Origin of the sequence: Klebsiella sp. CN_Kp104, from assembly GCF_040064515.1 — a bacterium.
Classification (GTDB): domain Bacteria; phylum Pseudomonadota; class Gammaproteobacteria; order Enterobacterales; family Enterobacteriaceae; genus Klebsiella; species Klebsiella aerogenes.
The window spans coordinates 1-56,831 of sequence record NZ_JBEAII010000040.1 but is presented as its reverse complement, the minus strand read 5'-3'; the positions used below and the strand labels follow the sequence as shown (position 1 = coordinate 56,831).

57 protein-coding genes and 1 tRNA gene (1 of these 58 running past the window's edge) are annotated in these 56,831 nt (G+C 54.1%); 16 read left to right on the top strand and 42 right to left on the bottom strand.

The features are described from left to right. Together cstA and ABLU80_RS21010 are read left to right on the top strand one after the other, a co-directional pair. A protein-coding gene (gene cstA, locus ABLU80_RS21015) for a pyruvate/proton symporter CstA (protein WP_015367765.1) crosses the window boundary here: on the top strand, nt 1–1,330 show its 3' portion. The gene continues 776 nt to the left of window position 1, outside the view; the window shows 1,330 of its 2,106 coding nt (coding positions 777–2,106); the start codon falls outside the window, past its left edge; the stop codon is at nt 1,328–1,330. Nucleotides 1,331–1,409: 79 nt separating this feature from the next. After that, nucleotides 1,410–1,607 carry a YbdD/YjiX family protein gene (locus ABLU80_RS21010; RefSeq protein ID WP_002893903.1) on the top strand — a complete coding sequence of 66 codons (198 nt, stop codon included), beginning with the start codon at nt 1,410–1,412 and terminating at the stop codon, nt 1,605–1,607. Here ABLU80_RS21010 and ABLU80_RS21005 read toward each other — a convergent pair. The 3 genes from ABLU80_RS21005 to ABLU80_RS20995 form a co-directional block, all read right to left on the bottom strand. Continuing rightward, entirely contained in the window at nt 1,604–2,008 is a 405-nt protein-coding gene (locus ABLU80_RS21005) for a helix-turn-helix domain-containing protein (RefSeq protein WP_015704715.1), read from the bottom strand. The two genes, ABLU80_RS21010 and ABLU80_RS21005, sit on opposite strands and share 4 nt — an antisense overlap. Further along, nucleotides 1,983–2,285 carry a type II toxin-antitoxin system RelE/ParE family toxin gene (locus ABLU80_RS21000; RefSeq protein WP_102001746.1) on the bottom strand — a complete coding sequence of 101 codons (303 nt, stop codon included), beginning with the start codon at nt 2,283–2,285 and terminating at the stop codon, nt 1,983–1,985. Before ABLU80_RS21000 ends, ABLU80_RS21005 begins: the two co-directional genes overlap by 26 nt. Nucleotides 2,286–2,467: 182 nt before the next feature. Continuing rightward, nucleotides 2,468–3,211, bottom strand: coding sequence for a 3-oxoacyl-ACP reductase family protein (locus ABLU80_RS20995; RefSeq protein WP_015367762.1), 744 nt, complete (start codon nt 3,209–3,211; stop codon nt 2,468–2,470). A 306-nt stretch (nt 3,212–3,517) separates the two neighbouring features. On the opposite strand from ABLU80_RS20995, the gene ABLU80_RS20990 reads away from it, so the two are divergent. From ABLU80_RS20990 to ABLU80_RS20980, 3 genes are read left to right on the top strand one after another with little or no spacing between them, the layout of a single operon-like run. Next, nucleotides 3,518–5,020, top strand: a complete 1,503-nt coding sequence (locus tag ABLU80_RS20990; protein ID WP_348850437.1) for a sugar ABC transporter ATP-binding protein — start codon at nt 3,518–3,520, stop codon at nt 5,018–5,020. Next, nucleotides 5,017–6,015: an ABC transporter permease gene (locus ABLU80_RS20985; RefSeq protein ID WP_015367760.1), complete on the top strand. Its 999-nt coding sequence runs from the start codon at nt 5,017–5,019 to the stop codon at nt 6,013–6,015. The genes ABLU80_RS20990 and ABLU80_RS20985 overlap by 4 nt, the downstream gene beginning before the upstream one ends. Before the next feature lie 20 nt (nt 6,016–6,035). Next, nucleotides 6,036–7,100, top strand: a complete 1,065-nt coding sequence (locus ABLU80_RS20980; protein ID WP_015704718.1) for a sugar ABC transporter substrate-binding protein — start codon at nt 6,036–6,038, stop codon at nt 7,098–7,100. A gap of 8 nt (nt 7,101–7,108) precedes the next feature. On the opposite strand, the gene mtnK is transcribed toward ABLU80_RS20980, so the two are convergent. Then, nucleotides 7,109–8,308, bottom strand: coding sequence for an S-methyl-5-thioribose kinase (gene mtnK / locus ABLU80_RS20975; RefSeq protein ID WP_063446979.1), 1,200 nt, complete (start codon nt 8,306–8,308; stop codon nt 7,109–7,111). A 104-nt stretch (nt 8,309–8,412) separates the two neighbouring features. On the opposite strand from mtnK, the gene mtnA reads away from it, so the two are divergent. Continuing rightward, nucleotides 8,413–9,438, top strand: coding sequence for an S-methyl-5-thioribose-1-phosphate isomerase (gene mtnA, locus ABLU80_RS20970; RefSeq protein WP_032712847.1), 1,026 nt, complete (start codon nt 8,413–8,415; stop codon nt 9,436–9,438). Nucleotides 9,439–9,463: 25 nt separating this feature from the next. After that, entirely contained in the window at nt 9,464–10,069 is a 606-nt protein-coding gene (locus ABLU80_RS20965; RefSeq protein ID WP_015704721.1) for a methylthioribulose 1-phosphate dehydratase, read from the top strand. Nucleotides 10,070–10,072: 3 nt separating this feature from the next. On the opposite strand, the gene ABLU80_RS20960 is transcribed toward ABLU80_RS20965, so the two are convergent. Together ABLU80_RS20960 and mtnC are read right to left on the bottom strand one after the other, a co-directional pair. Next, nucleotides 10,073–10,615 carry an acireductone dioxygenase gene (locus ABLU80_RS20960; protein ID WP_047080578.1) on the bottom strand — a complete coding sequence of 181 codons (543 nt, stop codon included), beginning with the start codon at nt 10,613–10,615 and terminating at the stop codon, nt 10,073–10,075. Further along, nucleotides 10,612–11,301, bottom strand: a complete 690-nt coding sequence (gene mtnC, locus ABLU80_RS20955; protein ID WP_015704722.1) for an acireductone synthase — start codon at nt 11,299–11,301, stop codon at nt 10,612–10,614. The genes ABLU80_RS20960 and mtnC overlap by 4 nt, the downstream gene beginning before the upstream one ends. A 184-nt stretch (nt 11,302–11,485) precedes the next feature. On the opposite strand from mtnC, the gene ABLU80_RS20950 reads away from it, so the two are divergent. Then, the gene (locus ABLU80_RS20950; protein WP_164518318.1) at nt 11,486–12,631 is read left to right on the top strand and encodes a pyridoxal phosphate-dependent aminotransferase; all 1,146 of its coding nucleotides are present in this window, start codon (nt 11,486–11,488) and stop codon (nt 12,629–12,631) included. Here the strand turns inward: ABLU80_RS20950 and ABLU80_RS20945 are convergent, their stop codons facing one another. From ABLU80_RS20945 to dsbG, 4 genes are all read right to left on the bottom strand, one after another. Beyond that, nucleotides 12,632–13,258, bottom strand: a complete 627-nt coding sequence (locus ABLU80_RS20945; RefSeq protein WP_047080580.1) for a ParB/RepB/Spo0J family partition protein — start codon at nt 13,256–13,258, stop codon at nt 12,632–12,634. Next, nucleotides 13,243–14,466 (bottom strand): DUF3440 domain-containing protein, encoded by a 1,224-nt coding sequence (locus ABLU80_RS20940; RefSeq protein WP_047080581.1) that lies wholly within the window; start codon nt 14,464–14,466, stop codon nt 13,243–13,245. Before ABLU80_RS20940 ends, ABLU80_RS20945 begins: the two co-directional genes overlap by 16 nt. 150 nt (nt 14,467–14,616) lie before the next feature. Beyond that, the gene (locus ABLU80_RS20935; RefSeq protein WP_320944403.1) at nt 14,617–15,519 is read right to left on the bottom strand and encodes a LysR family transcriptional regulator; all 903 of its coding nucleotides are present in this window, start codon (nt 15,517–15,519) and stop codon (nt 14,617–14,619) included. Nucleotides 15,520–15,712: 193 nt separating this feature from the next. Then, entirely contained in the window at nt 15,713–16,465 is a 753-nt protein-coding gene (gene dsbG / locus ABLU80_RS20930) for a thiol:disulfide interchange protein DsbG (RefSeq protein ID WP_348850436.1), read from the bottom strand. A 400-nt stretch (nt 16,466–16,865) separates the two neighbouring features. Between dsbG and ahpC the strand changes: the two genes are divergently transcribed. Both ahpC and ahpF read left to right on the top strand, forming a co-directional pair. Further along, the gene (ahpC, locus tag ABLU80_RS20925) at nt 16,866–17,429 is read left to right on the top strand and encodes an alkyl hydroperoxide reductase subunit C (protein WP_004859485.1); all 564 of its coding nucleotides are present in this window, start codon (nt 16,866–16,868) and stop codon (nt 17,427–17,429) included. A gap of 128 nt (nt 17,430–17,557) precedes the next feature. Beyond that, on the top strand, nt 17,558–19,123 hold the full coding sequence (gene ahpF, locus ABLU80_RS20920) for an alkyl hydroperoxide reductase subunit F (RefSeq protein WP_063446981.1): 1,566 nt from the start codon (nt 17,558–17,560) through the stop codon (nt 19,121–19,123). 80 nt (nt 19,124–19,203) lie between these two features. Here the strand turns inward: ahpF and uspG are convergent, their stop codons facing one another. The 4 genes from uspG to dcuC form a co-directional block, all read right to left on the bottom strand. After that, complete coding sequence (gene uspG, locus ABLU80_RS20915; protein WP_015367746.1) at nt 19,204–19,632, bottom strand: universal stress protein UspG; 429 nt, start codon at nt 19,630–19,632, stop codon at nt 19,204–19,206. A gap of 189 nt (nt 19,633–19,821) precedes the next feature. Further along, complete coding sequence (gene rnk, locus ABLU80_RS20910) at nt 19,822–20,232, bottom strand: nucleoside diphosphate kinase regulator (protein WP_015367745.1); 411 nt, start codon at nt 20,230–20,232, stop codon at nt 19,822–19,824. Between the two features lie 172 nt (nt 20,233–20,404). Then, nucleotides 20,405–21,202 (bottom strand): ribonuclease I, encoded by a 798-nt coding sequence (rna, locus tag ABLU80_RS20905; RefSeq protein ID WP_015367744.1) that lies wholly within the window; start codon nt 21,200–21,202, stop codon nt 20,405–20,407. A 93-nt stretch (nt 21,203–21,295) separates the two neighbouring features. Continuing rightward, entirely contained in the window at nt 21,296–22,669 is a 1,374-nt protein-coding gene (dcuC, locus tag ABLU80_RS20900; RefSeq protein ID WP_015704728.1) for an anaerobic C4-dicarboxylate transporter DcuC, read from the bottom strand. A gap of 291 nt (nt 22,670–22,960) precedes the next feature. Here dcuC and pagP point away from each other — a divergent pair, with 291 nt between their 5' ends. Continuing rightward, nucleotides 22,961–23,536, top strand: coding sequence for a lipid IV(A) palmitoyltransferase PagP (pagP, locus tag ABLU80_RS20895; RefSeq protein ID WP_162184122.1), 576 nt, complete (start codon nt 22,961–22,963; stop codon nt 23,534–23,536). Between the two features lie 193 nt (nt 23,537–23,729). Then, nucleotides 23,730–23,939, top strand: a complete 210-nt coding sequence (gene cspE / locus ABLU80_RS20890; protein WP_012542460.1) for a transcription antiterminator/RNA stability regulator CspE — start codon at nt 23,730–23,732, stop codon at nt 23,937–23,939. Nucleotides 23,940–23,996: 57 nt separating this feature from the next. Here cspE and crcB read toward each other — a convergent pair whose 3' ends face one another. Next, nucleotides 23,997–24,380, bottom strand: a complete 384-nt coding sequence (gene crcB, locus ABLU80_RS20885; RefSeq protein WP_015704730.1) for a fluoride efflux transporter CrcB — start codon at nt 24,378–24,380, stop codon at nt 23,997–23,999. Nucleotides 24,381–24,468: 88 nt separating this feature from the next. Here crcB and ABLU80_RS20880 point away from each other — a divergent pair, with 88 nt between their 5' ends. Both ABLU80_RS20880 and tatE read left to right on the top strand, forming a co-directional pair. Then, nucleotides 24,469–25,257, top strand: a complete 789-nt coding sequence (locus tag ABLU80_RS20880) for a deaminated glutathione amidase (RefSeq protein ID WP_015704731.1) — start codon at nt 24,469–24,471, stop codon at nt 25,255–25,257. A gap of 138 nt (nt 25,258–25,395) precedes the next feature. After that, on the top strand, nt 25,396–25,602 hold the full coding sequence (gene tatE, locus ABLU80_RS20875; RefSeq protein WP_004859519.1) for a twin-arginine translocase subunit TatE: 207 nt from the start codon (nt 25,396–25,398) through the stop codon (nt 25,600–25,602). A gap of 204 nt (nt 25,603–25,806) precedes the next feature. Here the strand turns inward: tatE and lipA are convergent, their stop codons facing one another. From lipA to leuS, 15 genes are all read right to left on the bottom strand, one after another. Continuing rightward, a complete protein-coding gene (lipA, locus tag ABLU80_RS20870; protein ID WP_015367739.1) occupies nt 25,807–26,772 on the bottom strand; it encodes a lipoyl synthase in 966 nt (321 codons plus the stop codon). Nucleotides 26,773–26,953: 181 nt separating this feature from the next. Then, nucleotides 26,954–27,904, bottom strand: a complete 951-nt coding sequence (locus ABLU80_RS20865) for a YbeF family transcriptional regulator (RefSeq protein ID WP_032707610.1) — start codon at nt 27,902–27,904, stop codon at nt 26,954–26,956. A gap of 128 nt (nt 27,905–28,032) precedes the next feature. Then, the gene (gene lipB / locus ABLU80_RS20860; RefSeq protein ID WP_015367737.1) at nt 28,033–28,674 is read right to left on the bottom strand and encodes a lipoyl(octanoyl) transferase LipB; all 642 of its coding nucleotides are present in this window, start codon (nt 28,672–28,674) and stop codon (nt 28,033–28,035) included. Between the two features lie 99 nt (nt 28,675–28,773). Next, a complete protein-coding gene (ybeD, locus tag ABLU80_RS20855; RefSeq protein WP_015367736.1) occupies nt 28,774–29,037 on the bottom strand; it encodes a DUF493 family protein YbeD in 264 nt (87 codons plus the stop codon). A gap of 113 nt (nt 29,038–29,150) precedes the next feature. Then, on the bottom strand, nt 29,151–30,350 hold the full coding sequence (dacA, locus tag ABLU80_RS20850; protein ID WP_015367735.1) for a D-alanyl-D-alanine carboxypeptidase DacA: 1,200 nt from the start codon (nt 30,348–30,350) through the stop codon (nt 29,151–29,153). A gap of 142 nt (nt 30,351–30,492) precedes the next feature. Beyond that, a complete protein-coding gene (rlpA, locus tag ABLU80_RS20845; protein WP_063446004.1) occupies nt 30,493–31,629 on the bottom strand; it encodes an endolytic peptidoglycan transglycosylase RlpA in 1,137 nt (378 codons plus the stop codon). Nucleotides 31,630–31,639: 10 nt separating this feature from the next. Then, nucleotides 31,640–32,752: a peptidoglycan glycosyltransferase MrdB gene (gene mrdB / locus ABLU80_RS20840; protein ID WP_008805635.1), complete on the bottom strand. Its 1,113-nt coding sequence runs from the start codon at nt 32,750–32,752 to the stop codon at nt 31,640–31,642. After that, nucleotides 32,752–34,653, bottom strand: coding sequence for a peptidoglycan DD-transpeptidase MrdA (gene mrdA, locus ABLU80_RS20835; protein ID WP_015367733.1), 1,902 nt, complete (start codon nt 34,651–34,653; stop codon nt 32,752–32,754). The genes mrdB and mrdA overlap by 1 nt, the downstream gene beginning before the upstream one ends. 27 nt (nt 34,654–34,680) lie before the next feature. After that, nucleotides 34,681–35,148 (bottom strand): 23S rRNA (pseudouridine(1915)-N(3))-methyltransferase RlmH, encoded by a 468-nt coding sequence (rlmH, locus tag ABLU80_RS20830; RefSeq protein ID WP_015367732.1) that lies wholly within the window; start codon nt 35,146–35,148, stop codon nt 34,681–34,683. Between the two features lie 3 nt (nt 35,149–35,151). Next, on the bottom strand, nt 35,152–35,469 hold the full coding sequence (gene rsfS, locus ABLU80_RS20825; protein ID WP_002894623.1) for a ribosome silencing factor: 318 nt from the start codon (nt 35,467–35,469) through the stop codon (nt 35,152–35,154). A gap of 243 nt (nt 35,470–35,712) precedes the next feature. Then, nucleotides 35,713–36,321: an adenosylcobalamin/alpha-ribazole phosphatase gene (locus tag ABLU80_RS20820; protein WP_348850434.1), complete on the bottom strand. Its 609-nt coding sequence runs from the start codon at nt 36,319–36,321 to the stop codon at nt 35,713–35,715. Nucleotides 36,322–36,372: 51 nt separating this feature from the next. Further along, complete coding sequence (nadD, locus tag ABLU80_RS20815) at nt 36,373–37,023, bottom strand: nicotinate-nucleotide adenylyltransferase (protein ID WP_032707612.1); 651 nt, start codon at nt 37,021–37,023, stop codon at nt 36,373–36,375. Further along, nucleotides 37,016–38,047 (bottom strand): DNA polymerase III subunit delta, encoded by a 1,032-nt coding sequence (gene holA / locus ABLU80_RS20810; RefSeq protein ID WP_015704737.1) that lies wholly within the window; start codon nt 38,045–38,047, stop codon nt 37,016–37,018. The genes nadD and holA overlap by 8 nt, the downstream gene beginning before the upstream one ends. Further along, complete coding sequence (gene lptE, locus ABLU80_RS20805) at nt 38,047–38,637, bottom strand: LPS assembly lipoprotein LptE (protein WP_015704738.1); 591 nt, start codon at nt 38,635–38,637, stop codon at nt 38,047–38,049. Before lptE ends, holA begins: the two co-directional genes overlap by 1 nt. Before the next feature lie 14 nt (nt 38,638–38,651). After that, nucleotides 38,652–41,234 (bottom strand): leucine--tRNA ligase, encoded by a 2,583-nt coding sequence (gene leuS / locus ABLU80_RS20800; protein ID WP_015704739.1) that lies wholly within the window; start codon nt 41,232–41,234, stop codon nt 38,652–38,654. Between the two features lie 226 nt (nt 41,235–41,460). Between leuS and ABLU80_RS20795 the strand changes: the two genes are divergently transcribed. Next, on the top strand, nt 41,461–41,943 hold the full coding sequence (locus ABLU80_RS20795) for a zinc ribbon-containing protein (RefSeq protein WP_015704740.1): 483 nt from the start codon (nt 41,461–41,463) through the stop codon (nt 41,941–41,943). Between the two features lie 45 nt (nt 41,944–41,988). Here ABLU80_RS20795 and ABLU80_RS20790 read toward each other — a convergent pair whose 3' ends face one another. The 11 genes from ABLU80_RS20790 to miaB form a co-directional block, all read right to left on the bottom strand. Further along, the gene (locus tag ABLU80_RS20790) at nt 41,989–43,782 is read right to left on the bottom strand and encodes a filamentous hemagglutinin N-terminal domain-containing protein (RefSeq protein ID WP_063446770.1); all 1,794 of its coding nucleotides are present in this window, start codon (nt 43,780–43,782) and stop codon (nt 41,989–41,991) included. A gap of 39 nt (nt 43,783–43,821) precedes the next feature. After that, nucleotides 43,822–45,495 carry a ShlB/FhaC/HecB family hemolysin secretion/activation protein gene (locus tag ABLU80_RS20785; RefSeq protein ID WP_348850432.1) on the bottom strand — a complete coding sequence of 558 codons (1,674 nt, stop codon included), beginning with the start codon at nt 45,493–45,495 and terminating at the stop codon, nt 43,822–43,824. Nucleotides 45,496–45,858: 363 nt separating this feature from the next. Further along, nucleotides 45,859–46,584 (bottom strand): amino acid ABC transporter ATP-binding protein, encoded by a 726-nt coding sequence (locus ABLU80_RS20780; protein ID WP_015367722.1) that lies wholly within the window; start codon nt 46,582–46,584, stop codon nt 45,859–45,861. Then, nucleotides 46,584–47,258, bottom strand: coding sequence for a glutamate/aspartate ABC transporter permease GltK (gene gltK, locus ABLU80_RS20775; RefSeq protein ID WP_015367721.1), 675 nt, complete (start codon nt 47,256–47,258; stop codon nt 46,584–46,586). The genes ABLU80_RS20780 and gltK overlap by 1 nt, the downstream gene beginning before the upstream one ends. After that, nucleotides 47,258–47,998, bottom strand: coding sequence for an amino acid ABC transporter permease (locus ABLU80_RS20770; protein ID WP_015367720.1), 741 nt, complete (start codon nt 47,996–47,998; stop codon nt 47,258–47,260). The genes gltK and ABLU80_RS20770 overlap by 1 nt, the downstream gene beginning before the upstream one ends. A gap of 163 nt (nt 47,999–48,161) precedes the next feature. After that, nucleotides 48,162–49,073, bottom strand: coding sequence for an amino acid ABC transporter substrate-binding protein (locus ABLU80_RS20765; protein ID WP_015367719.1), 912 nt, complete (start codon nt 49,071–49,073; stop codon nt 48,162–48,164). Between the two features lie 428 nt (nt 49,074–49,501). After that, entirely contained in the window at nt 49,502–51,040 is a 1,539-nt protein-coding gene (gene lnt / locus ABLU80_RS20760) for an apolipoprotein N-acyltransferase (protein ID WP_047080586.1), read from the bottom strand. A gap of 22 nt (nt 51,041–51,062) precedes the next feature. After that, entirely contained in the window at nt 51,063–51,941 is an 879-nt protein-coding gene (gene corC / locus ABLU80_RS20755) for a CNNM family magnesium/cobalt transport protein CorC (RefSeq protein WP_015704743.1), read from the bottom strand. Between the two features lie 158 nt (nt 51,942–52,099). Further along, entirely contained in the window at nt 52,100–52,573 is a 474-nt protein-coding gene (gene ybeY / locus ABLU80_RS20750; RefSeq protein ID WP_042893289.1) for an rRNA maturation RNase YbeY, read from the bottom strand. Then, nucleotides 52,570–53,616 carry a PhoH family protein gene (locus ABLU80_RS20745; RefSeq protein WP_015367714.1) on the bottom strand — a complete coding sequence of 349 codons (1,047 nt, stop codon included), beginning with the start codon at nt 53,614–53,616 and terminating at the stop codon, nt 52,570–52,572. Before ABLU80_RS20745 ends, ybeY begins: the two co-directional genes overlap by 4 nt. A 156-nt stretch (nt 53,617–53,772) precedes the next feature. Further along, nucleotides 53,773–55,197 carry a tRNA (N6-isopentenyl adenosine(37)-C2)-methylthiotransferase MiaB gene (miaB, locus tag ABLU80_RS20740; RefSeq protein ID WP_015367713.1) on the bottom strand — a complete coding sequence of 475 codons (1,425 nt, stop codon included), beginning with the start codon at nt 55,195–55,197 and terminating at the stop codon, nt 53,773–53,775. 170 nt (nt 55,198–55,367) lie between these two features. On the opposite strand from miaB, the gene ubiF reads away from it, so the two are divergent. Next, the gene (ubiF, locus tag ABLU80_RS20735) at nt 55,368–56,543 is read left to right on the top strand and encodes a 3-demethoxyubiquinol 3-hydroxylase (RefSeq protein WP_348850431.1); all 1,176 of its coding nucleotides are present in this window, start codon (nt 55,368–55,370) and stop codon (nt 56,541–56,543) included. 114 nt (nt 56,544–56,657) lie between these two features. Here the strand turns inward: ubiF and ABLU80_RS20730 are convergent. Continuing rightward, nucleotides 56,658–56,732: transfer RNA gene (locus ABLU80_RS20730), tRNA-Gln, on the bottom strand. Nucleotides 56,733–56,831: the final 99 nt, after the last annotated feature.

The following is a 56,831-nucleotide window of genomic DNA, read 5'->3' as shown; positions in this document are numbered from 1 at the left end:
TCTGGTGGGTTACGGCTTTGTGGCTGCGGTACTGCCGGTCTGGCTGCTGCTGGCGCCGCGCGACTATCTCTCCACGTTCCTGAAAATCGGCACCATCGTTGGGCTGGCGATTGGCATCCTGATTATGCGCCCGACGCTGACCATGCCGGCGCTGACGAAGTTCGTTGACGGCACCGGCCCGGTATGGACCGGCAACCTGTTCCCCTTCCTGTTTATCACCATCGCCTGCGGCGCGGTTTCCGGCTTCCATGCGCTGATCTCCTCCGGCACCACGCCGAAAATGTTGGCCAACGAAGGGCAAGCCTGCTTTATCGGTTACGGCGGCATGTTGATGGAATCCTTCGTCGCCATTATGGCGCTGGTGGCGGCCTGTATTATCGATCCGGGCGTCTACTTCGCGATGAACAGCCCGATGGCGGTGCTGGCGCCGGCAGGAACCACCGATGTCGTGGCCTCGGCGGCGCAGGTGGTGAGCGGCTGGGGCTTTAGCATAACCCCGGATACGCTGCGCCAGATTGCCAGCGAGGTCGGCGAACAGTCGATTATTTCACGCGCCGGCGGCGCGCCGACGCTGGCGGTGGGGATGGCTTACATTCTGCACGGCTCGCTGGGCGGGCTGATGGATGTCTCTTTCTGGTACCACTTCGCCATTCTGTTTGAGGCGCTGTTTATCCTGACGGCGGTTGATGCCGGCACCCGCGCGGCGCGATTCATGCTGCAGGATCTGCTGGGCGTGGTGAGTCCGGGGTTAAAAAAAACCAGCTCGCTGCCGGCTAACCTGCTGGCGACCGCGCTGTGCGTCCTGGCGTGGGGCTACTTCCTGCATCAGGGGGTGGTCGATCCGCTGGGCGGTATAAATACCCTGTGGCCGCTGTTCGGTATTGCCAACCAGATGCTGGCAGGGATGGCGCTGATGCTGTGCGCGGTGGTACTGTTCAAGATGAAACGCCAGCGCTATGCATGGGTGGCGCTGCTGCCGACAAGCTGGCTGCTGATTTGTACGTTGACCGCCGGCTGGCAGAAGTCGTTTAGCCCGGATACCAAAGTCGGTTTCCTGGCCATCGCCAATAAATTCCAGGCGATGATCGACAGCGGCGCCATTCCGCCGCAGTATACGGAATCGCAGTTGGCGCAACTGGTGTTTAATAACCGTCTTGATGCCGGGCTGACTATCTTCTTTATGATTGTGGTGGTGGTTCTGGCGCTGTTCTCGATTAAAACCGCGCTGGCGGCGCTGAAAGAGGATAAACCGACGGCGAAAGAGACGCCGTATGAAGCGATGCCCGCGGATGCGCAGGGCTTAACGGCGCAGGCAAAACGCGCGCATTAACCTGTTTGGCCTACCTTTCTTCTCCTCCCTCTCCCTGTGGGAGAGGGCTGGGGTGAGGGAAATAAGCGAGAAACTCATTATGTTCGACACCCTTTCAAAAGCAGGAAAATATTTAGGCCAGGCGGCGAAGATGATGATCGGCGTGCCGGATTACGATAACTACGTCGAGCATATGCGAATAACCCACCCGGATCAGACGCCGATGACCTATGAAGAGTTCTTTCGCGAACGCCAGGACGCGCGCTATGGCGGTAAGGGCGGGGCGAAGTGCTGCTAGCCTTCTTTCGGTAAGTAGAGGCTGATTTGCTCCTGGGTACAGCCGTAAATCGCCGCCAGTTTTTCGCGGGTCCGCTTCTGCGGACGGGAGTCCAGCGCTTCCAGTTGTGACACCGCGGACTGGCTGATGCCGAGTTTAGCCGCGACCTCCCGCTGTGAGAGTCCGCGCAGGATACGCCACGCGGCCTGCAGGCTGACGTTTTCTTTATGCATCACGTCGCAGACATCCCCTGGCAGCATTACGTTATCATAGATATCTGATTCATAAGAAATATCTTCCCAATTGTTTTCATCCTCGTCGTCGTACTCCAGCAGAGCCAGGCGCATACGAAAGTAATCGCTGTAAGGAATGACGACATACTGGTCTTTTCCTTCTTCATCCTTGATGTACTGAATAGTCATATTCGGTATGTTCCTCATGAATGTAGGTGGTGGTGGTTCGGCGTTTAACCGCCACTACGTAGCAGGTATCGTCCGGCGGATCCCCAAAGGTGTAGATGACTCTGTAATCACCTAATCGCAGCCTGTAGTGGTTTTCGGGAAAGGACAATTTTTTGATATCCGAGATAGGTGAAGCTTTATCATTCATCTTCTCCAGCCTGGATTTAATGCGGTTCTTATACCGATTATCGATTTTAGAAAATTGCTTATTTGCCGTTTTTGACCAGACAATCTTCATCCGTACCTCCACTGTACGCCCACACAAAAGATAAGGAAATAATAAGACTATTAGATAATTCCGAATTTCTTATGGAGTACAGTAGAGCGGAGAAAAAACGCAGGTAAGAGGCAAAGCGTAACCCGTCGAGGCGGCGCGGGAAGGCCTCTGCCGGGCGACAGAGGCTTGCAGAAAATATGCGATCAGGCGTTCAGGCCGCCATCCACGTCGAGCCCCGTACCGGAGATCTGCCCGGCGGCCGGGCTGGCCAGGAAGGTGACCGCCGCGGCGATGTCTTGCGGCTGGCCGTAGTGACCGACCGCAATCATCTGGCGCTGGGCTTCCGCCTGTTCCCCATCCTCCGGGTTCATATCGCTGTTGGTCGGCCCTGGATGGACAAGGTTAACGGTGATCCCGCGAGGGCCTAAATCACGCGCCAGGCCACGGGTCAGGGAGTTGAGGGCGGACTTGGTCATGGCGTAAACCGCGATGCCCGGCATGGCTACGCGGTTGGCCAGACAGCTGCCGATGTTGATGATCCGTCCGCCATCGGACATATGCACCAGCGCTTCCTGGATAGCGATGACCACCCCACGAATATTGACGTTGATAAGGTCGTCAATATCCGCCAGCGTCATGGATTCCAGTGGACCGCCGCGGGCGATGCCAGCGTTGTTGACCAGAATGTCCAGCCCGCCGAGGGCCCGGGCAGCATGGGTGACGGCATCCTGAATGGCCTGCGCGCTGGCGCTGTCGGCCTGCACCGCTTCGCTGTACCGACCCAGCGCCTTAATTTCATCAGCGACTGCCTGGGCTTTATCGGCCGATTTTTCATACGTAATAACCACATCGGCGCCGGCGCGCGCCAGCGACAGCGCAATAGCGCGACCCAACCCACGGCTGGCGCCGGTAACCAGCGCCTTCTTACCTGTTAAATCGATCTGCATGATGACCTCGTTACGAGAGTGGTGAGAATCATCATTAGGTATAGATGGTCTGGGTGATTAACGGCTGACGTATTCCACCTTCTCAAACGTCGCGCGCAAAGCGTCAGGGGTTAACGTCGCCGGCAGGCTAAAGCGCTGCCAGGGCGGGAAGCGGTCCTTATGAGTGTTGGGCTAACCTGATGTTATGTCTGGACATCCAGATGGCTAATATTATTTGGTTTTATCTTATGCTTTTTACGCAGTTGTCAGGCATCGGCGGCTGTGAAAAATTCGTTAAATCAGAATATTAATTGCCTGGGGAGGGTGATGAGCGTGAATCGCCTTGAGATGCATAACATTAGCCTGGCCTTTTCCGGCTTTCAGGCGCTGAGCAAGGTGAATTTTACCCTTAAGGGCGGAACGGTGCATGCGTTGACCGGCGCCAACGGCGCAGGCAAATCGACGCTGATGGCGGTGTTATGCGGGACGCATGCCGATTACGAAGGTGAAGTCGCGATCAATAACCAGCCGGTTAGCATTCGTTCGCCGCGCGATGCAAAGCAACTGGGGATCCATCTGGTACAGCAGGAGGTGGATGTTGCGCTGGTTCCGGGGCTGAGCATTGCGGAAAACATCATGCTGGACAGGCTGGCTGAACCGGGTGCGGTTTTTCGCTGGTCGCGGGTGCGTCAGCAGGCGCGCGAAGCGCTGGCGCAGCTTGATATTGCTCTGGACGTTCGACGTTCAATCGATAGCTGTACCCTTGCCGAAAAGCAGCAAATTCTGCTGGCTCGCGCACTGTCGCACCACTGCCGTTTTTTGATTCTTGATGAACCCACCGCGCCGTTGGATCAGCACGAAAGCGAACGCTTATTTGCGGTGGTTCGTCGTCTGCAGCAGCAGGGGATCGGCGTGGTCTTTATTTCGCATCGTATTCATGAACTGAAAGCGATTTGCGACACCCTGACGGTGCTGCGCGATGGCCGTTTAATCGAAAGCGGGCCGATGGCCGAGCTCAGCGGTGAGCAGATCGTCGAAAAAATGCTCGGTCACGAGCTGAGCGATATTTTCCCGCCTGCGCGTCCGCCGCATGGCGAAGAGGTGCTGTTGCAGGTTGACGGTTTGCATGACGAGGCGCTGTTGCAGGATATCTCGCTACGCCTGCATAAGGGGGAAATTCTCGGCATCGCCGGCTTGGCGGGCGCGGGGAAAACTGAACTCTGCAAAGCCTTATTCGGCGCCAGCAAAAGCCGACTGCGCTACGGCGAACTTAACGGCCAGCCGTGGCGGCCGCGCGATCCGGCCGATTCCGTCCTCCAGGGGCTGGCGCTGGTGCCGGAAGAGCGGCGCAAAGAGGGGATATTCATTGATGAGGCGATCGCCATGAATCTGGCGGTCAGCGCCGATAACAGCTTTTCGCGCTGGAGCCTGTTCGGCCATCGGCAGGCGTGGCGGTGGGCGCAGGAGGTTATTGCCCGTATCGGCGTGCGCGCCACCGGGCCGGGGCAGACGCTACGTCGGCTTTCCGGCGGTAATCAGCAAAAAGTGGCCATCGGCAAATGGCTGCGCGGCAGCGCAAACGTGCTGATTTTCGACGAGCCGACGAAAGGGGTGGACGTGAAAGCGAAAACCGATCTGTTTCAGTTGATTGATGGCCTGGCGCGGGAGGGCCGGGGCGTGATTTACGCCTCCGGCGAATTTTCCGAGCTGGTGGGCCTGTGCGATCGCATCTGCGTGTTGTGGGATGGGCGCATTGTGGCGGAAATTCCCGGCGCCGAGGCGGGGGAAGAGACGATTCTTTATTACTCCACCGGAGGAGCGGCAGCGTGAGTAAGGCCCTGGCAGTCAACGCGACGGTATCGGGCCGTCAGCGGTTTTTCGATTTTCTCTATAAATGGGGCATGTTGCTGACCGTGGTGCTGCTGGTTGGCGTCTTTGGTTTAGCCTCAGATAACTTTCTTGATCCCTTTAACATCATCAACATTCTGCGCTCCATCGCTATCGTGACGGTGATTGCCATTGGGGTGTCGATTTCGCTCACTATTGGCGGTTTCGATCTGTCGGTGGGGTCGACGGCGTCGCTGGCGAATGCGTTAGTGATTTCGTTGTTTGTCTGGCACGGCCTGAACACCACTGAAGCCATTCTGATTACCCTCGCGCTCTGTACGCTAGTGGGGTTATTCAACGCGTTTCTGATCGTGGTGCTACGCATTCCTGACATGCTCGCCACGCTTGCCAGCCTGTTTGTGATTCAGGGGGTGGCGATGACCTACAGCTACGGCGGCTCGATCACCGAAAATATGGTGTTGCCGAGCGGCGATATGGCTGAAGGCACGATTCCGGCGGCGTTTGGCGCGCTGGGGCAGGTACCGACCATCGTCATTATCATGCTGGTGGTAACGCTGATCGCACAGCTGGCGCTGTCGTTCACCACCCACGGGCGGCGGATGTACGCCATCGGCGGTAATCCGGAGGCGGCGAGGCTCTCCGGCCTGCGGATCACGCGCTATAAAGTAGCGGCCTACGTGATTGCCTCGCTGCTGGCCGGGCTGGGCGGCATTCTGCTGGCATCAAGGATTGGTTCTTCCCAGGTGAACGCCGGGGGCGGTTACCTGATGGATGCGGTCGCGGCGGCGTGGATCGGCTTTTCGCTGGCGGGCTCCGGCAAGCCGAATGCGCTGGGGACGCTGGTGGGAGCGGTTATCCTTGGCGTGCTTTCCAATGGCCTGGTGATGCTGTCGGTGCCCTATTACGCGATGGACATTATTAAAGGGCTGGTGCTGGCTGGCGCGCTGGCACTGACCTATTTTCAGCGCCGGACCTAACACTTTACAGGGTAAACAAAATGAAAAAGATAGCACTTTCTCTTATGGCGCTGGGCCTGCTGCAGTCGATGGCAGCACTGGCGCAGACCCCGACGCCGGTTCCGGCGGCGATTGCTGAGCATAACGGCCCGATCCGCATCGCGGTGATTCGCAATCTCGGTTCTGACGATAACACTACCCAGTTTGTCGCCGGGGCGATTCAGGAAGGTAAAAAGCTCGGTTTTAAAGTCAGCGCCTTCCTGAGCAACGGTGATGACGCCAAATTCCAGGACTTCGTCAATCAGGCCATTAGCCAAAAATATGACGGTATTATTCTTTCCCAGGGGCGCGATCCCTACTCGACCGCGCTGGTGAAAAAAGCGGTCGATGCCGGGATCAAAGTGGCGGTGTTCGATACCGCGGTGCAGGGATCCGTCCCCGGCGTGACGGTTAGCCAGCAGGATGACGCCTCGTTGACCGAGCTCTCTTTTGGCCAACTGGTAAAAGACTTCAACGGCAAGGCCAACATTATCAAGCTATGGGTGGCAGGCTTCCCGCCAATGGAGCGCCGCCAGGCAGCCTACCAGACGCTGCTTAAACAAAATCCGGGGATTAAAGAGCTGGAGTCTATCGGCGCCGTATCATCCGACGTGCAGGGCGACACGGCCAACAAAGTTGGCGCGATTCTGGCTAAGTATCCTAAAGGTAAAATTGACGCCATCTGGGGGACATGGGATGCCTTTAGCCAGGGAGCCTATAAGGCGCTGAAAGAAAATGGGCGCAGCGAAATCAAACTCTACAGCATCGATATTTCCAATCAGGATTTACAGCTGATGCGGGAGGCCGATAGTCCGTGGAAGGTTAGCGTGGCGGTCGACCCGAAACTCATTGGTGCCACCAACGTACGCTTGATTGCCAATAAGATTGCCGGGGAAAGCACCCCGGCTACCTACGATTTCAAAGCGGCGGCCATTCCGCAGGCGCTGCTGGCGGCACAGCCGGGGGCGGTCAACGTGGCGTCGCTGGGGAAAATCATCCCAGGCTGGGGGCAGACCGAAGATTTTATTGCCCCGTGGTTTGCCACGCTGGAAGCCCAACATAAATAATCACGCGGTTAGCTGTACTGACGTACGCGGGCGATAAGTTCGTCCACGCTATCGATACGCTCGGCGATGACGATCAGCGCTTTGCCGAGCGTAATTGCATGGCGCAGGCATTCGTGGCGCATGGCCGTGTCCGGAATCGAATCGATATCGGCGACGTGTGAAAGCCCGACGCTGCGGCGTATCAGTTCAGTTCCGCAGAATCCAATGGCATCGCACCATACTTTTTTGAGGAATACTGAGGCGTAACCGGGGCAGGCCAGCGCCGCATCGCGTGTTTTCTCCGTTGCTAACGCCTGGAAACGCTCGCTGAAAGTGTGCCACAAGGTCTGTATATCGTTGAGCCGCTGTTCGCGCGCGGCGGCGGCATCGCGAATGCCGAGATGGCCAGGTAGACCGCAATAGTTAAGCAACAAATTGCCAATGGCGGTGCCGACGTCAAAACCGATAGGGCCGAAATAGCCAAATTCGGCATCGATGGCTTTAAGGCTATTTTCAGCGACGAAGATGGAGCCGCTATGAATATCGCCGTGCAGCAGGGCTTCGGCCTGTGAGAAAAAGCGGTGCTTCAGCGCCGCGACCGCCAGTTTAAGCTGAGCGTCCTCACGCAGGGCGGCAACCTCTTCTTCCAGCTCCGCCGGGTAGTTATTGCGCTCGTGGATCTGATACGGATCGTTAAAAAACAGATCCTCGGTGATCTCGCACATTTCCGGATTGATAAATTGCGCCACCTGCGCTTTTTTCTCATGCGGATGGAGATAGAAATCGCTGGTGTGGAACAGCGTCTGCGCCAGATATTCGCCCAACTGGCCTGCCGCCTGCGGATAGTAGACGTTGCCGATAAGCTCGCCGCGCCAGATACGGTGATCGGAAAGGTCCTCCATTACCATCACTGCCAGAGCGGGATCGAAATGAAGAATGTGTACCGTATGCTGCGGGCTGTGCTGATAGTGGGCGACCAGGGTCTGTGCTTCGAGGCGCGCGCGGTCGAGGGTCAGCGGCCAGGATTCGCCGACGCAGCGCACGTAGGGCAGCGCCTGCTTAACAATAATCCGGCTCACGCCCTGAGCATCGAAAATTTTGAACACCAGATTGAGATTGCCGTCGCCTACCTCCTGCGCCGACACCAGCTCTGACGGATCGTCGAGCCCGCCAAATTGTTGTGCGTAAGCCACCGCATCGCTGGCCGTGAAGGTATGGTATTGCGACATTGCCTCGATCCTCATAAGTGCTGAATTAAGCCGTTCAGACGTCTATACATCTGGATTTCATCCTGACACAATGTGATACAACAACGCAACAGGGATTTAACGATATGCAGACACTACAGACCACCAGCCTGCGGGTAAGCGAAAATCAGCTTTTTATTCTCGATCAACAGGCATTGCCGCAGGAAAAACGCTGGCTGGCGGCGGATAACGTTGCGCTGCTGGTGGACCATATTCATGCCCTGCGGGTGCGCGGCGCGCCGTTGATTGGTCTCTCCGCCAGCTTGTTGCTGGCGCTGTTGGCGCAGCGCGGCTTATCCCGCGACGAGCTTGCTCAGGCGCTGGAAACCCTGCGCGCGGCGCGGCCGACGGCGGTCAATTTAATGAATAATCTCGATCGTATGAAGCAGGCGCTGGCGCAGGAAGACTATCCGCAGGCGCTGGAGAGCGAAGCGCTGCGCCTGATTGCGGAAGATAAACAGCTGTGCGCCAGCATTGCCGAAGCTGGCAATGCGCTGGTAACGCCGGGTAGCCGTTTGTTGACCCACTGTAATACCGGTGGCCTGGCGACGGCGGGGGTTGGCACCGCGCTGGGGGTTATCGCTTTGGCCCATGAACAGGGCAAGGTGGCTAACGTCTGGGTCGATGAGACACGGCCGCTGCTGCAGGGCGGGCGCCTGACCGCCTGGGAATTGGGGGAGCTGGGCGTGCCGTATCAGCTTATTACCGACTCAATGGCCGCCAGCCTGATGGCGCAGGGGCAGGTTGATGCGGTATGGGTCGGCGCGGATCGTATCGCCGCCAACGGCGACGTGGCGAATAAAATTGGGACCTATTCGCTGGCGGTGCTGGCTCACTATCATCGTATTCCTTTCTACGTGGCGGCGCCGCAAACCACTCTCGATCGCTACTGCCCGAACGGCGCGGCGATCCCGATTGAACAGCGTGCGGCGCAAGAGGTGACCGGCGTAAAAGGCAGCTTTGGTGCCGTGCAGTGGGCGCCAGAAAACGCGCCGGTTTATAACCCGGCCTTTGACGTGACGCCAGCCGCGTTAATCAGCGGTTGGGTGCTGGATAGCGGCGTGGTCACGCCACAGCAGGTGGCGGACGGTATTTTTGCGCCGCTGGCGTAACGGTTAACAGTGATAAGGAACGATTATGTGGCAAGAGCGACTCGCACAACTGGTGACCACCTGTCACTGGATTGGCGCAAAAGGGTGGGCGCCGGCAACCGGCGGCAATATGTCAGTACGCGAGGATGCGCGCTGGTGTTGGTTGAGCGAATCGGGGCGCGATAAGGGCAGCCTGACCAGCGACGATTTTTTACAGGTAGACATCGCCAGCAATCGCGCGCCGTCGGGCCGGAAACCGTCGGCGGAGACCGGCTTGCATACGCTGGTTTATCGTCTGTTTCCTGAAGCGAACGTCGTGCTGCACGTGCATACCGTGCACGCTACGGTGCTCTCACGTCTTGAAACCAGCGATACCCTGCAGCTGCAGGGCTATGAAATGCAAAAAACGCTGAGCGGGCAACATAGCCATCTCGATAGCGTACCGGTGGCGATTTTCGATAACGATCAGGATATCGAGGCGCTGGCGGAGCGGGTTGAAGCGTATGCCCGTAGCCATCCTTTGCGTTATGGATTTTTGATCCGCGGCCACGGTTTAACCTGTTGGGGCAGGGATGTTAGCGAGGCGCGGCGTCAGCTGGAAGGGCTCGAATTTCTCTTCGAATGCGAGCTGCTGCGCCGCCGCTATGCATAAAGGTTAGGGTAAGCGCGGATAGGCATCGGCGATAGCATCGCCGGTGAACTGCGCTATCCAGCCTTCCGGATTGTCAAAAATACGAATGGCGGTGAAATTCGGCTCCGAACCCATATCGAACCAGTGCGGCGTATGCGCCGGGACGGAGATCAGATCGTTCTTTTCGCACAGCACCTGAAAGACTTCATCGCCGATATGCAGGCAAAACAGCCCGGCGCCTTCGACAAAGAAGCGCACTTCATCTTCGCCATGGGTATGCTCATTGAGGAATTTAGCCCGCAGCGCCTCTTTCTGCGGATTATCCGACCGTAGGCTAATGACATCCCAGCTCTGGTAGCCCTTTTCAGCCACCAGTTTATCAATCGCGTGCTGATAGGCCGCAATAACGGTTTCAGCGGTTGGCGCCGGGCCCAGGTAGCGGTCGGCCTGCCAGCGCTCGAAACGCACCCCTTTTGCGCGCAATTGCTGCTGGATCTCATCGGCGTTGCTGCTGTGCCAGCGTGGATGGCTGGCGTCGTTAACGGAAAAAATAGTTAATTCGCTCATGCGGGAAGTTGCTCCGGGTCGATGTCGTCAAAACGCTGAACCTGTGGATGATGGCTGGCCGGGTCGCGATCGCCGCGTACCAGCTGCAGGGTGCGTAAACCTGCCGCTTCGGCGGCGTCCAGTTCCTGATGGATATCAGAGAGGAACAGAATGCTCGCCGGGCTATGCCCCAGTTGTTCGGCGATAGTGCGATAGGATTGAACTTCGCGTTTGGCGCCGACCAGGGTATCGAAATAGCCGCTGAAGAGATGAGTAATATCACCTTCGTCGCTGTAGCCAAATAACAATTTCTGCGCGGCGACCGAGCCTGAGGAATATACATATAAATCAATGCCCATCGCCTTCCACTTCTCCAGCGCCGGGAGTACATCGGGATAAAGATGGCCGGTAAAGTCGCCGTTCAGATAGCCCTCGCGCCAGATAATGCCCTGCAGCGCTTTCAGCGCCGTGGATTTACGATCTTCGTCCATGAAGCGGAATAGCGTCTCGATAAGCGCTGCGGTACTGGCTTCGGGAGCGGCGATTTCTGTACGCAGATTGTCGAGAATGGTACTGACCGGCTCGACATACTGCTGCGCGCTGACAAAAGCGGCCAGCCGCTCGCGGGCGTAGGGGAATAAGACGTTATGGACGAAGCGAATGTCGCTGGTGGTGCCTTCAATATCGGTCACGATAGCGCGGATCATGGTATCTCCAGAGTGGATAGTGCGCCGTGCTGCCGGTGGCGTCGGTTTGCCGCCTGCCTGCGGCAAGCGAAATAACTTTAGCATTTAGACGTCTAAGCGTCTTGATTGCCAAATATTAACATCGTGTTATAGTGGCTTCAACAACAGCATTACAATCGGAACAAAGAGAATGAGCAATAAGCCACTGATTCCTGAGAGTAAACTCCCTGCATTAGGCACCACCATTTTTACCCAGATGAGCGCGCTGGCGCAGCAGCATCAGGCCATCAATCTATCACAAGGTTTCCCGGATTTTGACGGCCCGCGTTACCTACAGGAACGGTTGGCCTGGCACGTCGCCCAGGGGGCTAACCAGTACGCTCCGATGACCGGCGTACCGGCGCTGCGCGAAGCCATTGCCGATAAAACCGCTGAGCTGTATGGCTATCGCCCGGATGCGAATAGCGATGTCACCGTCACCGCGGGGGCGACCGAAGCGCTGTATGCGGCGATCACCGCGCTGGTCAGAGCCGGCGATGAGGTGATCTGCTTTGACCCGAGCTATGACAGCTACGCGCCGGCGGTAGAACTTTCCGGCGGGGTGCTGAAACGTATTGCTCTGCAGCCGCCGCATTTCCGCGTTGACTGGCAGCAGTTTGCCGCCACGTTAAGCGATCGCACCCGTTTGGTCATTCTTAATACGCCGCATAATCCATCAGCCACGGTCTGGCAGCGGGAAGATTTTGCCGCGCTGTGGCAGGCGATCGCTGAACGGGAAATCTACGTTATCAGCGACGAAGTGTATGAACATATCTGTTTTGCAGAGCAGGGCCATACCAGCGTGCTGGCCCATCCGCAGCTGCGTGAGCGGGCGGTAGCGGTCTCTTCTTTCGGTAAAACCTTTCACATGACCGGCTGGAAAGTGGGTTATTGCGTGGCGCCTGCCGCCATCAGCGCCGAGCTGCGTAAGGTGCACCAGTATTTGACGTTTGCCGTCAATACGCCCGCTCAATTGGCGCTGGCGGATATGCTGCGCGCGCAGCCGGAGCACTACCGCGAGCTGCCTGCGTTTTATCGGCAGCGTCGGGATCTGTTTATCGATGCGCTGCGTGATAGCCGGCTGGAGATTTTGCCTTGTGAAGGGACCTACTTCTTGCTGGCCGACTATAGCGCGATCTCTGACCTTGATGACGTCAGCTTCTGTCGTTGGCTGACCACTGAAGTCGGCGTGGCGGCGATCCCGCTGTCGGTATTCTGTGCCGACCCGTTCCCGCATAAGCTGATTCGCCTGTGCTTCGCCAAGCAGCCGGAGACCCTGCAGGCGGCAGCAGAGCGGCTGCGTCGGCTGTAGCTATTTCACCGTCCAGGCCTGGGAAAATTGACGGTCGCCGAACATCTCGGCCAGGCCGTTAATTTGCTTAAGGCGCAGCACTTCATCGGCATCCATCCCCAGCTCTTTGCTGATTTTGCTATTGCTCCAGCCGAGATTGGCCAGCTCGCGGACAATTTCCGACATCGCGTGGATCTGATGGCGCCCGCGTGCCCGGTTGTGGCGGATAGTCGCGGCCATCAGGGCATCGCGCGGGGGGCTGTTCGCCGACAGACAGGTTACCGGCAAATATCCCTTGAGCTGTTTTTTCAGCGACAGCTTGCTGCCCGCCAGTTCGTGGCGGTGAAAACCGTCAACGATGGTATAGCGTTTTGACTGTTGATTCTGCACCACGATCGGTTGCGTGAAACCATTGGCCTCCAGCGAAGTTAATAACAGCCGCTTTTCCGGCGGCGCAAGGTTATTAGGGTTGTAATCGTTGGGAACCACGTCTTCCTCTTTAACCCATAGCACGCAGTCAACCGGCTGGTTGTGAAAGGGGCTATGGCGGTGCAGAACCTGGCGAAAGTGATTCAGCGCGTCGATTTTTTCCTCTTCCGGCAGCGCTGCCAGATACTCTTCTATTTGGGTAATTAGTCGTTGTTGCATAGCAGTCCCCATTGTTGGCGTTTTTTACTTATGCGCTCGCAGTAGCTTTTATAGCGGGTGGCTTTAGTTGGGCTAAATGAGAGCTGGCGACACCAGTAATCATTGTTTAATAACACTTTGCAGACGCGCCGCCATGAAGGGATATCCCGGGTGCCGATGTCGCTGTCCTGGCTATCGGGGATATCCTCCATTCCCTGTTTTTGATACCAATGCAGATAGACCGCGATTTTATTACGATAATGCTCGGCGGTTGGCCGCGGCATGCTATCCAGCAGGAACAGGGCGTAACTCTTCCAGCTGTGGTGCCCGGGTTTATCGAGTTTGCGGTGGCCATAAAATTTGTTGTCGTATCCTGCGTAAATACCACCGCTGTGCACGCCGTTTACGCGCTGGCAAATGGCTGCCCAACGTTCTGGCTCCAGCACGTGATACAGCCAGAGACCCTGGCGCTGCTCCGGGCCAAAGGGTTCGCAGATGCGCATATAGCGCAGCGGCACCCCGGCCTGATACATCAGATCGTAAAGGGGGTTATAGGTATGGCCGCTTTTGCTAAACCACGTCCAGATATCGGCGGTTTTCCAGTCATAAATCGGGTAGATGTACCAGGTATGGCCGCCCGGCGCCGATGTCGTCCATGGCTTATCATCGGCAAAGCGCAGTTTGCGCTGAGATGAGATGGTCATAAACCGATTAAGCGATTCATCTGCCCGGATACCCACCATCATCGCCGCCGGACGGTTTTGTGAAAACCAGTCGGCGAAATCACGGACGAACTCTTCGAAGCTCATTCCGCTGCTATAAAACGGGAAATAGCCGGGATCGGTAATGGCGTCAGCGGGCGGCTGGCGTACCCAGTTGACACCCGGCTCCCAGCATTGCCACTCCGGCGAAAACTGAGTCAGTGAATTTTGCGTGGTGAGCGGTAGGGCGACCCAATAAAATTTCTCAATAACATCCTGGTATTCCGTACGGATATTTTCGCAATGCTGAATGGTGCAGGAAAATTGCGCCTCCCAATCAATAAACAACACGCTGAATTTTTTTCCCATTTGCCGGGCGCAAAGCGCCGCCAGGTGCAGCATGGTGGTGGAGTCTTTTCCGCCGGAGAAAGAGATGCAGATGCGTGAAAAATTTTCTAATACCCATTGTATCCGCTGCTGGCTAGCCTGAAGAACGGACTCGGGTAATGGAATTTTTACCAAAGACATTACCATTAATCCTTTAATGTGATGGATGCGCTTTCACGGTAGTGTAGAACACATTAATGGTAAGGTTAATATGAAATGGTAATGTTTTAAGTGGGTTCAATGTAATTCACACAAACATATTCACCATGTGAATATGTTTGTAATGGCAAATTAGTTGACTGTGGTATTTTGCGTAATAAATTCGGCAAATTTGGGGTTGTTTAATGATGAACGATTATAAATCATATAGGCCGTTACCGGAGGGATAGGGACAGGCAAAATGATTTCGCGGAATTTAAATGACGCGCTAAAATAACTTAATGCGTGCTTCGGGACAAAACCAATAAGATCGCTTTGATTGATTGTCGTGAGAATAGCGATCAGCGAATTACTGCGAAACGCAATTCTTCTTTCAGGCATGAGATCGCGCCCGTGCTGTTGAAAGGCCTTTACATTCGGGTCAGATGAGGTGTAAAGCGTAAATCCTTCCCGAGACACCTCTTCAAATGAATTAAGATGATCTGCACGAGGGTGGCCTTCGCGACAAACCAGCGCAATTTCTAATTCCTGAAAAGGCTGGCAAATAGTACTGTGATTAGAAAGAGGCGTAATACTATAAATCAGGTCGGCTTTACGGTAAGCCATCAGGTCTTCAACGCTTTCTGGGGATAGCAGCAGATCGCGATGATCGATTTGTAGATTCGGGTCCATGTGCAATTTATTAATTAAATCCATGGTTGCTGGTGATATAAGAAGTTGCGGGCTGTAAATTACAAATCGTTTACTTAATTCAGAATGATTGGCGATATTAATTGTTTTTTCTAATTGGTTGAGGTTTTTTTCCAGGTGATGATGTAAGTTCATGCCCACGGTCGTCGGGGTAATTCCTTTACCGGAACGCACAAATAGCGGATCGTTTAATTGAGTACGTAACCGCTGCAGCGATTGGCTTACCGCGGAAGGGGTAATAAACAGCGTTTCCGCCGCTTTACTGATACTAAGATGTTGATAAATGCACTCGAAGATAACCAACAGGTTTAGATCGAATTTTTTTAAGTCATAAAGGTTGGCCATGCTTAACGTCCTGTTTATTTTGCATCGAGGCGAACGGATTATTATTTCTTACCGTTATACATTTGTGGCGATGCTATCAAATATCATTATTATAGCTAAATATACAATTAATCCCTACTAAATGTATACCAACCAATCGCTTTCCGCCAGATCCTTTTTTGTCCTTAAGTACCTGGCGGAAATGCGTTATTTTTTACTGCTGCTTTTCACCCATCATCACCTGCAGTTTCTCTTTATCGGGTAGTCCCACTACCTGCTGCAACATGTTGTCTTTATTCATATAGTAAATAGCCGGCGTGGCGTTAGCGCCAAGGTCATCCATCAGCTGCTGGTTGATATTCAGGGTCCTCATCAAGGCCGCAGGGATATCTGTCGGTACGTTCAGCTTCAGTTTGCCGTTGGACTGTTCGTAATCATGCCAGGTTTGCGCCGGGTCTTTGCTTGCCAGTATGGCCGCTGCGGTGGCCGGACTTTCTGGTTTAATCACGCCGACCAATAGTGTGCGCAGTTGCACTTTACCGGATTCAACCCACGGCCGCGCCTGCTGCCAGAACTGTTTACAGTAGGGGCAGAAAGGGTCGGCAAACACATAAAGGACGATGGGCGCCTCTTTTTTACCTTCCCGTAGCCAGTCAGCGGACTCGAGTTTTTTCCACATCTCCTGTCCGGCCGGGGTATAGAGTTCTTTCTGGAAAAGCTGTTCGCTCAGATTGTTGCCTTTTTCGTCGTACATGTAGCCGGAAATGGCGTGCTTACCGTCGGGGGTGAGATAAATAGCAACGCCCATATCCTGATACTTTCCGAGCCAGCCTTTGACGCCGCCGGGGGCTTCAAAGGGCTTAATGATAGTAATACCCTGTTTTTCTATTGCTTTTACGGGGGCGGGGAGGTCTTCGGCATAGCTACACAACGGCAGCAGGCTCAGAAAAAGCAGTCGTTTTAACATGAGTATTCCTTTTAAATCAGAAGCTAATGTGAAGTGGTGGTAAAACCTATCGCAGCCATAGATAACACCTGCCGGGCGTTTGGTTGCCCTTTAGTTCGGCGAATGATGTAATCCTTCATGCTGTTACATTAAGGTGTAGAGCGCAACATATTGCCAGCCATTCTGGCGCTGAAGCTACCTGCGGGTATTTCAGGTAACGGGGCCGCCTGAGAGGGCGGCCTTTTTACTTTCAGCGAAATGAGGCGAAACACGGAAAAACCGCGATCGCGACGGCAGGTTCACAAAGTTGTCTTGTTACGGTTGTTAGATAACGCTTATTGATTTGATAATGCAAACGCATTGGTCGAGTCAGGAAAAATTCGTTAACTTAGACCTCAACAAAAACACGGAGGAAGTATCGATGTCTTTAATTAATACCAAAATCAAACCTTTCAAAAACCAGGCATTCAAAAACGGTGAATTCATCGAAGTTACCGAAAAAGACACTGAAGGCCGCTGGAGCGTCTTCTTCTTCTACCCGGCCGACTTCACTTTCGTTTGCCCGACCGAACTGGGCGACGTGGCTGACCATTACGAAGAGCTGCAGAAACTGGGCGTAGACGTTTACTCTGTTTCTACCGACACCCACTTTACCCACAAAGCGTGGCACAGCAGCTCTGACACCATCGCTAAAATCAAATACGCGATGATCGGCGACCCGACTGGCGCCCTGACCCGTAACTTCGACAATATGCGTGAAGATGAAGGTCTGGCTGACCGCGCGACCTTCGTCGTTGACCCGCAGGGTATCATCCAGGCAATCGAAGTTACCGCTGAAGGTATCGGCCGTGATGCGTCTGACCTGCTGCGTAAAATCAAAGCTGCTCAGTACGTTGCCTCCCACCCAGGCGAAGTGTGCCCGGCTAAGTGGAAAGAAGGCGAAGCGACGCTGGCTCCTTCTTTAGATCTGGTTGGTAAGATCTAATTCGTTTTATTCCCGCTAATCAACGGGCGCACCAGCGCCCGTTTTATTCCAACACCATGATGCAAGCGCATTCAGGCTGCCTGACTAAGGCCGCTTGCATGATGATGTTTTAAGCCCAGGAGATAAAAATGCTCGACACCAACATGAAAACCCAGCTCAAGGCCTATCTTGAGAAGCTGACCAAACCTGTTGAGCTGATTGCCACGCTGGATGACAGCGCTAAATCGGCAGAGATCAAGGAACTGTTGGCTGAAATCGCTGAACTGTCAGACAAAGTTACCTTTAAAGAAGACAACACGCTGGCGGTGCGTAAGCCATCGTTCCTGATTACTAACCCAGGTTCTAACCAGGGGCCGCGTTTTGCTGGTTCTCCCCTGGGACATGAGTTCACCTCATTAGTACTGGCGCTGTTGTGGACCGGCGGTCATCCGTCGAAAGAAGCTCAGTCGCTGCTGGAGCAGATCCGCAATCTTGAGGGTGATTTTGAATTCGAGACTTACTACTCGCTCTCTTGCCACAACTGCCCGGACGTGGTGCAGGCGCTGAACCTGATGGCGGTGCTGAACCCGCGCATCAAACACACGGCGATTGATGGTGGAACCTTCCAGAATGAAATCACCGATCGCAACGTGATGGGCGTACCGGCGGTGTTTGTGAATGGTCAGGAGTTTGGTCAAGGTCGTATGACGCTGACTGAAATCGTCGCCAAAGTGGATACCGGCGCGGAAAAACGCGCGGCGGAAGAGCTGAACAAACGCGATGCTTATGATGTTCTGATCGTCGGTTCCGGCCCGTCTGGCGCCGCGGCGGCGGTATACTCCGCGCGTAAAGGCATTCGTACCGGCCTGATGGGCGAACGTTTCGGCGGCCAGGTGCTGGATACCGTAGATATCGAAAACTATATTTCCGTACCGAAAACCGAAGGCCAAAAACTGGCTGGCGCCCTGAAAGCGCACGTCAGTGAATATGATGTTGATGTGATTGATTCACAAAGCGCGGCAAAACTGATCCCGGCAGCCGTCGAAGGCGGCCTGCATCAGATCGAAACCGCCTCCGGCGCGGTGCTGAAAGCGCGCAGCGTGATCATCGCAACCGGCGCCAAATGGCGTAACATGAACGTACCTGGTGAAGACCAATACCGCACTAAGGGCGTAACCTACTGCCCGCACTGCGACGGCCCGCTGTTCAAAGGTAAACGCGTGGCGGTGATTGGCGGCGGTAACTCTGGCGTTGAAGCGGCAATTGATTTGGCGGGCGTCGTTGAACACGTGACGTTGCTGGAGTTCGCGCCAGAAATGAAAGCCGACCAGGTGCTGCAGGATAAAGTACGCAGCCTGAAAAATGTCGATATTATTCTCAACGCCCAGACCACCGAAGTGGTTGGCGACGGCAGTAAGGTGACTGGCCTGCAGTACCGTGACCGCGTCAGCGGCGATGAGCATCATGTCGCCTTAGCCGGTATTTTTGTCCAGATCGGCCTGTTGCCGAATACCAACTGGCTGGAAGGTACGGTTGAGCGTAACCGCATGGGTGAAATCATCATTGATGCCAAATGTGAAACCAACGTGAAGGGCGTGTTTGCCGCCGGCGACTGCACTACCGTGCCGTACAAACAAATTATTATCGCCACTGGCGAAGGTGCGAAGGCTTCTTTGAGCTCATTTGATTATCTGATTCGCACCAAAAGCGCATAAAAAGTCGTAAGACAATACCTGCACACAGCAAAGAGGCGACCCTGGGGTCGCCTCTTTTTTTTGCTTATTGCACCGTTCCGTTATCTCACGACCATTACCGGAATATGGGCATGACGAATCACGCTTGAGGCGTTTGAACCCAGTAAATGGGTGCTGATCGACGGATTACGTGAACCGATGACTACCACGTCAGCTTTGATTTCATTGGCCAGTTCATTAACCATATCGCGGACGTTGCCGAAACGCACATGGCTCTTGATGCGTGAAGGGTCGATGCTGAAGTGGCCGACCATGGTCTGCAAGCGGGTTTCCGCTTCATGCTGCAAATGCTCTTCAAAGCGGCGCAGATCGGCGGTAAAACGGCTCATGGTGAAGCTGGAGGAACCGGGTAAGACGTGAAGTAAATGAATAATGCCGTCCTGTTGGGCGAGAAACTCTGCATGGCGGACAGCCTTGTCGCTCAGCTCCATTTCAAAGACATCAACCGGCATAATGATAGTTTTATACATATGCATTTCTCCTTGTTTGTCTGTTTCTATATCAACATATTATACAAGGATATTGTGGCATTCAGGTCGCAAAACTGTATACGCCGTCACGGGATGAGGTAAAAATTTGTCACAGAGGGTGGGGAAACAGAAAGAGGATGACGACGCATCCTCTGAATAAAGCGTGAAACGCCTCAGGCAGCGGGGTACTTAGCGGTGGAATTCGCCTGCGGCTTCCGGCTGGTACAGCAGTTCCAGCACTTCCAGATGCGCCGATGCGCCGCCGGGTAACTCCCAATGGATGGAGGTCCCGACTTTCAGCCCGAGCAGCGCTGCGCCAACCGGCGCCAGAACCGAAAGCTGAGTGGCGCTATCGGTCGCCTGCGCCGGGAAAACCAGAGTCCGCACGCGTTCTTCACCGCTGGTTAAGTCGCGGAAGCGGACTTTGCTGTTCATGCTGACGACGTCGTGCGGCATTGCTTCCGGCGCCAGCATTTGCGCGCGGTCCAGTTCGTCGTTCAGGGCATCGGCGACCGGTGAATTAGCATACGCCGGCTGTTCAAGCAGTCTGTCGATACGTTCAGCATCGAATTCATTAATAATGATTGCGGGTCTGGTCATTGCATACTCCATGTTATCCAGGAACCTTTTCCGTAAAAGAAAACCCTCGCCGAAAGGGGCAAGGGTTAATGTCCCTTCATCATACTGAGACTTGCCTGATGTTTGAAGTGATTAAGCGCACATTCAGCGCATCGTTAGCAAAAGCAGATGAAATGGGCGCATCGCTCTGTTATTAAGAACCGACTTTGTCCAGCACAAACTGCTTAGCGCAGTTGCCCGGATGCGGCTGCGGCAGGAACGAATCTGCGCCCAGCGGAGCATTGATCGCGCTAGCTTTGATGGAGATTTGCATTTCCGTTAAATAAGCGGGATTGCCGTCACAGGTTAATTTAAAGGCTTTCACGTTTTGCGCGCCATAGGCTTTGGCGACGGCGGCATCAAAATCGCTACGGCTAACGGTTTGTCCGTAATGTTTCGCCAGAAAATCGCCGATTGCGCTTTGCTTCACTTCGCCATTCAGGCGCACCATCGTGCCGAAGTAGCTATCCGGATCGAAGCCGAAACAGACGCCATGTTTGGCATACTCATAGCGTTCCAGGCAGGAGTTACCGCCGGACCCCGGCATCACGCTATTCAGCTTATTGGCCATTTCCAGCGATAGCCCGGTTTCCGCGGCCTGGCATTTACGCCCGGCTCTGACTTCCGGCATATTGGGGATAGGGCGCGTCGCGCAGCCGTAGCGCATCCAGCGGCGCTCATCGACGCCGCGCGAGGCGATCGACTTCGGCAGGCCCGGCCACAGGCCGTGTACCGTCAGAAAATCGGCTTTGTTGCGTTCTTCCTGCTGTAGCCGGCACTCCTCTGGTTCATTACGATTTCTATCCAGCATGCTCTGACAAAAACCGGTTTGCCAGGACAATGCCAGCACGTAACGATCGAAATCACCGTATTTCGTCGCGGTAAGCGGTTCTGCGCCAACCTGTGTTGCGCCGAGTAAAAGGGCAATGGCGACGACATCCTTCCTGAACATTTTTATTCCTGATAGTGGTAGATGATTAATTGCTGGGATTTATTAAAGCATAAAAAAGGCGCCTGCTGGCGCCTTTTCACTGCGGTTTGTGGTTTATTGAATCGCGGCGCCGGGGACCAGAATCTCGGTGGCGATGATCACCACTAACAGGCCGACGATAACGGGAACCGAGGTGCGTTTAACAACTTCGAACGGAGAAATCTTCGCCATTCCCGCCACCGCCACCACCACGCCGGAAACCGGTGAAATGGTGCGTCCCAGATTCGATGCCTGCAACATAGGGATCGACAGATAGGCCGGGTTGATGCCGGAAGAGTGGGCAAGCTTCGGGATCATCTCAACGAAGGCGTAAAACGGCGCGTTGCCGGAACCGGTGGTCATCGCCGCCAGCATGGTCAGGACGACTAATACCAACATCAGGATGATGCTGGCGGATCCGAACGAGGTCGCAATAGAGATAAGACCGTCGATAAAACCGATAGTGCTCAGACCCTGGGCGAATACGCCCGCCGCGACCAACAGCATGACGACGCTGGCGAAGGCGTCCGCCATGCCGCGATAGGCGGCTTCCAGCCCGGTGAAGACCTTTTTAGTGTCAAAACTGCGCAGGAATTCCAGTACTGAAGCCAGCACCATACAGATCACCAGAATCGTGATGATGTGTAACTCCGGCCCCCATTTGCCGTCAAAAATCAGCACGCCGATAATCGGTGTGAAAGGCAGAATGGCGTACAGCGCCGGGGCGGTGGTGGTTATCTCATTGACGTCGAGCATCTCGTGCGAGGCGTTCTCTTTTTTATCGAGGTAGCGCTGCCAGAAGAAGTGAGCGATGGCCATACAGACGATAGCGGCAATCGAGATAGGTAAAGTGGTTTTGAAAGCGAAATCAATCAGCGGCATTTCGGCAGCTTTGGCCGCCAGCACTACGTCACCGGAGGTTGGTGACAGGATCAACGCGGCAGGGGAGGCGCAAATCGCCGCCGCGGCGCCGCGGCTGATGCCGACATTGACCATTACCGGAAACAGGGTCGCCATCAGCAGCACCCCAAGGCCAGTTGCCGAGGAGACCGCCAGCGACATCAGGCAGGCGAGGAAGTAGGCGGCAATCATCAACAGATAAGGCGAGTTAATATATTGCAGCGGCTTAGAGGCCAGTTTAACCACCATATCGTTGGCGCCGATATGGGTCATATAGGTGGCGAAACCGCAGAGCATCATAATCATCATGCCGAGGTCGCCGCCGCGGCTCATGAGCAGTATTTTAATATATTCAAAGATGTCGGTTGCGGTGTAACCCGTACTGGCGGCGCTGGCAGGGAGAACTTTATGCCCCATAATGGCGCTGGCGATAAGCAAGATTAAACCGCCGACAAACAGCACTCCTGTCGCGGAATAACCTTTTATAATGTAGCGGGCGACGCCCACAATAACCACGACCCCGATAAGGATCTCAACAAGCGTAAGCATACTTTACCCCTAAACCATTAACCCAAAGAATCCGCTGATATCTAAAGCACTACAAAAATTAAGTGATGGAATGTGCCCAAAAAACGGACAGAACTTGCTGACCCAAATCAATAAACTACTGAGAATTGACTAATCAGAACCCGTGGCACGGCTAACATCACAAAAGTTGTCTACCAGCATGAGCTTTTTGCTATGGCGCAATTCAGGATTTTGCCTTATTCCGTTAACAGTCTATTAAGATTACATTTGTTACTTTACTTCGTTTTTAAAATTGCAATCGGTAATAGAGAAGTGTTTAAACTACGTCAATTTACATTATTTATGCTTGCGCTGTCCGGCCTGCTGCTGTCGTCCGGCTATGCTAACGCCTCGTTCTCGTCAACGCTCCGCGATGGCTACAATACGCTGACGGACAATGTCGCGCAAACCTGGAACGAGCCTGAGCACTACGATCTCTACATCCCGGCGATCACCTGGCACGCGCGCTTTGCCTATGACAAAGAGAAAACCGATAAGTATAACGAACGCCCATGGGGCGCGGGATTTGGCATGTCGCGTTGGGACGATAAAGGTAACTGGCACGGCCTTTATCTGATGGCGTTTAAAGATTCCTTTAATAAGTGGGAGCCGATTGGCGGCTATGGCTGGGAAAAAACCTGGCGCCCGCTGGCCGACGACAACTTCCATCTTGGCCTTGGTTACACCCTTGGCGTAACGGCGCGCGACAACTGGAACTATATCCCGATCCCAGTGGTGCTGCCGCTGGCATCGATTGGCTACGGCCCGGCGACGTTCCAGATGACCTACATCCCCGGCACTTATAACAACGGCAACGTTTATTTTGCCTGGGCACGCATTCAGTTTTAATCGTTATAACGTAGTGACAAAAGTGATAAGTTCTTTGTCTTGTTGAAAAACAATGACTAACGTAACTGTCGGCTATAAAGATAGAGACTTTTATCACTTTTTAAGAAAGTTACGCTGGACAAAAGGCATCACAATTGATGTACTGGTATCCGACACAGCATTAGTGTCGTTTTTTAATTTAAAGGTAATTTTGATGTCTAAGATTAAAGGTAACGTTAAGTGGTTTAATGAGTCCAAAGGATTCGGTTTCATTACTCCGGAAGATGGCAGCAAAGATGTATTCGTACACTTCTCTGCAATCCAGTCCAACGGTTTCAAAACTCTGGCTGAAGGTCAGCGCGTAGAGTTCGAAATCACTAACGGTGCCAAAGGCCCTTCTGCTGCAAACGTAATGGCTATCTAACCAACGCGTCAGTAGAATATAAAAACCCGCTTATAGCGGGTTTTTTTTTGCCTGTCCTTAGCGGGCGGCTGACTGTGAGAACAGCCAGAATGCCGTCGCGGTCATGGCGAAAGAACCCAGTAGATTGACCAGCACGTTTAACAGTGCCCAACTGAAACGCCCCTGCTGGAGCAGGAAGACCACTTCTGCTGAAAAGGTGGAGAAAGTCGTCAGGCCGCCGCAGAAACCGGTAGTGATAAGCAGTTTCCACATCGGATCGACATTCGTCAGGCGATTGAACCACGCCAGCCCGGCGCCGATAATAAATGCGCCCAGCAGGTTAGCGATTAGCGTGCCAATGGGAATCGCATGATGCATGGGGTTAAATTTCATGCCCAGCCACCAGCGCAACACGCTGCCGGTTCCGCCGCCAACAAAAACGGCTAAAAGGAGTTGTAACACGGTCATTTCCTGCTATTTGGTTAGGTATAAGGCCGAGTGTAGCGCGCCAAAGGCGTTTTTGGCTATGGATTCGAAGTGGGAGAAAGAGATGCGGGTAGCAGCAGGGCAATTTGCCGTCACGGCGCAGTGGCAAACTAATGCGCAGATCTGCGTTGAACTGATGCGTCAGGCGGCAGAATGCGGCGTATCGTTACTGGTCTTACCCGAGGCGTTGCTGGCGCGGGCCGATAACGATCCTGATATGTCGGTAAAATCAGCGCAGGCGCTGGACGGTGGCTTCATGCAGCAACTGCTGGCCGAAAGCCGGAGTAATGACTTAACCACGATATTAACGCTGCACGTGCCCTCTGGCGAAGGGCGCGCGAGCAATACCCTGGTCGCAATACGACAGGGGATGATTAGCGCACAATACCAGAAACTCCATTTGTACGATGCGTTTAATATGCAGGAGTCGCGACTGGTGGATGCCGGCGAACAAATTCCGCCGTTAATTGATGTAAATGGGATGCGAATCGGCTTAATGACCTGCTACGATTTACGCTTTCCCGAATTAGCGCTATCGTTAGCGTTAAAGGGGGCCGATGTGTTGGTGCTTCCTACCGCGTGGGTTCGCGGGCCATTGAAAGAACATCACTGGGCAACGCTGCTGGCGGCAAGAGCGCTGGATACCACCTGCTACATTATTGCGGCAGGCGAATGTGGAACGCGTAATATCGGTCAGAGCCGGATTATCGATCCGCTCGGTACCACCATTGCTGGCGCCGCTGCCCAGCCGCAGCTGATTTTTGCTGAGATATCCGCAGATTATATTCGTCAGGTGCGTGAGAGTTTGCCGGTGCTGCGTAATCGCAGATTTGCGCCACCGCAATTATTGTGACGTTTTTTTAAACAAGGCTTGATTCACCTTGTTACAGATTGCTATTGTGTCGGCGCGTCAAATAGCCGTTAATTGTATGCGTATATGTGTATGATGGCGTATTCGCAGCTTGAGCTTGTATAGAGAAGAAGGTTAGCTATGGGTGAGATTAGTATTACCAAACTGCTGGTAGTCGCAGCGCTGATTATTTTAGTGTTTGGTACCAAAAAATTACGCACGCTGGGTGGAGACCTGGGTTCGGCTATCAAAGGCTTCAAGAAAGCCATGAATGATGACGATGACAGTGCCAAAAAGACCAGCGCTGAGGAAGACGCGCCGGCACAGAAGCTCTCTCATAAAGAGTAATTAATCACGGGCTCCCGACGAACGGGGGCGCGTCGCGGCCGAGTGTGAAGCTCAGGCGGCAAAGAGGCGGCAGCGTATTCGTTGTCGCTTTTTTTATGGTTAGCGTTTTGGATATGAAAAAAGATGCAACCAGGTATGACAATGGAAAGGGGGATTAGCCGGTAAATCAGGCCGCCGCGAACGACGGCCAGAGAAAGACAGGAGTTATTTTACTTCCATACCTTTTGCCTGCAGATCGGCATGATAGGAAGAGCGGACGAACGGGCCGCAGGCAGCATGGGTAAAGCCCATCGCCATGGCTTCAGCTTTCATCTCTTCAAACTCTTCCGGGCTAACATAACGCTGTACCGGAAGGTGGTGACGGCTTGGCTGCAGATACTGACCCAGCGTCAGCATGGTGACGCCATGACGGCGCAGATCGCGCATCACTTCGATGATCTCTTCATTGGTTTCGCCAAGACCGACCATCAGACCCGATTTGGTCGGGATTTCCGGATGCGCTTCTTTAAAGCGCTCCAGCAGCTTCAGCGACCAGTTGTAATCTGCGCCCGGACGCACCTGGCGATACAGACGCGGTACGTTTTCCAGGTTGTGGTTAAACACATCCGGCGGCGTCACTTTCAGGATATCCAGCGCGCGATCCATACGGCCACGGAAATCCGGCACCAGCGTTTCAATCTTGATATTCGGGCTCTTCTCGCGGATAGCGCTGATACAGTCAGCGAAGTGTTGCGCGCCGCCATCACGAAGATCGTCGCGGTCAACGGAAGTCACCACCACGTAGCGCAGACCCATATCGGCGATGGTTTGCGCCAGTTTTTGCGGCTCATTGGCATCAGGCGTCACCGGACGACCGTGGGCAACGTCGCAGAACGGACAACGGCGAGTACAGATAGCGCCGAGGATCATAAAGGTCGCGGTACCGTGGTTGAAGCACTCGGCAAGGTTCGGGCAAGAGGCTTCTTCGCACACGGAGTGCAGGCCATTCTTACGCATCGCTGCCTTGATCCCCTGAATACGGGACGAGTCAGCCGGAAGTTTGATTTTCATCCATTCCGGTTTTCTGAGCAGAGCTTCACGCTCAGTTGCCACGTTTTTCACCGGGATAAGGGCCATTTTATCGGCGTCGCGGTACTTAACACCGCGTTCCATCACAATGGGTTTACTCATAGCGTGCGTGTTCCAGTTGCGAGTCACGAAGGAAAGCGAATTAATTCAATCAAATGTTGTATTTATCAACTATTTTTGAACTAAGGACAGGCAGTATATCATTGATACGGGGTTGAAAGCAGCCTGGTTACCCGGCAAATTGTAAAATAGTTGTTGTTTTATCCTTTTCCCTCGCGTGCGGTTAGCAGGCATAAGTTTGCACAATGGTGTCGATAATCTCTTTCAGTAACGGCTCCTGTGCGCTTTGCCGGTTGTAATGGAGCGAAATATCAATACGCTGGTCCTGGAGAGGTGGAAACGAAATCGCTTGTAAAGGCCAGATTTTCGCCACCAGCGCGAACATACTCTCCGGCGTCAGCCCCAGCAAATCGCTATTATTCATCATTGCCGCCTGGGTCAACAGGTTATAGCTGCTAAAGCCGCAGCGGCGTTCGCCGACGTACTCTTCTAGCTGGCGATGCAGGGTAGGGTAGCGCTGCCCTTCCGGTAGCAATAGCGCGAACTCATACTGCTGCAGATTTTCCTTCGTCAGGGGAAGGTGCAAAATGGGGTGATTTTCGCGGCAAAAGATGACAACCGGTTCGGAGAACAGCACCTGGTGTGCAATAGCCAGCCCGCTATGGGGATAGCTGTCGATCAGTAAGTCAACCTGCCGCTGATTAAGCTGACTGGCGGCATCGGTAATCGCCATATTGTGCAGTAATACCTGAGGAAAGCGCGATTTCAACGCATTGGCGATTTTCGGTATCACCAGAGCGCCGACGGTCGGCGCGGTGGCAATAGTGAGCACACGCTGCTGATGTGAGCCGCTGCCCAAATCCAACGCATTGAGAAAGGCTTCCATCCCCTGGCTGATATATTGATGCAGGTGGGTCGCATAAGCCGTGGGCGTGACTCCCTGACCTTTACGAATAAAGAGCGGGTCGGGGAATAGAGCCCGTAGTTTATTGATGGACTGGCTTATCGCCGAAGGCGTGATATTTAATACCTTCGCCGCATTGACGATGCCTTTGTGCACGTACACGGCTTCGAAGATAGTTAACAGGTTAAGATCGATATTACGCAGAATACGAAAGATCTGCCGATCTTCTGGCTGTTCGTTGCTTTCCAATGGAGGATGATTGTCGGCCACTCGCGGATCCGGTCGTTGGGTCATAGCCTCATTATAGCGGGCGATTATGTGGCGTAGAGTGACAATTGATTGCAAATTTGAAGTATTAATAATGAGTTGCGCTCTGAAGGTTCAGAGCGCGGTGCGCATCAAGCGGCGACATATTCATGCGGCGGGTTATTCAGCAGCGCCAGCAGGTTGGCGACCAGCCGCGGCGCGACGTTTTCCGTAGTGGCCTGCGGCTGCCAGTGGCGCATTTGCGTCATCTCCATGCCTGCATAGCCGCACGGATTAATACGCAGGAATGGCGTCAAATCCATTGCCACATTCAGCGCCAGTCCGTGGAACGAGCAGCCCTTGCGAATACGCAGCCCCAGTGAACAGATTTTCTGTTCACCAACGTAAACCCCCGGCGCATCGGCGCGTGGGTGGGATTCAATCTGATACTCTGCGAGAGTATTGACCACGGTCTGCTCCAGTAGCGTCACTAATTCACGTACGCCGAGTTTACGCCGTTTAAGATTCAGCAATACATACATCACCTGTTGGCCTGGCCCGTGATAGGTCACCTGACCGCCGCGATCGCTCTGAATAACCGGGATATCGCCTGGCACCAGCACGTGTTCGGCTTTACCGGCCTGACCCTGAGTAAAGACCGGGTGATGTTCTACCAGCCAGATTTCATCCAGCGTCGTGTCGTCACGACTGTCGGTAAATTCGTGCATTGCCTGCGAGATGGGTTCGTAAGGTTGCAGGCCGAGTTGTCGAATAAGAATGGTATTGTGCTGCAAAACAACGTCTCCGCCGAGAGGGATGACTTAAGTGGGGGAGAGTATATCACAGCGAAAGAAAGAGGATTACCCGGCGCTTGAGGCCGGGTAAGCGAGGGATTACAGCACCATCCGCACGATTTCGATATTGCCCAGCTCTTCGTACAGGGCTTCGACCTGCTCAATGTGGGTAGCGTTAATGGTGATGGAGACCGAGTGGTAGTTACCTTTGCTGCTCGGTTTTACTGACGGAGAGTAATCACCAGGCGCATGGCGCTGTACCACTTCCACCACCTGATCAACCAGCTCAGGCAACGCCTGCCCCATTACTTTGTAAGTAAATGGAGTAGGGAATTCAAGCAGTTCGTTAAGTTTGGTTTTCATGTCAGCTCCGGTGTGACGACTAAAATAATAACTCCCACGTGATGTGGGAGTTATCAGGTTTCTTTGATGAATAGTATATGGGGATAGAAATCACACTTTCAAGTGTTCAATTTTTAACCAAACCAGTGATGGAACATTAACTTAATGTAATCAATGATTTTGCCGAAGAAATTACCTTCCGGAATTTCCTGCAGCACCACTAACGGACGCTGATCGATAGTTTTGCCATCTAACTGGAAGTTGATGGTACCGACTACCTGGTTTTTCTGCAGCGGCGCGTGCAGCTCGGTGTTATTCAACACATAGCTGGCTTTCAGATCTTTCATGCGCCCGCGTGGGATAGTCAGATAAACATCCTTATCTACGCCCAGAGAGGCGCGATCGCTATCGCCGAACCAGGCCGGTTCAGAGGCGAACTCTTTACCTGCTTTAATGGGGTTTACGGTTTCGAAGAAGCGGAAGCCCCAGGTCAGCAGTTTCTTGCTCTCGGATTCACGACCCTTATAGGTACGTCCACCCATAACCGCGGAGATCAGGCGCATCTGGCCTTCGGTAGCAGAAGCGACCAGGTTGTAACCTGCTTTATCGGTATGGCCAGTTTTAATACCGTCGACGTTGAGGCTGTTATCCCACAGCAGGCCGTTACGGTTCAGCTGGCGAATACCGTTAAAGGTGAACTCTTTCTCACGGTAGATGGAGTACTCATTCGGTACGTCGCGGATCAGCGCCTGGCCGATCAGCGCCATGTCACGTGCGGAGCTGTACTGACCGTCGGCATCCAGGCCGTGAACGGTCTGGAAATGGGTGTTTTTCAGGCCCAACGCGTTAACGTAATTGTTCATCAGGCTGACAAATGCGTCCTGGCTGCCGGCAACGTAGTCGGCCATCGCCACGCAGGCATCGTTACCGGATTGCAGGTTGATGCCGCGGATCAGCTGAGAAACCGGCACCTGCATGCCCGGTTTCAGGAACATCAGGGAAGAACCTTTAAACACCGGATTACCGGTTGCCCACGCGTCGTTACCCACGGTGACCAGATCGGATTCTTTGAATTTCCCCGCCTTCATGGCCTGGCCAATGACGTAGCTGGTCATCATTTTGGTCAGGCTCGCCGGATCGCGACGGGCGTCGGCGTTGTTTTCCGCCAGTACTTTACCTGAGTTGTAATCGATAAGAACCCAGGATTCGGCATCGATCTGCGGAGCGCCTGGGATCATGGTTTTCATATTCAGGTCATCGGCGCGGGCAGCGGTAGACAGTGCCGCAACGGAGAGGGCCGTAACGAGTAAACGAGCGGTGAAAGAGGTCTTCATGGTTAGAACAACGGCATCCGTGATGAAATTAAAAAAAGTGCCTTACTATAACAAATGCATTTCGCAGCGGCACCCGACATTACATATGACTTTGTTAATGATTTTTACATATGCAGTAGCACGGGATGCCGCGGCGTTGCGTTTAGTTGGCGCGAGTAATAAATGATTGCAGCTGCGCTTCGTTTTGCAGGCGCTGTTGTACCGTCGACGCTTGCGACTTACTGGCAAATGGCCCCAGTTGGATCCGCCATACGGCGCCGTTTTGCATCACACGTCCGGGAACGGCGAACTGCTGGCTCAGGCGCTGCTGATATTGCTGGGCACGAGCCTGGTCGCTAACGGCGCCCACCTGCACGACGAACTCGCCGCTGGTGCTGGCGGCTGGTGCGGCAACAGTCGCGGCTGCTGCTGCGGTCGCGGCAGGCGCAACGCTTCCCTGAATCGAGCCCGGCGCGGTGACCGGAGTGCTGGGTGTTGCCGGCGTCGCGGCGACGGCGGCAGGCGCAGCAGCAGGTTCGCTGCTTTCCAGCACGCCATTATTCAGCGGTGTCGGTGCGCCAAGGAATCCACTGCCGTTAACCGGCGCGCCCACATTATCTTCAGGCTTAAGCGTTGAGTTGCTGATGGCGTGAACGTTTGACTGATCGGCCGGGGCGATGGCGGCAGAACCATCGCCATCAAGGTTGGGACGTGAAGGCAGGGCATAGGTCTGTTTGGCGACGGTGGTGCATGCCATACCTGGGCCGGACAAGGCGCCGTCCTGAGAGACGATGATAGGATCGATACGAACTTTAGTATTGTTCGAGGTATTCAGGCGGTCGGCGGAGGCGCGGGACAGGGAAATGACCCGGTCATTGCCGTACGGGCCGCGATCGTTAATGCGCACCACGATCATTCGGCCATTAGCCAGGTTCGTGATACGCGCATAGCTTGGGATGGGCAAGGTCGGATGCGCGGCGGTAAGCTGTGTTGGATCGAACGCTTCGCCAGAGGCGGTCAGGTTGCTGTTCGGCTCGGCGTCATAAATTGCCGCCAGACCGGTCTGGGTGAAGTTAGCCGGATCCTGGACGATTTTGTAGCTTTTGCCATCGCGTTCATAATCCTGATTGGCCGTGGCGTTCAGCGTTTCGAAACGCGGATCGGCGCCGCTAATTTCTACCGTCGGACCATTACAGACAGCCGGCTGCGGGACGCTAACCGTCTTCTGCTGAACGTCTTCACCCGAACATGCCGCCAGCAGCCCTGCTGCTATGCAGATCCCCAGCCATTGCTTACGCATTGCGAACCCCTTAAACGCTTTTCGACAACATTTTTCTGTGGGTATGGATCGACATTACGATACCAAACCCGGCCATCAATACGATTAGGGCTGAGCCCCCGTAGCTGACCAGCGGCAAAGGTACCCCCACCACCGGCAAAATACCACTTACCATACCAATATTTACGAAGACATAAACGAATAAAATCAACATTAAACCGCCTGCCATGACGCGGCCAAAGGTGGTTTGCGCCTGGGCGGCGATCCACAGTCCGCGCATGATAAGCAAAATGTACAATGCCAGCAGGATCAATACCCCGATAAGACCCAGCTCTTCCGCCAGCACGGCGAAGATAAAGTCAGTATGGCGCTCAGGCAGGAATTCGAGCTGCGACTGAGTGCCATGCAACCAGCCTTTACCGCGTAAGCCGCCGGAACCAATAGCGATTTTCGACTGAATAATATGATAGCCCGCGCCCAACGGATCGGTTTCCGGATCGAGGAGCATCATGACGCGTTGACGCTGGTAATCGTGCATCAGGAAGAACCATAAAATCGGAATAAAGGCGGCGACCAGCACTACCGCGATACCGATTAAGCGCCAGCTGAGGCCGGAGAGGAACAGGACAAACAGGCCGGAGAGGGCGATCAAAATCGAGGTGCCGAGGTCTGGCTGCGCCGCAACCAACAGGGTCGGCAGGAAGATCAGGACCAGTGCGATGGCGGTATTCTTCAATGACGGCGGACAGACATCGCGGTTAATAAACCGCGCCACCATCAGCGGTACCGCTATTTTGGCAATCTCCGAGGGCTGAAAGCGTACAATACCGAGATCCAACCAGCGCTGTGCGCCTTTGGATATTGCGCCGAAGGCGTCTACGGCAACCAGCAAAATAATACAGAAAATATAGAGGTAGGGCGCCCAGCCCTCATATACCCGCGGCGGGATCTGCGCCATCACGATCATTATCACCACGCCCATGGCGATTTGGCCGATTTTACGCTCCATCATGCCCACGTCCTGGCCACTGGCGCTCCAGATAACCAGCGCGCTGTAGGTGAGCAGCGCCAGCAGGATGAGCAGCATCGTGGGGTCCAGATGGATTTTATCCCATAGTGATTTTTTGTTTGGATTATCGGTCATTATTGATCCTCCCCCGCCGTCACCGCCGGGCTTTCACTCGGCAGATTGGTGTTGTTATCACCCAGCATGATGTGATCGAGGATCTGGCGCATAATGGTACCGACCGCCGGGCCGGCGCCGCCATTCTCCAGGATCATCGCCACCGCGACCTGGGGGTTGTTGTAAGGCGCAAACGCCGTCATAAGTTTGTGGTCACGCAGACGTTCGGAAATTCGGTGCGCGTTATAGGTTTCGTTGGCTTTCAGGCCGAATACCTGCGCGGTACCGGACTTCGCCGCAATCTTATACGGCGCGCTGGCAAAGTATTTGTGCGCGGTACCGTTGCCGCGGTTGGCAACGCCGTACATGCCGTCTTTAGCGATTTCCCAATAGCCGGAATGAATATCGCCGACCGGCGGTTCGTGCGGCTGAACCCAAGGGACCTGTTTCCCGTCTTCGAGAGTGCTTTGCAGAAGATGGGGCACTTTGACCACGCCGTCGTTTATCAGGATCATCAGCGCTTTGTTCATCTGAATCGGCGTAGCGGTCCAGTAGCCCTGGCCGATACCGACCGGGATGGTGTCGCCCTGGTACCAGGGTTTCTTAAAGCGCTTGAGCTTCCATTCGCGAGTTGGCATGTTGCCGGAGCGCTCTTCCGCCAGGTCAACGCCAGTGTAATCGCCGTAGCCGAATTTACTCATCCATTCGGAAAGGCGGTCGATGCCCATATCATAGGCGACCTGATAGAAATAGGTATCCGCGGACTCTTCCAGCGCCTTAGTGACGTTCAGGTGACCGTGACCCCATTTTTTCCAGTCGCGATAGCGTTTTTCCGAGCCAGGCAACTGCCACCAGCCGGGGTCGAACAGACTGGTGTTGCGGGTAATGACGCCGGCGCTCAAGGCTGAGACCGCGACGTAGGGTTTTACCGTCGAGGCGGGTGGATAGACCCCCTGCGTCGCGCGGTTGACCAGCGGGGTATTTGGATCGTTGAGTAGTCCGGAATAATCTTTGCTGGAGATACCATCGACAAACAGGTTGGGATCGTAGCTCGGGGTTGAAACCAGCGCCAGAATCGCGCCGCTGCGCGGGTCGGTGACCACCACCGCCGCACGGCTGCCCGCCAGCAGCGTTTCGATATACTGCTGCAGCTTCAAATCAAGGGTTAGGTAGATATCGCGCCCGGCCTGCGGCGGCACTTCTTTTAGCTGACGAATAACGCGGCCGCGGTTGTTGACTTCAACCTCTTCGTAGCCGGTTTGTCCGTGTAGCACGTCTTCATAATAGCGCTCGATTCCCAGCTTACCGATGTCGTGGGTCGACGCGTAGTTAGCCAGTTTGCCCTCTTTATCCAGGCGATCGACGTCTTTATCGTTAATTTTAGAGACGTAGCCGATAACGTGGGTCAGGGCGGAGTTATACGGATAGTAGCGGCGCTTGTAGCCTTTGACTTCAACGCCGGGAAAGCGGTACTGGTTTACGGCGAAACGCGCCACCTGGACTTCATTAAGATTGACCTTCACCGGAATCGAGGTGAAACGGTGAGAGCGCGCGCGCTCTTTTTTAAAGCCGGCGATGTCGTCGTCGGTCAGGTCGACGACGTCGCGCAGCGCATCCAGCGTCTGCTGCACGTTATCGACTTTTTCCGGCATCATCTCCAGCTGATAGATGGTGCGGTTCAGCGCCAGCGGCGTGCCGTTACGATCGTAAATAATGCCGCGGCTGGGCGGAATAGGGACCAGCTTAATGCGGTTTTCGTTGGAACGCGTTTGGTAGTCGTTGAAACGGACAATCTGTACGTTGTAGAGGTTGGCAATCAGCACGCCGGTAAGCAACAAAATGCCCGTAAAAGCGACCAGCGCGCGGCGTACAAACAGCGAGGATTCAGCCGTATAGTCGCGGAAAGAATTCTGTAATTTCATTCGCTGCTTAGTCTACCCAGGTCATCATTACTCACGGTGGTAAGGGTGGTTAGTCGTTATGCTCCACGCACGATACAGGCTCTCAGCCACCAGCACGCGTACCAGCGGATGGGGCAACGTGAGCGTGGAAAGCGACCAACTCTGTTCCGCTGCCGCTTTGCAGGCCGGAGAGAGACCTTCCGGGCCGCCAATGAGTAAACTGACGTCCCGGCCATCCTGCTTCCAGCGTTCCAGTTCTCGCGCCAGCTGTGGCGTATCCCAGGGTTTGCCGGGGATGTCCAGGGTCACGATACGGTTCTTGCCTGCCGCTGCCAGCATCATTTCGCCCTCTTTTTCGAGGATACGTTTGATATCGGCATTCTTTCCGCGCTTACCGGCAGGGATCTCTACCAGTTCGAACGGCATATCTTTTGGAAAACGGCGCAGATATTCGCTAAAGCCGGTCTGAACCCAGTCCGGCATTTTGGTGCCAACGGCCACCAATTGCAGCTTCACGCATTAACTCCAGAGTTTTTCCAGCTCGTACAGACGACGGCTCTCTTCCTGCATGACGTGAACCATCACGTCGCCCAGATCGACCACGATCCAGTCGGCGGCGGCTTCACCTTCAACGCCCAGCGGCAGCATACCGGCGGCGCGGGATTCCTGCACCACATGGTCGGCGATGGACATCACGTGGCGCGTAGACGTGCCGGTGCAAATAATCATGCAATCGGTGATGCTGGATTTGCCATGTACATCAATGGCGACGATGTCCTGACCTTTCAGGTCATCAATTTTGTCGATAACAAAATCCTGGAGTGCTTTACCCTGCAAGTGTTCCCCCTGGGTGCGTGAAGAGTGATAACAATAACGAGCCTGACAGTATACCCGAAGTCATGGCAATGTCGGGAGAAAAGTCAGCTTTCAGCCCTTGAAAGCGGGCTATCATCCCATCCCTTGCCGACGAATGCATCGCCATTTTTGTAAAACAATTTCTGCAAGATGCGTATAGCGGGTGTAGCCTGGCTGCGGAGAATAGCAGCCTGCTCGGGGCTGTCAATGGGCGGCCATGAATTCTTATTCCGCGCGCCACTGCGCCTGGCTATTTAATACGCGTAAGGTTGTGAAATCGTCGCGTCGTTCGATAAGGCTCCAGCTACCGTGGGCGAGGGGAAAATGCCACATTGCTGCCGCAGGCATTTGCAATAAGAGTGCGATTAACAGGCTTAAAGCGCCCTGATGGCCGACGATCAGCAGGTTAGCCCGCTGTTGATATTGCCCGAGGCTGGCGGCAAAGTCCGCGATACGCTGGGCAAAGGCCTGGAAGCTTTCGCCATTGGTCGGCGCGGCGTGTTGCCAGTCTTTGCACCAGGCAGCGTAGTTCCGCGGGTCTTCTTTTTGCAGATCGCGATGGTGGCGCATTTCCCAATCGCCAAAGAACATCTCATTCAATGAAGGAATAATTTGCCGGGGGACAGGCCGGCCAGCGAGCAACAGGTCGGCAGTGTGCTGGGTTCTCGCCAGCTCGCTGCACAATACCCGGTCGAAAGGCGCCGCTTGCAGATAGTCACCCAGCGAGCGCGCCTGCTGGATACCGCGTTCGGTAAGGGGGGTGGGAGCATGTCCGCTATACAGTCCGTCGACGTTAGCCTGCGTTTCGCCGTGGCGAACCAGCCATAATTTCATGATGCACTCCGTGGAAATCGCGTAGCGTAACGATATCCTCGCAGCCGGTTCTCAGCAATAGAGCTTCTGCTGGTGAATATAGTCCAGTACGGCGGCCGGCAGCATATCGGCGCAGGAGACACCTTGCTGTAGACGCTGACGAATCAGCGTGGCGGAAATATCGAACCACGGGGTTTCCGCCAGATAGATAACCCCGGCGGGACGGGTATGTAACAACTCGACGTCGTGGGTGAGATGTTTATCGAGCCATTGCTGATCTTCTTCGCGCTTCATCGCCAGCGGATATCCCGGACGGCGGCAGACGATCAGATGCGCGTTATCGAGGATCGTGGCGTAGTTATGCCAGGTAGGGAAGGTCAGCAGCGAGTCCTGGCCGATGATAAATGCCAGGGGCTGTTCCGGGCCTTGTTCTTGCCGCCACTCCTGTAGCGTTTGCGCAGTCCAGGACGGCGTATCGCGCTGTAGCTCTCGTTCGTCGAGAACAAATAGGGGTTTATCGGCAATTGCCAGCTCCAGCATATGCACCCGCTGGGCGCTGGTGGCTTCCGGCTGCGGGCGATGCGGCGGCACGTTATTGGGCACGATAATGACCCGGCTAAGACCAATTTGGTTTGCCAGAATCTCTACCGGCTTAAGGTGACCATAATGCACCGGATCGAAGGTGCCGCCGTACATTGCCTGCAACTGAGTCATATCAACCATCAATAAAAACGTCCGCCAGCGCTTTATGGCAGAGCAGTAACGAAAGGCTTTCCAGCTCGGGCCATATTGACTGGCCGTAGTCCTGTTTGAAGGTGAGCTCGGCGCGGGTTAATAACGTAACGGCCTGGCGTAACTGTTCGGCGCTGAGGCGCGTGAGCGCGTCGCCGACCAGCTGACGTCGATTCTGCCAGACCCGGTGTTTATCAAACAGCGTGCGCAGCGGCGTATGTGCCGACTGGCGCTTCAGAGTGACCAGCAGCAGCAGTTCGCGCTGCAGCGTGCGCAGCAAAATAGCGGGTTCGCAACCTTCAAGGCGCAGTTGTTGCAGGACGTGCAGTACGCGTTTGCTTTTACCGGCCAGCAGGGCATCGACCCAGTGATACGGCGTAAAGTGGGCGGCGTCATTCACTGCCTGTTCAACGCGCGGCAGCGTCAGTTTACCGTCAGGCCACAGCAAAGAGAGGCGCTCCAGCGCCTGCGCCAGCGCCAGCAGGTTGCCTTCATAGCAGTAGCATAGCAGTTGGCTGGCGGCCTCATCTAACTGCAACTGATTCTGTTTAGCGCGGGCGGCCAGCCAGCGAGGCAACTGCGCGTATTCCGGCGTCTGGCAGCTCACCTGCACGGCGCGGCTGGCAAGCGTTGTTATCCACGCCGCGTTTTCCTGCGCCTTGGTAAGCTTGTTGCCGCGGACAATCAGCAGCAGATCTTCATGCAGCATACCGACCAGCGTGGACAGCTGTTCGTTGATCGCCGCATTCGGGCCGTTTTCCGGCAGGATAAGCAGAAGCGTCTGGCGGCTGGAAAAGAGGCTCAGCGCCTGACTTAAGGAAAAAAGGGCGGGCCAGTCGGTACTGGCATCGATGGTCGCGGTGTGATGTTCGGTAAAGCCCTGGGCGGCCGCGGCTTCGCGGATCGCATCCTGGCTTTCCTGTAACAGTAATGGGTCGCTACCAAGCAATAAATACGCCGCGCGCAGCCCTTCAGTGAGCTGCGCGCGGAGTTGTTCCGGGTACAACCGAATCATCAGTTACCCAGCGTAGTGGAGACGCGGTTGCCAGAGGTTGAGGTGGCCGGGGTACCAGACACCGGCTGCTCAGCCTCTTTAGTGGCTTCGACATCCGCAACATGCACGCTCGGCAATTTACGGATCAACTGTTCCGCAGCCTTATCGTACATTTCACGAACAATCATGTCCTGCTCGGCATCTTTCGCCAGCGCCGCCTGCGGGTTATCGAAGAACGAGCGATAAACCTTGGTATTGATTGGGTAAATGTCATGGCCCGGAATCAATACGGTGGCGTTAACGGTCAGCACCATTTGGTATTCAGCAGTACGACCATCCTGGAAAATGGATGCCGTATCTTTCTGAATGGATGAGTTACCCAGACGCAGGGACGGAATATCCTTACGCAGCGTATCGGCTTCGATCAGCTCTACGCCATTCAGACGTAGCTGGTTACGTACCGCACGGCTTAACGGACCATTCGGATCGCCTGACTGGAAAATCATAGTTTTCATTGTGGTTGGAACCTGCGTATTACTACGTAGATGCCAGCCGCAACCGGCGGTGATTAACACCGCCAGAGATAACAGCATTGTTGCCAGATATCGCACGCTTCCTCCCGCGCTTAGCCAACGACCAGATTGAGCAGTTTGCCCGGAACGTAAATCACTTTACGTACGGTCACGCCTTCAAGGTATTTTGCGACCAGATGTTCTTGGCCTGCACGTTCACGAACCTGCTCTTCGGTTGCGTCTACCGCAACGGTAATTTTACCACGAACTTTACCGTTTACCTGGACGACGACCAGAGTCGTGTTTTCAACCATTGCACTTTCGTCTGCTACCGGCCACGGCGCGTTGTCGATATCGCCTTCGCCGCCCAGTTCTTGCCACAGGGTGAAGCAGGCATGCGGGGTGAACGGGTTGAGCATACGCACCACTGCCAGCAGCGCTTCACGCATCAGCGCGCGATCCTGTTCGCCTTCCTGCGGCGCTTTCGCCAGTTTGTTCATCAGCTCCATTACCGCGGCAATGGCGGTATTGAAGGTCTGACGACGGCCGATATCATCGGTCACTTTGGCAATCGTTTTATGCACGTCGCGACGCAGCGCTTGCTGATCTTCGCTGAGGCTTGCCACATCCAGGGCGACAGCCGGGCCCTGAGAGGTATGCTCGTAAACCAGTTTCCAGACGCGTTTCAGGAAGCGGTTTGCCCCTTCTACGCCAGATTCCTGCCACTCAAGGGTCATTTCTGCTGGGGAGGCGAACATCATGAACAGACGTACGGTATCCGCGCCGTAGCGCTCAACCATAACCTGCGGGTCGATACCGTTGTTCTTCGACTTGGACATTTTGCTCATGCCGGTATACACCAGCTCGCGGCCCTGTGGGTCGAAGGCTTTAACGATACGGCCTTTTTCATCACGCTCAACGGTGGCGTCAATCGGTGATACCCAGTTACGCTCGCCGTTTTCGCCGACGTAGTAGAACGCATCGGCCAGTACCATACCCTGGCACAGCAGCTGTTTAGCTGGCTCATCGGAGTTCACCATACCGGCATCGCGCATCAGCTTGTGGAAGAAGCGGAAATAGAGCAGGTGCATGATGGCGTGTTCGATGCCGCCGATGTAGATATCCACCGGCAGCCAGTAGTTCGCGGCATTCGGGTCCAGCATACCTTTATCGTACTGCGGGCAGGTGTAGCGCGCGTAGTACCAGGAGGACTCCATAAAGGTGTCAAAGGTGTCGGTTTCACGCAGCGCCGGCATGCCGTTAACGGTGGTTTTCGCCCACTCAGGATCGGCTTTGATCGGGCTGGTGATGCCGTCCATGACGACGTCTTCCGGCAGGATAACCGGCAGTTGGTCTTCCGGCGTCGGCATCACGGTACCGTCTTCCAGGGTCACCATCGGAATTGGCGCGCCCCAGTAACGCTGGCGGGAAACCCCCCAATCGCGCAGGCGGTAGTTAACTTTGCGCTCGCCAACGCCCATCGCGGCCAGTTTATCGGCAATGGCGTTGAAGCCTGCTTCGTAATCCAGGCCGCTAAATTCGCCGGAGTTGAACAGCACGCCTTTCTCGGTCAGGGCCTGCTCGGAGAGATCCGGCTCGGAACCGTCAGCGGCGAGAATAACTGGCTTGATGTTCAGGCCGTATTTGCTGGCAAACTCGTAGTCGCGCTGGTCGTGACCCGGAACGGCCATCACCGCGCCGGTGCCGTACTCCATCAGTACGAAGTTAGCCGCCCATACCGGGATGGCTTCGCCGGTCAGTGGGTGAATAGCTTTAAAGCCGGTGTCGACGCCTTTTTTCTCCATCGTCGCCATATCGGCTTCGGCAACTTTGGTATTACGGCATTCGTCGATAAAGGCGGCCAGCGCCGGATTGTTAGCCGCAGCCTGTTGCGCCAGCGGGTGACCCGCTGCGACGGCAAGGTAGGTGCAGCCCATGAAGGTATCCGGGCGGGTGGTGTAGACGGTCAGCTTATCGGCGTAGTCGTTGACGTCAAAGGAGATTTCTACCCCTTCAGAGCGGCCGATCCAGTTGCGCTGCATGGTCTTAACGGTGTCAGGCCAGTGATCCAGGTTGTCCAGATCGTTGAGCAGTTCGTCGGCGTAGGCGGTGATTTTAATAAACCACTGCGGGATCTCTTTGCGCTCAACTTTGGTGTCGCAGCGCCAGCAGCAGCCGTCGATAACCTGTTCGTTAGCCAGCACGGTCTGATCGTTCGGACACCAGTTCACCGCTGAGGTTTTTTTGTACACCAGGCCTTTTTTATACAGCTCGGTGAAGAATTTTTGCTCCCAGCGGTAGTATTCCGGGGTGCAGGTCGCAATTTCACGGCTCCAGTCATAGCCGAAGCCCAGCTTTTTCAGCTGGTTTTTCATGTATGCGATGTTGTCATAGGTCCACGGGGCCGGGGCGGTATTGTTTTTCACCGCCGCGCCTTCCGCAGGCAGACCAAACGCATCCCAACCGATCGGCTGCAGGACGTTTTTGCCCAGCATGCGCTGATAGCGCGCGATGACGTCGCCGATGGTGTAGTTACGCACGTGACCCATGTGTAGTCGACCAGAAGGATAAGGAAGCATCGACAGGCAGTAATACTTCTCTTTGCTCTCGTCTTCAGTTACTTCAAATGTACGATTTTCGTCCCAGTGAAGCTGGACTTTCGATTCTATCTCTTCCGGGCGGTATTGCTCTTGCATGGCAGCCAGTGGTCCTGTTTTCAATACAGCTACAAAATGTAGCCAATGGATGTGTTATTTCAGATCGGCATAGCATAGCCCAAACGTCCACGTCAAAACAGCCTTTCGCACATTAACATCGGCAAAAGCGGCGCAGAATTTTTCGCGACTCTGTGGCGCGGATGGCAAAGCAAACCGCCGATAACGTCTATTATTAGAAGCAGTTAATCACACCGGAGGCGAAATGATGAACAAGGTTGCTCAATATTACCGGGAACTGGTCTCCTCGCTCAGTGAACGGCTGCGCAATGGAGAGCGTGACATTGACGCGCTGGTGAAGCAGGCGAGGGAGAAAATCACCCAGGCAGGCGATCTGACGCAGAGCGAGGTTGAGTCACTTATCGCGGCGGTGAAGCGCGATCTGGAAGAATTTGCCCGCAGCTATGAAGAGAGCCATGAAGACGATAGCGACAGCGTCTTTATGCGGGTGATCAAAGAGAGCCTGTGGCAGGAGCTTGCCGATATCACCGACAAAACCCAGCTTGAGTGGCGTGAAGTGTTTCAGGATCTGAACCACCACGGAGTCTATCACAGCGGGGAAGTGGTAGGTCTTGGCAACCTGGTATGCGAGAAGTGTCACTACCATCTGGCGGTATACACCCCGGATGTGCTGCCACTCTGCCCGAAATGCGGGCATGACCAGTTTCAGCGGCGGCCATTTGAGCCGTAAACGCTAAAAGCAGCGATGCGCATTGCGCTGCGCATCGCTGAGTCATTACAGTACGGTATTAATTTCCGCAACCTTGAAGTATTGATAACCACCCATCTCACTGGCGTATTTATGCGAGGAGTTGAGGACCATCTTGTTGGCGCTGATGGTGCCGACATCACAGGTATTAAATTTAAACCAACCGCAACCACGACCGCTGTTGACTACCTTTTTCGCCGTCATCGTCAGGGTGCCATCCGCATCGATCAGACTGTAGTTATAGATATTGCCTCTTTTTTGCGTATCCAGAACTAAATCCCCGCTACTGTAAATGGTTCCTTCATTAACAATATCCGCATAAGTGGTGATAGAAATATTATGTGCGGAGATGCTGCCGGTATTATTGACCGGGCCATGATCGCTGGTAATACTTTGCGCTTGCATCGAGCCATTATTATTCAACCAATAGCTGTGCGCGGTAATCGCGTTAGTTGCGGTCATTTTGCCACTGGTGCTTTGCGCCAGTGTGCCGTTGGTTTGTAGATTGATGTTTTCGCCAGTGATATTACCCAGGTTGTAGATTTCCCCGACATTTACGGTGCCATCCTGTTTAAGAGACTGAATGGTGGTGTTGCCGGTTGAATTAATGTTCCCGGTATTTTTAAAACTCTCGCCAACAAAAGTAAGGGCGGTGTTTTTAGCACTGATTTTCCCTTCATTCAGAAAATCGCCCATTGCTGTGGCGGAAATCTGGTTATTCGACAGCAGAGAGGCCTTAGCCTCATTACGGATTTTTCCACCGCTGGCCAGGCTTAACCTACTGGTTCCGGTCATCGTCCCGGAGTCGCCGTTAGTGATGTTGCCGTTAGCGGTGGCAATCAGCTGACCGCCGGTGATCGAACCGACGTTAACAATATAATCCCCACTGGAGAGCATTAAATAATTGGCTCCGCCGATACTGCCTTCATTGGTGATACCTGTGACCGTAGAAACCTGGCTTAGCAGACCGTTGCCTTTTATCGTCCCTTTATTCAGCAGATTTCCGTAGCTGGTGAGCTGCAGTGAGCTGTTTGAGACAATAGAGCCATTATTACGTACACCAAAGCCAATGTTATTGCCAATCATGCTAATGCTGTTGGCGGTGATGCCGCCAAGGCTACTGACGTCGATGCTGTATTGCGGGTTAATCGTCATTTCGATCAGGGTCGCTTTTTTACCCGCTGAGGTCACCGCGCCAGAACTGTTATCCATGGTGAAATTACCTGCACTAACAAGGGCGTTCTTGGCCTGCACTTTACCATTAATTTTAATCGCGTCGGCGAGTAGAACAGCATAGCTGTTAGCGGCGTTCATGCCATTTTCGCCGATGGTGATTCTACCATCGGTAATGGTATAGCTGCCGATAGTGCCTTCATCGGTCATATTGACCTGGCCTGTGGTTAATATTGCCTTATTGGTGTTAACGAAACTACAGCCGGAGCAGGTAATACCGTTAGGGTTGGCGATTACCACGTCGGCTTTCAGTCCGGCGACTTCAATGAAACCATTTAGTGAACTGGCTTTATTAGAGGTGACTTCATTAAGAATCACCGATGCGCCGCCATTGGTCAGGTTGTTGTTTTTGGCGATATTGCCAAACGTATCATGATTGAGATCGCTATCGCTGTTATTGAGTATTAAGCCGTTGCTGCCAACGTTGAATTCACGATACAGGTTGTGCGAGACGCCCGCGGAATTCGGCTTTTCAATATCAACCACAGTCGCGCCAGATGAATGGGTATAGGTTGTCGGGTCGGCGTACACGAGAGTTGAGCTTAATGCTGCTGCTAAAGCAACATAGGTTAAGTTAAACTTAAACATGAATTTATTCCTTTAAATATAATTGAAAATAAGTTGGTATTAATACTTCCACTTTAATGAAAAACCCATATTGAATGAGTCGCTACTAAAGTTATCCGGTTTACTTAGTGGTGTGCCGATGAAAAAATCATATTGTGTTGAATATATATCGCCACGCCATCCGCTCACAGCGCCGGAGATAACTTTTCCCTGTTGATATTGTTCACTGCCGGTAATACGACCAATATCTAATCCTAAATAGAATTGCTGTTCCGGGCCGGTAATATCCCAGATGAAATCATTGCTCCAGTACCATCCCTGATTGCCAGAGAGAGTATATTCGCCATCAAACCCGCGAACCGTCCAGCGGTTGCCAATATTAAATTGGTTATCCGAGGAGAGAATGTCCGGGCTATACTGCGCATTGAAATGCGGTGCATAACTAAACCTGTCACCGGTTAAATCGAATTTCATTAACGCCTGTAAATCGGCATGTACTACGCGTGAACGCTTACTGAACTGGCCTGCTTTTTCTTCCGGTGTGGCGACGGAGTTTAGCCATGGGAGGCGGCGCTGTAACCCCAGGCTGGCGGCGACGACTTTTTTATCGAAATAGCGTTGCTGTCGTAGTGTCAGCTCCCATGTTGGGTTCTGTTTGTGCATCACCCCGAGTTCTTCACCGCCAAAATAGTAGTGTGAAGAACTTTTTGAAATGCGTAAATCCAGCGACGTTTTTTGCTGACGGGTGTGAGACAACAGACGTGAAAGCGTCGCGCTATAGTAGCGGTTTTTACTTTTATAATCCGTTTGCGACCAGTTGCCCCTGAACAACTGGCGATATTGGCTCTGTGAACCGTAAAGACCTAACGCCCAGTAACCGAAGGGAATCGAATAATACAGGCTGCCATTCTGGTTGCCATCATTATGTTGATTAAACTCAATATCTCCGCCGCCTGAGACATAAAAAATGTCGTTGAGTGTGGTGATATCATAAAGATAGAGCGCACCGCCAGCCTGATAACGACCGCTGGCGCGGCTGCCAGCGTCATCCATCCAGGCTCCTACCTGCCATTTTTTATCCAGCCGACGCGTTAGCTGCAGATTGCTTTCTGCCTCCCGTTGTCCCGGTAATATTTGCATATTCGCCGAACTTCCTGGCAGGCGGCGCAGGTTTTCCATTCCCTGTTCGAGATCGGTGAGACGCAGGATATCTCCCGTGCGGGTGGGGATATTGTTCCAGATGCTGGTGGTTTGCTCGCTTGTCGTTGACCAGAAAATATCACCGATTTTGCCATAAGCGAGTTCGAGCCTTAATGTGCCCTGCGCCAATGACTGTTCCGGAATGGTCATTAATGAAGTGATGTAACCACGGGCAATTAACTCATTTTGTAATGCCATGGTGAGGTGCTGAATACCGTTAATTCCCAGACAACGATGCAGAGCCTGATCTGTAAGGTTGTCCAGAAGCTGATGCGTGAGCTTCGGCTCGGCAGAATCGATATGAATATTATTGATGAATCTGCAGTTTTCTTCCTTTGGAAATGTGAGCGTTTGTCGGTCGGTATTAATTAATGAAGCCTGGGCGGCCTGCTGCTGTGGCGTCAGCGCCGCCTGACGGGCTTTATCCTGCTCGTTTTGGTTAGTCGTGGTGGAGACTATCGTACTAGCGAAAACCTGCTGCTGACAGAAAAATAGAATCAGCAGGGTGTAAATCAGATTTTTTTTATTAAACATGAAGCAAGTTCCATTTGTTTCATTTAATTTGCATGCTGTATTGTTAAGCTTGCTTAATATGTGACCTTATTCAGGCCATAGGGCCATCTATAAAAATATTATTTTTATTATCAGAAAGTAATGTGTTGGGTAATATTCCCAGGGCTTGTTCTTAAGAGGGGTATGTTAGCGGTGGTGGTAACGCTTAGCCATGCGAAGAAAAATGAATTTTATATGAATTAAATTAATTTATAATGTGATTTGTCAGGGGCGAACGTTAAAATATTCACTGGTTTAATAAGAAAACAATTAAAATAAACCACTAATATATGACGCACATTATCAAGGGAGAAAAGGCGCGCACATGATGTGCGCGCTGGGATTTTAGTGCAGGATTTTGGCGAGGAAATCTTTCGCGCGTTCTGATTGCGGGTTGGCGAAGAAGGCTTCTTTATCGACATCTTCGACAATTTTACCTTCATCCATAAAGATGACCCGGTTAGCCACTTTACGGGCAAAGCCCATTTCGTGCGTCACCACCATCATGGTCATACCTTCGTTCGCCAGCTCGACCATCACGTCCAGCACTTCGTTAATCATCTCCGGGTCAAGCGCTGAAGTCGGTTCATCGAACAGCATCGCAATCGGATCCATGCACAGCGCGCGAGCGATCGCGACACGCTGTTGTTGGCCGCCGGAGAGCTGCGCCGGATATTTTTCCGCATGCGCCGCCAGACCCACGCGCTCCAGCAGCTTAAGCCCCTTTTTACGCGAAGATTCTTTATCGCGATTGAGAACCTTAATTTGCGCCAGCGTCAGGTTGTCGATGATCGACAGGTGCGGGAACAGTTCAAAGTGCTGGAATACCATACCGACGCGGGAACGCAGTTTAGCAAGATTGGTTTTCTTATCGTTAACCTGAGTGCCATCAACGATAATTTCGCCTTGCTGCACCGGCTCAAGGCCATTAACGGTTTTAATCAGCGTCGATTTACCGGAGCCTGACGGCCCGCAAACCACCACAACCTCGCCTTTTTTCACTTCGGTGGAGCAATCGGTCAGCACCTGAAAGTGACCATACCATTTTGAAATATTTTTCAGGGTAATCATTACACAGTCCTTTTCTTCAACCAGCTGACCAACAGCGATGCGCTGAGACTAAATACAAAATAAACGGCGCCTGCGAACAGGATCATTTCCACCTGGGTTCCGTCACGTTCGCCAATGGTGGAGGCGGTACGGAAGAAATCGGCCAGGCTCAGGACGTACACCAGCGAGGTATCCTGGAACAGGACGATACCCTGGGTTAACAGCAGCGGGACCATCGCGCGGAAGGCCTGCGGCAGAATCACCAACTTCATCGATTGCCAGTGGGTCATCCCCAGCGCCAGCGCGGCGCTCGACTGACCACGGGAAATACTCTGGATCCCGGCGCGAATAATTTCCGAATAGTAGGCCGCTTCAAACATCGAAAATGCCACCATCGCCGAAATCAGACGAATATCGGTTTTCGGCGACAGCCCCAGCACGTTTTGCAGGAATCCGGGAACGATCAGATAGAACCACAGCAGCACCATCACCAGCGGAATCGAGCGGAAAACGTTAACATAGGTTTTGGCAAACCACGCCAACGGCAGGAAGCTTGACAGGCGCATCACCGCCAGAATGGTGCCCCAGACGATACCGATAATAATTGCCGTGACGGTGATTTTCAGCGTAATGACCAACCCTGCCAGCAGGTAGGGCATGGAAGGAACAATTGAACTCCAGTCAAAATCGTACATTATTTGCCTCCCATATTGCCCGGCAGGCGAACTTTACGTTCAACCACATACATCACCAGCATGATTACGGCGTTGATGAATACATAGGCGAGGGTGATCGCGGTAAACGATTCCCAGGCGTGGGCTGAGTAATCCAGCAGCTTACCCGCCTGCGCCGCCATATCCGCCAGACCGATAGTGGAAGCGATAGCCGAGTTTTTTACCAGGTTCATCATTTCCGAGGTCATCGGCGGCACGATAACGCGATAAGCGTTCGGCAGCAGCACGTAGCGATAGGTTTGCGGCAGAGTCAGCCCCATCGCCAGGCCGGCATTTTTCTGCCCGCGAGGAAGGGACTGTATCGCGGCGCGGACCTGCTCGCAGACGCGGGCAGCGGTAAACAGCCCAAGGCACAGCATTGAGGAGACAAAGAACTGAATATTTGGATCCAGTTCCGACTTAAACCACATGCCGATGTTTTCCGGCAGAAACTCCGGAATAACAAGGTACCAGGTAAAGAACTGGACAATCAGTGGAACGTTACGAAACAGTTCGACGTAGCAGGTGCCGATCCCGGCTAACCAGCGGTTAGGGACGGTACGCAGAATACCGAACAGCGAGCCGATGAGGAAAGCGATAATCCAGGCGCTAATCGACAGTGCGACGGTAACCTGAAAGCCGCTCCATAACCAGCCTAAATAAGTGGTGTTGCCGAACGGGGCGGGTTGCAGGAATATTCCCCAGTTCCAGTCTATTGACATAAATAAACTCCAGAAAAAAAAGGGTAGCAGCGCTACCCTCGAAGATTGTTGCCCTGCTTGTTTCGGTATTCGCGGCGGCTGGGGAACGACCAGCCACCGTATAGTCTGTCCGTGCAAAGGCAACAATCGGGAGGGCTACTTTATCGAGCCCCTGTTTTTTTAATTAGTTAAGAGCCTTGTCATTGGGTGATTTGAACAGCGCCTTCATGTCGTCGGACAGTTCGAAGTTCAGGTTCAGATTTTTCGGCGGAATCGGGTTCTTAAACCAGGTATCAAACCATTTCGCCGCTTCGCCAGAGGTCTGCGCTTGGGCAACGGTGTCATCGACCAGTGTTTTGAACGATGCGTCGTCTTTACGCAGCATGCAGCCATAGGCCTCTTTCGACTGCGGCGTACCGACGATTTCCCAGTTATCCGGTTTCTTCGCTTTTGCGCGCTCGCCGGCCAGCAGGGCATCATCCATCATAAAGGCCACCGCGCGGCCACTTTCCAGCGTACGGAAAGAGTCGCCGTGATCTTTCGCGCTGATGATGCGCATGTTCATTTTCTTCTCGTCGTTCAGCTTATGCAGCAGCACTTCCGAGGTGGTACCGGAAGTGACGACTACCGCTTTGTCTTTCAGATCCGGGAAGTCTTTAATCGGCCCACCTTTTTTCACCAGCAGACGAGTGCCGACGACGAAAATGGTATCGGAGAAGGCGGCCTGCTTCTGACGCTCAAGGTTGTTGGTGGTGGAACCGCACTCGAAATCATAAGTGCCGTTCTGCAGTAACGGGATGCGGTTCTGCGAGGTGACCGGAATCAGTTTCACCTGCAGATCGGGTTTATTCAGCTTTTTCTTGATGGCTTCAACGATAGCGTTGGAGTAATCCTGAGAGTAACCCACTACTTTTTGTTGGTTATCGTAATAGGAGAATGGTACTGACGACTCGCGGTGGCCGACGACGATCACCCCGTTTTTGGCGATTTTATCCAGCGTGCTCTGACCTGCGGCCGGGGCGGCATCTTCAGCGTGTGCCAGACCAGCGGTCACTCCCATGACCAGCATTGCGGCGGCCAGTTTACGTAATTGCATATCCAACTCCTTATCCTTAACGCCAGGGACGCTAGTGATACCCATTGTGATTGTGTGTATGTGTTGTTATTCCTGTGAGCACTGCCGTAAGGCGGCGCTTTCGGGAATCGTCTGCAATCTTAAAGTGCAGTATTTGTATGAGCTTGTTAGCATTTAGTTTGGCTTAATGTAAAGATTTTGATGCGTTATTGTTTATTTTTGCGAAGCGCACCGCACCATTTGTGGGCAAAAATGGGTTGTTGCACCAACGTGGCGCGAAGTGCGAACGCTTTCGGTGCAACCCTGGTACAACCGCGGTCAAAATCGTCTACAGGGATGAAATTAAGCAATGGACGTGCCAGATTGGCGCTGGAGAGCGTAAAGCGGGGAAGACCCGCCGGCGACGAATGCCGCCGGGAGCAGGCCGGGCGGCTGCCCGGCGGAAAAGATTAGCGTCGACGCTGGCGCAGGCTTATCACCAGCGCGGCAAAGCCAAAGAGGGCGGTTAACGCCCACAGCGGCCAATTGCCGGTACGGGCATACGGCGTCAGGCCGGTGGTTGGCGTGACCTTAGTGGTCAACACCGCGCGGGTAAACTGTGGGATCATGTCCTGAATTTCACCACGCGGGCCAATAACGGCGGTGATACCGTTGTTGGTGCTGCGTAGCAGCGGGCGCGCCAGTTCCAGCGCGCGCATCCGCGCCATCTGGAAGTGCTGCCATGGGCCAATTGACTTACCAAACCACGCATCATTGGAGATAGTCAGCAGATAATCGGTATCCGGGCGGAAATTATCGCGGACCTGCTCGCCGAGAATGATTTCGTAGCAAATTGCCGCCGTAAGCTTCAGGTTATGCGCTACCAGCTGCGGCTGCACGTAAGGGCCGCGGCTGAACGAGGACATCGGCAAATCGAAGAACGGCGCCAGAGGGCGTAAAATCGATTCCAGCGGTACGAATTCGCCGAACGGCACCAGATGGTTTTTATTATAGCGATTGGTCGAGTCGTAGCTGTACGGGTTATCTTTACCCAGCGTGATGATGGTGTTGTAGGTATCGTAGCGGTTTTGTTTATTGAGCCGCGCATCGACAATACCGGTAATCAACGAGCTATTTTTGGCCCGCATCAGGTCATCAACCATGCTAAGGAAATGCTGCTGATTGATTTCCAGATCCGGAATCGCCGACTCCGGCCAGATAATCAGCTGTGATTTACCCATATGCGGCTGGGTGAGATCGAGATAGGTTTTCAGGGTGTTAACCAGCTGGTTTTCATCCCATTTCATCGCCTGCGGAATATCGCCCTGCACCAAAGAGACTTCCGTCGCCCGTTCTGGCAGCAGTTGATACCACTGGATATAACGCAGCGGGAAGGGCAGGGCAAACAGCACTATCGCCACCAGCAGCGGTTTCCAGTGACGCTGCGCGATAGCCAGCGCCAGCAGGCCGCTGACCACCATCAATAGAAAGTTTATCGCCTCAACGCCCATCACCGGCGCCAGGCCCTTTAGCGGACCGTCAATCTGGCTATAGCCGAACTGCAGCCACGGGAAACCGGTCAGCACCCAGCCGCGGAGAAATTCGGTAATTTGCCAGATGACAGGCGCGGCGATGGCCAGACGGATCCAGTTAGTTCTCGGCCATAGTCTCGCGAGGATCCCGGCGAACAGACCGGTGTACAGCGATAAATAGGCCGCCAGCAAAGCAACGAGGAAAACGTTAACCGGGCCCGGCATGCCGCCGAACTGCGCGATGCTAACGTAAACCCAGTTAATACCGGTGCCGAATAGCCCAAGCCCCCAGAAGTAGCCAATCCAGGCGCTCTGTAGCGGCCGACGGTTGAGAGTGAGCGCCTGCAGACCAAACAGCGAGACAATCGCCGCCGGCCAGAAGTCGTAAGGTGAAAAAGCCAGCGTTCCGCTGGCTCCGAATAACAGCGCCAGCAGCAGACGTACGCGCTGGCGTTCAAGTAAAGAGGCAAATACCATTTAGGTTAATCGTCCCGTTAAATTAGTCTTCCAGCTTCGGCTGCGGCGCATCATCAGGAAGCTTTACATGGACCTGAATAATACGTCTGCTGTCAGCCATTGCGACCTTGAATTGGTAACCATCAATGTCAATCGACTCGCCGCGGGCCGGAAGATGACCAAAGGCCTGCATCACCAGCCCGCCGATGGTATCGACCTCTTCATCGCTGAAGTGGGTGCCGTAGGCTTTATTGAAATCTTCAATCGATGCCAGCGCGCGTACCGTCCAGGTATGACGGCTTAGCTGACGGAAATCGATATCTTCCTCTTCATCGTATTCGTCTTCGATTTCGCCGACGATAAGTTCGAGAATATCTTCGATAGTCACCAGGCCGGAAACGCCGCCGAACTCATCGATGACGATCGCCATATGATAACGTTGCGAGCGGAACTCTTTCAGCATGCGGTCAACCCGCTTGCTTTCAGGCACGACAACCGCCGGGCGTAACACTTTTTCCATGCTGAAAGCTTCGGCGTCGCTGCGCATAAACGGCAGCAGATCCTTAGCCATCAGAATCCCTTCAATGTGATCTTTATCTTCGCTAATGACCGGGAAACGCGAGTGGGCGGATTCGATGATCACATCGAGGCACTCGTCCAGCGTCTGGTTGCGTTTCAGGGTAATCATTTGCGAACGCGGGATCATAATATCGCGGACGCGCTGGTCAGCGATATCCATTACCCCTTCGAGCATGTCGCGCGTATCTTCATCGATAAGCTCATTCTGCCCGGAGTCACGGATCAGCGCCAATAATTCATCACGGTTTTTGGGTTCACCGTGGAAAAGTTGGCTGAGTAAGAGGGAGAAAAATCCCTTTTTGCTGTTTACTGTGTCACTACTGTGTGAATTGTCGTCGCTCATGGCGTCGTATGGGTTCTCGTGTTGATTTAATTGTCGCTCGTCGCGCGTAAACTCAGCGTCGTACGGCATGTTTTGCCTGATAGCGCTACGCTTATCAGGCCTGGGATACGCATGAATGTAGGCCGGATAAGGCGCTTGCGCCGTCATCCGGCAAGTTACTATTCAGCAATCTTCTCGGCAATGTACGGATCCTCATAGCCCAGAGCAAGCATTATCTCTGTTTCGAGGCCTTCCATTTCTTCCGCTTCGTCGTCTTCGATATGATCGTAGCCCAGCAGGTGCAGGCTACCGTGCACGACCATGTGCGCCCAGTGAGCCTCCAGCGGTTTTTCCTGCTCTTTGGCTTCCTGTTCAACCACCTGGCGGCAGATGATCAGATCGCCGAGCAGCGGCATCTCAATGCCCGGCGGGGCTTCGAAGGGGAAGGAGAGGACGTTAGTCGGCTTATCCTTGCCGCGATAGGTCAGGTTCAGCTCGTGGCTTTCGGCGACATCCACCAGGCGAATCGTTAACTCTGACTCTTCCTGGAACTGCGGGATGACGGCATCCACCCAGCGTTGAAAGAGGGCTTCGTCCGGTAGACCGCTGGTGTCTTCGCAGGCCAGCTGTAAATCGAGAATCACCTGACTCATTTTTGCTCCTGTTCCTGGGCTTCGCGTTTGCGCTCGGCGGCCAGTTCTGCTTTACGTTTTTGTTCGGCTTCTTCCCATGCCTCATAGGCATTGACGATGCGGGCGACCACCGGGTGGCGCACCACGTCTTCGCTGTGGAAGAAGTTGAAGCTGATTTCATCGACTTCCGCCAGCACTTCAACGGCGTGGCGCAGACCTGATTTGGTATTGCGCGGTAGGTCAATCTGGGTCACGTCGCCGGTGATAACCGCTTTCGAATTAAAGCCGATACGGGTCAGGAACATCTTCATCTGCTCGATGGTGGTGTTCTGGCTTTCGTCGAGAATGATAAAGGCGTCATTCAGCGTACGCCCGCGCATGTAGGCCAGCGGCGCGACTTCAATGACGTTACGCTCAATCAGCTTCTCGACTTTCTCAAAGCCGAGCATCTCGAACAGCGCGTCGTACAGCGGGCGCAAATACGGGTCAACCTTCTGGCTTAAGTCGCCCGGCAGGAAGCCGAGCTTCTCGCCTGCTTCGACCGCAGGACGAGTCAGCAGAATGCGGCGAATTTCCTGACGCTCCAGGGCATCGACCGCCGCGGCGACCGCAAGATAGGTTTTACCAGTACCCGCCGGGCCGACGCCAAAGGTAATGTCGTGGTCGAGGATATTGGCGATGTATTGCGCCTGGTTTGGCGTACGCGGTTTGATCACCCCGCGTTTGGTTTTGATATTGATGGCCTTGCCGTATTCCGGCACGCTCTCGGCGCTCTGCTCGAGCACCCGGGCTTCTTTAATAGCCAGGTGGATTTGTTCCGGTTCAATATCCTGAATCTGGCCGCGCATTGGCGCGGTATCGACATACAGGCTTGTCAGAATATCGGCCGCGGCGTGCACGCAGATGGCGCGGCCGGTCAGTTTAAAGTGATTGTCGCGGCGGTTGATCTCAATACCCAACCGACGCTCCAGCTGTTTGATGTTGTCGTCAAACGGGCCGCACAGTGCTAACAGGCGGGCATTGTCCGCTGGCTCCAGGGTAATTTCACGGGTTTCTATGTTCAAACTGTTCCTCTTATTACGTGTGTTGCCGGAGGACAATCGTCATCCGGCCAATAAGGAAATTATTCACGTCACGGGAATATGGCGCAAGCATTGCTATAGATATAGGGGCGAGGAGGGGAAATGCAAGGCCTGCCGGAACCGACAGGCCTGCCGGGATTACGGCTGGTAGATGCCGACGCCCAGATCGTTTTCTTTTCGCGTACGCGCAATGACCGATTCCGGCGATTCCACGACGCGCAGTCCCATCTCATCTTCTGTGCGGACAATTTTGCCGCGTAATGAGTTAGTGTAGACATCGACGATTTCTACGTCGACGAATTTACCGACCATATCCGGCGTGCCTTCGAAGTTCACCACGCGGTTGTTCTCGGTGCGCCCGGAGAGCTCCATCAGGCTCTTACGCGACGTGCCTTCTACCAGAATACGCTGGGTGGTGCCGAGCATGCGGCGGCTCCATGCCATCGCCTGCTGATTAATACGCTCCTGCAGAATGTACAGGCGCTGTTTTTTATCGGCTTCAGGAACATCGTCGACCATATCCGCCGCCGGGGTGCCCGGGCGGGCAGAGAAGATAAAGCTGTAGCTGACATCAAAGTTAACCTCGGCAATCAGCTTCATGGTTTTTTCGAAGTCTTCCGTCGTTTCGCCAGGGAAACCGACGATAAAGTCGGAGCTAATCTGAATATCCGGGCGCGCTTCGCGCAGCTTGCGGATAATCGCTTTATATTCCAGCACAGTGTGGGTACGGCCCATCAGGTTCAGTACGCGATCGGAACCGGCCTGCACCGGTAAATGCAGGAAGCTCACCAGCTCAGGGGTATCGCGATAGACCTCGATGATATCGTCAGTAAACTCAATCGGGTGGCTGGTGGTGAAGCGAATACGGTCGATGCCGTCGATGGCGGCGACCAGACGCAGTAGATCGGCAAAGTTGCCGGTCGTGCCATCGTAGTTTTCGCCGCGCCAGGCGTTAACGTTCTGCCCGAGCAGGTTGACTTCACGCACCCCTTGCGCCGCCAGTTGAGCGATTTCAAACAGAATATCGTCGCACGGACGGCTCACTTCTTCACCGCGGGTATAGGGCACCACGCAGTAAGTGCAGTATTTGTTGCAGCCTTCCATAATGGAAACGAAGGCGGTCGGCCCCTCGGCGCGTGGTTCCGGCAGGCGATCGAATTTTTCGATTTCCGGGAAGCTCACGTCGATAACCGGTTTATGGTTATTGCGCACCGCGTCGATCATCTCCGGCAGGCGATGCAGCGTCTGCGGGCCAAAAATAATGTCAACGTAATGGGCGCGCTGGCGAATCAGTTTGCCTTCCTGGGAGGCGACGCAGCCGCCGACGCCGATAATCACGCCGGGTTTTTTCTCTTTCAGTAGTTTCCAGCGGCCAAGCTGATGGAACACTTTTTCCTGCGCCTTCTCGCGAATTGAGCAGGTGTTGAGCAGCAGCACGTCCGCTTCTTCGGCCACTTCTGTGAGTTGATACCCATGGGTGGCATCCAGCAGATCGGCCATCTTGGATGAATCGTATTCGTTCATCTGACAGCCCCAGGTTTTAATATGGAGTTTTTTTGTCATCGACTTGCTCATGCTCAATTATAAAGACGGGTATAAGTTAAGAATTAGAATTCGTTTGCAGGGTACGCATTGTAATGCTTTGGTTGCCACCTGACCAGTGCGACCACGATCCCCCGCAAGGTGCAAAAAATCCGGTAAACTTAAGGAAATCAGCTTTAAGGATAATTGCCATGACAATTCATGCAACAGATATCGCCATCGTCGGCGGCGGAATGGTCGGCGGCGCGCTGGCGCTGGGGCTGGCGCAACACGGGTTTTCGGTGACGGTGATAGAAAAACACGCGCCTCCGGCCTTTGATGCCGCTGCGGCGCCAGATGTGCGTATTTCGGCGATTAGCGCGTCGTCGGTCGGCTTGCTCAAAAGCCTCGGCGTTTGGGAAGCGGTGCGCGGTATGCGCGCGCATGCTTATCGTCGCCTTGAAACCTGGGAGTGGGAAAGCGCGCACGTTGACTTTAATGCCGCCGAGCTGAAGCTGCCTGAGCTTGGCTATATGGTGGAAAATAGCGTGCTACAGCTGGCGCTGTGGCAGGCGCTTGAAGCCCATCCGCAGGTGAGCTTGCGGGTTGGCGTGACGTTAAGCGAGCTTCATCGTGACCCGCAGGGCGTTTCGCTGCGCCTGAGCGATGAGAGCGTTTGCGCGGCGCAACTGGCGATCGGCGCAGACGGCGCGAATTCTCAGGTGCGCGAACTGGCCGGCATCGGCGTACAGGCGTGGCAATATCAGCAATCCTGTATGCTAATTAGCGTGCAGTGCGCCGACGATCCCGGTGATAGCACCTGGCAACAGTTCACCCCCGGTGGGCCGCGCGCCTTCCTGCCGCTATTCGATAACTGGGCGTCGCTGGTGTGGTACGACACCCCGGCGCGCATCCGCCAGCTGCAGGCGATGTCGATGGCCCAACTGCAGCAGGAAATCACCGCGCATTTCCCGAAACGTCTGGGCAGCGTGACGCCAATGAGCGCCGGCGCCTTCCCGTTAACCCGCCGACATGCGCTGCAGTACGTGCAACCGGGGCTGGCGCTGGTAGGGGATGCGGCGCATACCATTCATCCGCTGGCGGGGCAGGGGGTTAACCTTGGCTATCGCGACGTTGACGCGCTGCTGGATATTTTGGCGGAAGCCCGCGGACGCGGGGAAGCCTGGTCCAGCTTGCCGGTGCTGAAGCGCTATCAGGCGCGGCGCCGGGCGGATAACTTTATTATGCAATCTGGCATGGATCTGTTCTATGCCGGCTTCAGCAACGATTTAGCGCCGGTGCGCGTGTTGCGTAATATTGGCCTGATGGCTGCCGAACGTGCCGGTGTATTAAAGCGCCAGGCATTGAAATATGCATTAGGGTTGTAAAGGGGCATTTGCCGATGGGGGCTGCAGACTAAAGTTTTGCAGTACCTGCATCGGCAAGATGACTATCCGCAGAAAGCAAAAAAGCTCACCGAAGTGAGCTTTTTTGTTAATAAGTGGCTGGGGTACGAGGATTCGAACCTCGGAATGCCGGAATCAGAATCCGGTGCCTTACCGCTTGGCGATACCCCAACAAATTTTTACGGATTTACCGATATTAACCGATAGTCCTGAATATGGTGGCTACGACGGGATTCGAACCTGTGACCCCATCATTATGAGTGATGTGCT

Excerpts from the sequence above, each read along its gene's own strand:
- mtnC (WP_015704722.1), bottom strand. The coding sequence starts at position 11,301 with ATGATCCGCGCTATCGTGACCGATATTGAAGGCACCACCAGCGACATT.
- ABLU80_RS20790 (WP_063446770.1), bottom strand. The coding sequence starts at position 43,782 with ATGTTTAAGTTTAACTTAACCTATGTTGCTTTAGCAGCAGCATTAAGC.
- ABLU80_RS20795 (WP_015704740.1), top strand. The coding sequence starts at position 41,461 with ATGAACAAGGTTGCTCAATATTACCGGGAACTGGTCTCCTCGCTCAGT.
- ABLU80_RS20945 (WP_047080580.1), bottom strand. The coding sequence starts at position 13,258 with ATGCAACAACGACTAATTACCCAAATAGAAGAGTATCTGGCAGCGCTG.
- ABLU80_RS20965 (WP_015704721.1), top strand. The coding sequence starts at position 9,464 with ATGTGGCAAGAGCGACTCGCACAACTGGTGACCACCTGTCACTGGATT.
- dsbG (WP_348850436.1), bottom strand. The coding sequence starts at position 16,465 with ATGTTAAAACGACTGCTTTTTCTGAGCCTGCTGCCGTTGTGTAGCTAT.
- tatE (WP_004859519.1), top strand. The coding sequence starts at position 25,396 with ATGGGTGAGATTAGTATTACCAAACTGCTGGTAGTCGCAGCGCTGATT.
- mtnA (WP_032712847.1), top strand. The coding sequence starts at position 8,413 with ATGCAGACACTACAGACCACCAGCCTGCGGGTAAGCGAAAATCAGCTT.
- corC (WP_015704743.1), bottom strand. The coding sequence starts at position 51,941 with ATGAGCGACGACAATTCACACAGTAGTGACACAGTAAACAGCAAAAAG.
- ABLU80_RS20990 (WP_348850437.1), top strand. The coding sequence starts at position 3,518 with ATGAGCGTGAATCGCCTTGAGATGCATAACATTAGCCTGGCCTTTTCC.
- mrdA (WP_015367733.1), bottom strand. The coding sequence starts at position 34,653 with ATGAAATTACAGAATTCTTTCCGCGACTATACGGCTGAATCCTCGCTG.
- ABLU80_RS21010 (WP_002893903.1), top strand. The coding sequence starts at position 1,410 with ATGTTCGACACCCTTTCAAAAGCAGGAAAATATTTAGGCCAGGCGGCG.
- ABLU80_RS20820 (WP_348850434.1), bottom strand. The coding sequence starts at position 36,321 with ATGAAATTATGGCTGGTTCGCCACGGCGAAACGCAGGCTAACGTCGAC.
- miaB (WP_015367713.1), bottom strand. The coding sequence starts at position 55,197 with ATGACAAAAAAACTCCATATTAAAACCTGGGGCTGTCAGATGAACGAA.
- lnt (WP_047080586.1), bottom strand. The coding sequence starts at position 51,040 with ATGGTATTTGCCTCTTTACTTGAACGCCAGCGCGTACGTCTGCTGCTG.
- dacA (WP_015367735.1), bottom strand. The coding sequence starts at position 30,350 with ATGAAGACCTCTTTCACCGCTCGTTTACTCGTTACGGCCCTCTCCGTT.
- ahpC (WP_004859485.1), top strand. The coding sequence starts at position 16,866 with ATGTCTTTAATTAATACCAAAATCAAACCTTTCAAAAACCAGGCATTC.
- rnk (WP_015367745.1), bottom strand. The coding sequence starts at position 20,232 with ATGACCAGACCCGCAATCATTATTAATGAATTCGATGCTGAACGTATC.
- gltK (WP_015367721.1), bottom strand. The coding sequence starts at position 47,258 with ATGTACGATTTTGACTGGAGTTCAATTGTTCCTTCCATGCCCTACCTG.
- dcuC (WP_015704728.1), bottom strand. The coding sequence starts at position 22,669 with ATGCTTACGCTTGTTGAGATCCTTATCGGGGTCGTGGTTATTGTGGGC.
- ABLU80_RS20960 (WP_047080578.1), bottom strand. The coding sequence starts at position 10,615 with ATGAGCGAATTAACTATTTTTTCCGTTAACGACGCCAGCCATCCACGC.
- ABLU80_RS20935 (WP_320944403.1), bottom strand. The coding sequence starts at position 15,519 with ATGGCCAACCTTTATGACTTAAAAAAATTCGATCTAAACCTGTTGGTT.
- rna (WP_015367744.1), bottom strand. The coding sequence starts at position 21,202 with ATGTTCAGGAAGGATGTCGTCGCCATTGCCCTTTTACTCGGCGCAACA.
- ABLU80_RS21000 (WP_102001746.1), bottom strand. The coding sequence starts at position 2,285 with ATGAAGATTGTCTGGTCAAAAACGGCAAATAAGCAATTTTCTAAAATC.
- ABLU80_RS20765 (WP_015367719.1), bottom strand. The coding sequence starts at position 49,073 with ATGCAATTACGTAAACTGGCCGCCGCAATGCTGGTCATGGGAGTGACC.
- ybeD (WP_015367736.1), bottom strand. The coding sequence starts at position 29,037 with ATGAAAACCAAACTTAACGAACTGCTTGAATTCCCTACTCCATTTACT.
- rlpA (WP_063446004.1), bottom strand. The coding sequence starts at position 31,629 with ATGCGTAAGCAATGGCTGGGGATCTGCATAGCAGCAGGGCTGCTGGCG.
- ahpF (WP_063446981.1), top strand. The coding sequence starts at position 17,558 with ATGCTCGACACCAACATGAAAACCCAGCTCAAGGCCTATCTTGAGAAG.
- ABLU80_RS20780 (WP_015367722.1), bottom strand. The coding sequence starts at position 46,584 with ATGATTACCCTGAAAAATATTTCAAAATGGTATGGTCACTTTCAGGTG.
- ybeY (WP_042893289.1), bottom strand. The coding sequence starts at position 52,573 with ATGAGTCAGGTGATTCTCGATTTACAGCTGGCCTGCGAAGACACCAGC.
- holA (WP_015704737.1), bottom strand. The coding sequence starts at position 38,047 with ATGATTCGGTTGTACCCGGAACAACTCCGCGCGCAGCTCACTGAAGGG.
- ABLU80_RS20995 (WP_015367762.1), bottom strand. The coding sequence starts at position 3,211 with ATGCAGATCGATTTAACAGGTAAGAAGGCGCTGGTTACCGGCGCCAGC.
- ABLU80_RS20785 (WP_348850432.1), bottom strand. The coding sequence starts at position 45,495 with ATGTTTAATAAAAAAAATCTGATTTACACCCTGCTGATTCTATTTTTC.
- leuS (WP_015704739.1), bottom strand. The coding sequence starts at position 41,234 with ATGCAAGAGCAATACCGCCCGGAAGAGATAGAATCGAAAGTCCAGCTT.
- ABLU80_RS20880 (WP_015704731.1), top strand. The coding sequence starts at position 24,469 with ATGCGGGTAGCAGCAGGGCAATTTGCCGTCACGGCGCAGTGGCAAACT.
- cspE (WP_012542460.1), top strand. The coding sequence starts at position 23,730 with ATGTCTAAGATTAAAGGTAACGTTAAGTGGTTTAATGAGTCCAAAGGA.
- mtnK (WP_063446979.1), bottom strand. The coding sequence starts at position 8,308 with ATGTCGCAATACCATACCTTCACGGCCAGCGATGCGGTGGCTTACGCA.
- ABLU80_RS20980 (WP_015704718.1), top strand. The coding sequence starts at position 6,036 with ATGAAAAAGATAGCACTTTCTCTTATGGCGCTGGGCCTGCTGCAGTCG.
- ABLU80_RS20770 (WP_015367720.1), bottom strand. The coding sequence starts at position 47,998 with ATGTCAATAGACTGGAACTGGGGAATATTCCTGCAACCCGCCCCGTTC.
- ABLU80_RS21005 (WP_015704715.1), bottom strand. The coding sequence starts at position 2,008 with ATGACTATTCAGTACATCAAGGATGAAGAAGGAAAAGACCAGTATGTC.
- nadD (WP_032707612.1), bottom strand. The coding sequence starts at position 37,023 with ATGGTTGATATGACTCAGTTGCAGGCAATGTACGGCGGCACCTTCGAT.
- ubiF (WP_348850431.1), top strand. The coding sequence starts at position 55,368 with ATGACAATTCATGCAACAGATATCGCCATCGTCGGCGGCGGAATGGTC.
- mrdB (WP_008805635.1), bottom strand. The coding sequence starts at position 32,752 with ATGACCGATAATCCAAACAAAAAATCACTATGGGATAAAATCCATCTG.
- ABLU80_RS20940 (WP_047080581.1), bottom strand. The coding sequence starts at position 14,466 with ATGTCTTTGGTAAAAATTCCATTACCCGAGTCCGTTCTTCAGGCTAGC.
- lipA (WP_015367739.1), bottom strand. The coding sequence starts at position 26,772 with ATGAGTAAACCCATTGTGATGGAACGCGGTGTTAAGTACCGCGACGCC.
- uspG (WP_015367746.1), bottom strand. The coding sequence starts at position 19,632 with ATGTATAAAACTATCATTATGCCGGTTGATGTCTTTGAAATGGAGCTG.